Annotated in this window: 57 protein-coding genes (2 of these 57 only partly in view); 24 read left to right on the plus strand and 33 right to left on the minus strand. The window is 67.7% G+C overall.

Features of this window, described 5'->3' with window-relative positions; all coding sequences use genetic code 11:
• The 6 genes from HF680_RS11035 to HF680_RS11060 form a co-directional block, all read right to left on the minus strand.
• On the minus strand, positions 1-2,219 hold the 5' portion of the coding sequence (locus HF680_RS11035; RefSeq protein ID WP_185225090.1) for a TonB-dependent receptor. Its footprint begins 157 nt before the window's first position; the window shows 2,219 of its 2,376 coding nt (coding positions 1-2,219); its start codon is at positions 2,217-2,219; its stop codon lies off the left edge, out of view.
• Positions 2,220-2,314: 95 nt separating this feature from the next.
• Positions 2,315-3,100, minus strand: coding sequence for a peptidase (locus HF680_RS11040; protein ID WP_045811886.1), 786 nt, complete (start codon positions 3,098-3,100; stop codon positions 2,315-2,317).
• Between the two features lie 61 nt (positions 3,101-3,161).
• A complete protein-coding gene (locus HF680_RS11045; protein ID WP_185225091.1) occupies positions 3,162-4,004 on the minus strand; it encodes a transglutaminase family protein in 843 nt (280 codons plus the stop codon).
• Between the two features lie 2 nt (positions 4,005-4,006).
• Entirely contained in the window at positions 4,007-4,945 is a 939-nt protein-coding gene (locus HF680_RS11050) for an alpha-E domain-containing protein (RefSeq protein ID WP_091748762.1), read from the minus strand.
• Positions 4,945-6,366, minus strand: a complete 1,422-nt coding sequence (locus tag HF680_RS11055) for a circularly permuted type 2 ATP-grasp protein (RefSeq protein ID WP_017504409.1) — start codon at positions 6,364-6,366, stop codon at positions 4,945-4,947. Before HF680_RS11055 ends, HF680_RS11050 begins: the two co-directional genes overlap by 1 nt.
• An 80-nt stretch (positions 6,367-6,446) precedes the next feature.
• A complete protein-coding gene (locus HF680_RS11060; protein WP_082064528.1) occupies positions 6,447-7,655 on the minus strand; it encodes an NAD(P)/FAD-dependent oxidoreductase in 1,209 nt (402 codons plus the stop codon).
• Positions 7,656-7,804: 149 nt separating this feature from the next.
• On the opposite strand from HF680_RS11060, the gene HF680_RS11065 reads away from it, so the two are divergent.
• From HF680_RS11065 to HF680_RS11125, 13 genes are all read left to right on the plus strand, one after another.
• The gene (locus HF680_RS11065; RefSeq protein WP_045811882.1) at positions 7,805-8,095 is read left to right on the plus strand and encodes a YerC/YecD family TrpR-related protein; all 291 of its coding nucleotides are present in this window, start codon (positions 7,805-7,807) and stop codon (positions 8,093-8,095) included.
• Between the two features lie 10 nt (positions 8,096-8,105).
• Positions 8,106-8,987, plus strand: a complete 882-nt coding sequence (gene hisG, locus HF680_RS11070) for an ATP phosphoribosyltransferase (RefSeq protein ID WP_045811881.1) — start codon at positions 8,106-8,108, stop codon at positions 8,985-8,987.
• On the plus strand, positions 8,987-10,294 hold the full coding sequence (hisD, locus tag HF680_RS11075; protein WP_185225092.1) for a histidinol dehydrogenase: 1,308 nt from the start codon (positions 8,987-8,989) through the stop codon (positions 10,292-10,294). The genes hisG and hisD overlap by 1 nt, the downstream gene beginning before the upstream one ends.
• Positions 10,291-11,727: an imidazoleglycerol-phosphate dehydratase HisB gene (hisB, locus tag HF680_RS11080; protein ID WP_185225093.1), complete on the plus strand. Its 1,437-nt coding sequence runs from the start codon at positions 10,291-10,293 to the stop codon at positions 11,725-11,727. Before hisD ends, hisB begins: the two co-directional genes overlap by 4 nt.
• Positions 11,724-12,326, plus strand: coding sequence for an imidazole glycerol phosphate synthase subunit HisH (gene hisH / locus HF680_RS11085; RefSeq protein ID WP_185225094.1), 603 nt, complete (start codon positions 11,724-11,726; stop codon positions 12,324-12,326). Before hisB ends, hisH begins: the two co-directional genes overlap by 4 nt.
• On the plus strand, positions 12,320-13,057 hold the full coding sequence (hisA, locus tag HF680_RS11090) for a 1-(5-phosphoribosyl)-5-[(5-phosphoribosylamino)methylideneamino]imidazole-4-carboxamide isomerase (RefSeq protein ID WP_185225095.1): 738 nt from the start codon (positions 12,320-12,322) through the stop codon (positions 13,055-13,057). The genes hisH and hisA overlap by 7 nt, the downstream gene beginning before the upstream one ends.
• Positions 13,058-13,088: 31 nt before the next feature.
• Complete coding sequence (gene hisF / locus HF680_RS11095; RefSeq protein ID WP_185225096.1) at positions 13,089-13,856, plus strand: imidazole glycerol phosphate synthase subunit HisF; 768 nt, start codon at positions 13,089-13,091, stop codon at positions 13,854-13,856.
• Positions 13,857-14,028: 172 nt separating this feature from the next.
• The gene (hisIE, locus tag HF680_RS11100; RefSeq protein ID WP_045811875.1) at positions 14,029-14,652 is read left to right on the plus strand and encodes a bifunctional phosphoribosyl-AMP cyclohydrolase/phosphoribosyl-ATP diphosphatase HisIE; all 624 of its coding nucleotides are present in this window, start codon (positions 14,029-14,031) and stop codon (positions 14,650-14,652) included.
• Positions 14,653-14,700: 48 nt separating this feature from the next.
• On the plus strand, positions 14,701-16,161 hold the full coding sequence (gene zwf / locus HF680_RS11105) for a glucose-6-phosphate dehydrogenase (RefSeq protein ID WP_185225097.1): 1,461 nt from the start codon (positions 14,701-14,703) through the stop codon (positions 16,159-16,161).
• A complete protein-coding gene (gene pgl / locus HF680_RS11110) occupies positions 16,154-16,870 on the plus strand; it encodes a 6-phosphogluconolactonase (RefSeq protein ID WP_045811873.1) in 717 nt (238 codons plus the stop codon). The genes zwf and pgl overlap by 8 nt, the downstream gene beginning before the upstream one ends.
• A 1-nt stretch (position 16,871) precedes the next feature.
• The gene (edd, locus tag HF680_RS11115; RefSeq protein ID WP_185225098.1) at positions 16,872-18,761 is read left to right on the plus strand and encodes a phosphogluconate dehydratase; all 1,890 of its coding nucleotides are present in this window, start codon (positions 16,872-16,874) and stop codon (positions 18,759-18,761) included.
• Between the two features lie 29 nt (positions 18,762-18,790).
• Positions 18,791-19,762 (plus strand): glucokinase, encoded by a 972-nt coding sequence (gene glk / locus HF680_RS11120; RefSeq protein WP_185225099.1) that lies wholly within the window; start codon positions 18,791-18,793, stop codon positions 19,760-19,762.
• Between the two features lie 90 nt (positions 19,763-19,852).
• Complete coding sequence (locus HF680_RS11125; protein WP_039244192.1) at positions 19,853-20,158, plus strand: hypothetical protein; 306 nt, start codon at positions 19,853-19,855, stop codon at positions 20,156-20,158.
• Between the two features lie 80 nt (positions 20,159-20,238).
• On the opposite strand, the gene HF680_RS11130 is transcribed toward HF680_RS11125, so the two are convergent.
• Together HF680_RS11130 and hmgA are read right to left on the minus strand one after the other, a co-directional pair.
• The gene (locus tag HF680_RS11130; protein ID WP_185225100.1) at positions 20,239-20,601 is read right to left on the minus strand and encodes a hypothetical protein; all 363 of its coding nucleotides are present in this window, start codon (positions 20,599-20,601) and stop codon (positions 20,239-20,241) included.
• Positions 20,598-21,893, minus strand: coding sequence for a homogentisate 1,2-dioxygenase (gene hmgA / locus HF680_RS11135; protein WP_185225101.1), 1,296 nt, complete (start codon positions 21,891-21,893; stop codon positions 20,598-20,600). The genes HF680_RS11130 and hmgA overlap by 4 nt, the downstream gene beginning before the upstream one ends.
• Before the next feature lie 114 nt (positions 21,894-22,007).
• On the opposite strand from hmgA, the gene HF680_RS11140 reads away from it, so the two are divergent.
• Positions 22,008-22,511, plus strand: coding sequence for a GNAT family acetyltransferase (locus HF680_RS11140; RefSeq protein ID WP_185225102.1), 504 nt, complete (start codon positions 22,008-22,010; stop codon positions 22,509-22,511).
• Here HF680_RS11140 and HF680_RS11145 read toward each other — a convergent pair.
• Positions 22,508-22,765 carry an Lrp/AsnC ligand binding domain-containing protein gene (locus tag HF680_RS11145; RefSeq protein WP_045811868.1) on the minus strand — a complete coding sequence of 86 codons (258 nt, stop codon included), beginning with the start codon at positions 22,763-22,765 and terminating at the stop codon, positions 22,508-22,510. The two genes, HF680_RS11140 and HF680_RS11145, sit on opposite strands and share 4 nt — an antisense overlap.
• Between HF680_RS11145 and HF680_RS11150 the strand changes: the two genes are divergently transcribed.
• On the plus strand, positions 22,752-23,618 hold the full coding sequence (locus HF680_RS11150) for an alpha/beta hydrolase (protein WP_185225103.1): 867 nt from the start codon (positions 22,752-22,754) through the stop codon (positions 23,616-23,618). The two genes, HF680_RS11145 and HF680_RS11150, sit on opposite strands and share 14 nt — an antisense overlap.
• A 101-nt stretch (positions 23,619-23,719) precedes the next feature.
• On the opposite strand, the gene HF680_RS11155 is transcribed toward HF680_RS11150, so the two are convergent.
• Positions 23,720-24,076 (minus strand): hypothetical protein, encoded by a 357-nt coding sequence (locus tag HF680_RS11155; RefSeq protein ID WP_185225104.1) that lies wholly within the window; start codon positions 24,074-24,076, stop codon positions 23,720-23,722.
• Positions 24,077-24,224: 148 nt separating this feature from the next.
• On the opposite strand from HF680_RS11155, the gene HF680_RS11160 reads away from it, so the two are divergent.
• Positions 24,225-24,905, plus strand: a complete 681-nt coding sequence (locus HF680_RS11160) for a bifunctional 4-hydroxy-2-oxoglutarate aldolase/2-dehydro-3-deoxy-phosphogluconate aldolase (protein ID WP_185225105.1) — start codon at positions 24,225-24,227, stop codon at positions 24,903-24,905.
• A gap of 14 nt (positions 24,906-24,919) precedes the next feature.
• Here HF680_RS11160 and HF680_RS11165 read toward each other — a convergent pair whose 3' ends face one another.
• From HF680_RS11165 to HF680_RS11225, 14 genes are all read right to left on the minus strand, one after another.
• Positions 24,920-25,432 (minus strand): periplasmic heavy metal sensor, encoded by a 513-nt coding sequence (locus HF680_RS11165; RefSeq protein WP_185225106.1) that lies wholly within the window; start codon positions 25,430-25,432, stop codon positions 24,920-24,922.
• Positions 25,429-25,830, minus strand: a complete 402-nt coding sequence (locus tag HF680_RS11170; RefSeq protein WP_185225107.1) for a hypothetical protein — start codon at positions 25,828-25,830, stop codon at positions 25,429-25,431. The genes HF680_RS11165 and HF680_RS11170 overlap by 4 nt, the downstream gene beginning before the upstream one ends.
• Entirely contained in the window at positions 25,827-26,399 is a 573-nt protein-coding gene (locus tag HF680_RS11175) for an RNA polymerase sigma factor (protein ID WP_055803350.1), read from the minus strand. Before HF680_RS11175 ends, HF680_RS11170 begins: the two co-directional genes overlap by 4 nt.
• A 65-nt stretch (positions 26,400-26,464) precedes the next feature.
• On the minus strand, positions 26,465-27,106 hold the full coding sequence (locus tag HF680_RS11180; protein WP_205196225.1) for an EF-hand domain-containing protein: 642 nt from the start codon (positions 27,104-27,106) through the stop codon (positions 26,465-26,467).
• 47 nt (positions 27,107-27,153) lie between these two features.
• Entirely contained in the window at positions 27,154-30,078 is a 2,925-nt protein-coding gene (locus HF680_RS11185) for a bifunctional [glutamine synthetase] adenylyltransferase/[glutamine synthetase]-adenylyl-L-tyrosine phosphorylase (RefSeq protein WP_185225109.1), read from the minus strand.
• A gap of 4 nt (positions 30,079-30,082) precedes the next feature.
• Entirely contained in the window at positions 30,083-31,510 is a 1,428-nt protein-coding gene (locus HF680_RS11190) for a sensor histidine kinase (RefSeq protein WP_185225110.1), read from the minus strand.
• Positions 31,511-31,650: 140 nt separating this feature from the next.
• A complete protein-coding gene (locus HF680_RS11195) occupies positions 31,651-32,322 on the minus strand; it encodes a response regulator transcription factor (RefSeq protein ID WP_017504381.1) in 672 nt (223 codons plus the stop codon).
• Between the two features lie 84 nt (positions 32,323-32,406).
• Complete coding sequence (locus HF680_RS11200; protein ID WP_185225111.1) at positions 32,407-33,948, minus strand: Do family serine endopeptidase; 1,542 nt, start codon at positions 33,946-33,948, stop codon at positions 32,407-32,409.
• A gap of 108 nt (positions 33,949-34,056) precedes the next feature.
• The gene (locus tag HF680_RS11205) at positions 34,057-34,563 is read right to left on the minus strand and encodes a cytochrome c-type biogenesis protein (RefSeq protein ID WP_185225112.1); all 507 of its coding nucleotides are present in this window, start codon (positions 34,561-34,563) and stop codon (positions 34,057-34,059) included.
• A complete protein-coding gene (locus HF680_RS11210; protein ID WP_185225113.1) occupies positions 34,560-36,548 on the minus strand; it encodes a heme lyase CcmF/NrfE family subunit in 1,989 nt (662 codons plus the stop codon). The genes HF680_RS11205 and HF680_RS11210 overlap by 4 nt, the downstream gene beginning before the upstream one ends.
• Entirely contained in the window at positions 36,545-37,051 is a 507-nt protein-coding gene (gene ccmE, locus HF680_RS11215) for a cytochrome c maturation protein CcmE (RefSeq protein WP_185225114.1), read from the minus strand. Before ccmE ends, HF680_RS11210 begins: the two co-directional genes overlap by 4 nt.
• Positions 37,052-37,121: 70 nt before the next feature.
• Positions 37,122-37,940: a c-type cytochrome biogenesis protein CcmI gene (gene ccmI / locus HF680_RS11220; RefSeq protein ID WP_185225115.1), complete on the minus strand. Its 819-nt coding sequence runs from the start codon at positions 37,938-37,940 to the stop codon at positions 37,122-37,124.
• A gap of 44 nt (positions 37,941-37,984) precedes the next feature.
• Positions 37,985-38,188 carry a hypothetical protein gene (locus HF680_RS15795; RefSeq protein ID WP_205196226.1) on the minus strand — a complete coding sequence of 68 codons (204 nt, stop codon included), beginning with the start codon at positions 38,186-38,188 and terminating at the stop codon, positions 37,985-37,987.
• Positions 38,185-39,339: a hypothetical protein gene (locus tag HF680_RS11225; protein ID WP_205196227.1), complete on the minus strand. Its 1,155-nt coding sequence runs from the start codon at positions 39,337-39,339 to the stop codon at positions 38,185-38,187. The genes HF680_RS15795 and HF680_RS11225 overlap by 4 nt, the downstream gene beginning before the upstream one ends.
• Before the next feature lie 165 nt (positions 39,340-39,504).
• On the opposite strand from HF680_RS11225, the gene HF680_RS11230 reads away from it, so the two are divergent.
• From HF680_RS11230 to HF680_RS11250, 5 genes are read left to right on the plus strand one after another with little or no spacing between them, the layout of a single operon-like run.
• Positions 39,505-40,437, plus strand: coding sequence for an ABC transporter ATP-binding protein (locus tag HF680_RS11230; RefSeq protein WP_185225116.1), 933 nt, complete (start codon positions 39,505-39,507; stop codon positions 40,435-40,437).
• Positions 40,434-41,216, plus strand: coding sequence for an ABC transporter permease (locus HF680_RS11235; protein WP_185225117.1), 783 nt, complete (start codon positions 40,434-40,436; stop codon positions 41,214-41,216). The genes HF680_RS11230 and HF680_RS11235 overlap by 4 nt, the downstream gene beginning before the upstream one ends.
• Before the next feature lie 42 nt (positions 41,217-41,258).
• Positions 41,259-42,323 (plus strand): flagellar basal body-associated FliL family protein, encoded by a 1,065-nt coding sequence (locus tag HF680_RS11240; protein ID WP_185225118.1) that lies wholly within the window; start codon positions 41,259-41,261, stop codon positions 42,321-42,323.
• 60 nt (positions 42,324-42,383) lie between these two features.
• A complete protein-coding gene (gene tldD, locus HF680_RS11245) occupies positions 42,384-43,814 on the plus strand; it encodes a metalloprotease TldD (protein ID WP_185225119.1) in 1,431 nt (476 codons plus the stop codon).
• A gap of 59 nt (positions 43,815-43,873) precedes the next feature.
• Complete coding sequence (locus HF680_RS11250) at positions 43,874-44,161, plus strand: hypothetical protein (protein WP_185225120.1); 288 nt, start codon at positions 43,874-43,876, stop codon at positions 44,159-44,161.
• 3 nt (positions 44,162-44,164) lie between these two features.
• On the opposite strand, the gene HF680_RS11255 is transcribed toward HF680_RS11250, so the two are convergent.
• Entirely contained in the window at positions 44,165-45,076 is a 912-nt protein-coding gene (locus tag HF680_RS11255) for a TraB/GumN family protein (protein ID WP_185225121.1), read from the minus strand.
• 187 nt (positions 45,077-45,263) lie between these two features.
• Here HF680_RS11255 and HF680_RS11260 point away from each other — a divergent pair, with 187 nt between their 5' ends.
• Positions 45,264-47,348, plus strand: a complete 2,085-nt coding sequence (locus HF680_RS11260; RefSeq protein WP_185225122.1) for a TonB-dependent receptor plug domain-containing protein — start codon at positions 45,264-45,266, stop codon at positions 47,346-47,348.
• 70 nt (positions 47,349-47,418) lie between these two features.
• Here HF680_RS11260 and HF680_RS11265 read toward each other — a convergent pair whose 3' ends face one another.
• Positions 47,419-49,203: a peptide MFS transporter gene (locus HF680_RS11265; protein ID WP_185225123.1), complete on the minus strand. Its 1,785-nt coding sequence runs from the start codon at positions 49,201-49,203 to the stop codon at positions 47,419-47,421.
• A gap of 261 nt (positions 49,204-49,464) precedes the next feature.
• On the opposite strand from HF680_RS11265, the gene HF680_RS11270 reads away from it, so the two are divergent.
• Positions 49,465-50,616: an ATP-binding cassette domain-containing protein gene (locus HF680_RS11270; protein WP_185225124.1), complete on the plus strand. Its 1,152-nt coding sequence runs from the start codon at positions 49,465-49,467 to the stop codon at positions 50,614-50,616.
• On the opposite strand, the gene mscL is transcribed toward HF680_RS11270, so the two are convergent.
• The 7 genes from mscL to aroA form a co-directional block, all read right to left on the minus strand.
• Complete coding sequence (gene mscL / locus HF680_RS11275) at positions 50,617-51,039, minus strand: large-conductance mechanosensitive channel protein MscL (RefSeq protein WP_185225125.1); 423 nt, start codon at positions 51,037-51,039, stop codon at positions 50,617-50,619.
• 23 nt (positions 51,040-51,062) lie between these two features.
• Positions 51,063-51,353 (minus strand): integration host factor subunit beta, encoded by a 291-nt coding sequence (locus HF680_RS11280; RefSeq protein WP_039244165.1) that lies wholly within the window; start codon positions 51,351-51,353, stop codon positions 51,063-51,065.
• A 271-nt stretch (positions 51,354-51,624) separates the two neighbouring features.
• Positions 51,625-53,328 (minus strand): 30S ribosomal protein S1, encoded by a 1,704-nt coding sequence (gene rpsA, locus HF680_RS11285; RefSeq protein ID WP_017504363.1) that lies wholly within the window; start codon positions 53,326-53,328, stop codon positions 51,625-51,627.
• 198 nt (positions 53,329-53,526) lie between these two features.
• Positions 53,527-54,171 carry a (d)CMP kinase gene (cmk, locus tag HF680_RS11290; protein ID WP_045809447.1) on the minus strand — a complete coding sequence of 215 codons (645 nt, stop codon included), beginning with the start codon at positions 54,169-54,171 and terminating at the stop codon, positions 53,527-53,529.
• A gap of 100 nt (positions 54,172-54,271) precedes the next feature.
• Positions 54,272-54,553, minus strand: a complete 282-nt coding sequence (locus HF680_RS11295; RefSeq protein WP_156146707.1) for a hypothetical protein — start codon at positions 54,551-54,553, stop codon at positions 54,272-54,274.
• Positions 54,550-54,819, minus strand: coding sequence for a hypothetical protein (locus HF680_RS11300; protein WP_045809449.1), 270 nt, complete (start codon positions 54,817-54,819; stop codon positions 54,550-54,552). The genes HF680_RS11295 and HF680_RS11300 overlap by 4 nt, the downstream gene beginning before the upstream one ends.
• Complete coding sequence (gene aroA / locus HF680_RS11305) at positions 54,816-56,138, minus strand: 3-phosphoshikimate 1-carboxyvinyltransferase (protein ID WP_369796228.1); 1,323 nt, start codon at positions 56,136-56,138, stop codon at positions 54,816-54,818. Before aroA ends, HF680_RS11300 begins: the two co-directional genes overlap by 4 nt.
• A gap of 122 nt (positions 56,139-56,260) precedes the next feature.
• Here aroA and HF680_RS11310 point away from each other — a divergent pair, with 122 nt between their 5' ends.
• Positions 56,261-56,398, plus strand: the beginning of a protein-coding gene (locus tag HF680_RS11310; protein WP_017504360.1) for a TIGR02300 family protein. The gene runs 324 nt beyond the window's last position; the window shows 138 of its 462 coding nt (coding positions 1-138); the start codon lies at positions 56,261-56,263; its stop codon lies off the right edge, out of view.

The following is a 56,398-nucleotide window of genomic DNA, read 5'->3' on the forward strand; positions in this document are numbered from 1 at the left end:
TCCACGCGGGTCCACTCGGGCGCATAGATGCGGTTGTTCCCGCCGCCCGCGCCGCCCTGGTTCCCGCCCAGAGATTTGGACATGTAGTAGACGCCGCCGCCGACCGTCAGCCGGGGCAGGACGCGATAGGTGGTGAACAGGCTGGCGCTGTGCTTGGGCGTATTGGCCAGCCGGTCACCTTCAAAGGCGCTGGGCCTGCACACAGGCGGCGTCACCGTGGCATCGACCGTGCAGGCGCCCTTCACCAGTTCGGAGTCCATGTAGGTATAGCCGCCGAACACGGTCCACTTCGGCGTGATGCTGCCTGACACGCCCAGCTCGAAGCCGTTGACCTCGACCTCGCCCTCCTGACGGAAGATGTTGGGCTGAACCAGGATCAGGGCGTTCTTGCGTGTGAGATGGAACGCGGCCGCCGACAGGGCGAGACGGTCGTTCAAGACATTGGCCTTGGCGCCGATCTCGAAGCTTTCGGTGTCTTCCGGATCCAGAACGGTGTTGGCGACGCCATCGACGGTGCCCGTGCCGCCCGAGGCGTTCTGATCGCCCGCCGAGATGGTCGGCGGCGTCGAAGAGGTGGACCAGGAGGCATAGACGCTGCTGTTCTGCGTCGGCTTGAACACCAGACCGACCTGATAGTTGGTGAACTCCCATTTCTGTTCCGGAACGGCCGTATAGCCCGTGACATTCCAGACGCCAGCCGTGGACGAAGGCGAACCCAAAACGGCATTCACGCCCTTGACCGAATACTGGTCCCAGCGAACGCCCAGGTTCAGGATCAGTCGCTTGGTCAGGGTGATGCTGTCGTTGGCGTAGACGCCGATGGCTTCCGTCGTGTTCGAGCTGGTCGGGCCGCGATTGATTACACCGGTCCAGGCGTCGTCGGGGTTGGGGTTGTAGACCGGCGTGCAGTCTCCAGCGCCCAACGCCCCGGCCGCGGTCGGATACGACCCGCTGACGGTCGTCAGACCCGTCGGACAGGCCGAGCCCGAAGTGGTGTAGGTCGAATAGGAGGCGTTCTTGTTGTGCTCGCGCGACAGTTCCACGCCGACGTCATAGCTGTGTTTGATCGAACCGGTGGCGAACTGGCCGAAGACATCCGTCACATTGGCCAGGGTGGTGACCGGGTTCCAGCGGGTCTTGGTGCCCCGCTTCATCCAGTATGTCCCGTCCGCCGCGCGTCCGACATAGCCGCCGTCGCCGGGATTGGTGACGATGTAGTCATTCAGCGTCTGCGAATAGCGGCTGACGTTGCGGATCGTGGCGAAGTCGTTGAGGCGATGCTCGGCCTTGAAGGTGAAGGCGTCCACCTCATTGGTCAGGTAGTCGCGCGCCTTCAGCCCATAGAAGCTGTCATAGGGCACATCCAGAACGCCGCTGTCGGTCGTGCGTGACTGAATCTTGGTGAACAACGGAATGCCGTAATCCGGCATCTGATCGCTGGTCAGGTGATAGTAGCTGAAGACCATCGAGGACGGCGTGCTTAGACCGGCGCCCAGGCTGATGGCCGCACCCCATCTGTCGTAATCGACGGCGTCGCGGCCGCGCACGTCGCCCTGGGCGCCCATCAGATTGATGCGCAGGGCGGCGGTCTCGCCCAGCGGCAGGTTCGCATCGACCGTGCCGCGCAAATAGCCGTCGGTGCCCGCGCCCGCGCTGACATTGGTGAAGGCGTTCAGCTTGGGCGATTTGGAGGCCAGGTTGATGCTGCCGCCGCCCGAACCGCGTCCCGAATAAACGGCGTCCGGCCCCTTGATGACCTCGACCTGTTCCAGGTTGAAGACCTCGCGCTGCTGGCCGCCCGTGTCGCGAATGCCGTCCACGAAGATGTTGTTGCCCGACGACTGGCCCCGGATGAAGGGACGATCGGCCAGGGGCTGACCGCCCTCGCCTGCTCCGAAGGTGATGCCGGGGGAGTTGGACAGCAGGTCCTGCAAGGACGAGGCCGAGGTCTGTTCGATGATGGCCTGGGGGATGACCGTCACGGCGCGCGGGATATCCACCAGGGGCGCGACGAACTCGGGATTGACGGGCGCCGGCTTCTTGAACTGACCGTTGACGTCGATCGTGCCCAGATTGGCGGGCTGGGACTGGTCGGCCGTGACGACCACGCCGTCCTCGGCGATCACATCAGCGGCTATGGCGGGGGCGGCGACCAGCATGCCGGCGGCGCTGGAGGCGAACAGAAGCGAGCGGAGCGCGGCGGCGCGGGATTCGGACATACTCTTGCGACCTTTTGGTCTGATTTTGCGATGCGCTCGCAATAACCAGCTCCACAGGAAGGCACAAGACAATTGCGAACAAATCGCAATCTTAATTAGCCGACGGCGCTGATGCTCCTCTGAGGCGCCGACGTGTCGATATCCAACCAGGTCGGATCGGGCATGGCGCGGTGGGCGGCGGCCAAGGCTTCGGACCAGCGCCGACCCAGATCGCGGAAATAGGGATCGTCCGCCTCGATGCGCCGCGCCGTGCCCGTCAGCTGGTCGCGCGGCATGACGATCAGGTCCAGCGGCGGGCCGACGGCGATGTTCGAGCGGATGGTCGAATCGAACGAGATCAGCCCAAGCTTCACCGCCTCGGACAGGGAGGTGGAGCTGTGCAGGGCGCGATCCAGAATGGGCTTGCCGTATTTCAGCTCGCCGATCTGCAGATAGGGCGTATCGGGCCCGCACTCGATAAAGTTGCCCTGGCCGTAGATCAGATACAGCCCCATCTTGCCGCCGGCGATCTGACCGCCCAGCAGCATGGAGGCGGTGACGTTCAGCCCATCGGCGGTCGGCGTCGGCGGCGTATTGATGCTGGCGCGCACGCTGGCCATCGCATGACCCAGAAGCTGGGCGGCGCGGAAAAGGGTCGGGGCGGTCTGGAGGGTTTCAAGCTCGGTGGAGTCCGGCAGTTTGACCCCGGCTGCGACCATGGCCAGCGCCGTCTGGGTGACCGACAGATTGCCCGCCGTCGCGACCGCCAGGATCCGCTCGCCCGGCGACTGGTAGATGTGGAGTTTGCGATAGGACGAGATGTTGTCCACGCCCGCATTGGTGCGCGTGTCGGCGATCATCGCCAACCCGTCGTCCACCAGCATGCCTACGCAATAGGTCACTTCGCTCTATTCGCTCCCCGCGTTGCGAATCCCTGAACGCTAACAGATTCGCGCGTCATGCCTATCGGGGCCATCCACTGGATTGCAGTTGTTGCTGGCTCTGTTGCACCGGCCGCACATTCAGGGCGACGGTCAGTTGCTCCTGGCCGCCGCCATAGCTGGTGCCCCGGATCGGGGTGGCGCCGCGCGCGTCCAGGCCGACCGCGACCCGGACATAGTGTTCGGTCGGACAGATGCCGTTGGCGGGATCGAACCCGACCCAGCCCAGATCTTCGACCCAGGCCTCGGCCCAGGCATGGGCGGCGTCCTGATCGTGGCGTCCGTCCTGACGGCTGAGATGACCCGAGACATAGCGGGCCGGCACGCCCAGCAGGCGCGCGGCCGAGATGAAGATCTGCGAATGGTCCTGACAGACGCCGCGCTTCTGGGCGAAGGCGTCGGCGGCGGTGTGGGAGGCCGAGGTCGAGCCGACCTCGAACGCCACCGTATCCTTCAGCGCGCTCATCAAGCGGTGCATCCGATGGAGCGTCGGGCCATCGGGGATCGAGCGGGCGAAGTCGACGATGCCGGCGTCGGCCTTCGTCATCGGGGTTTCGCGCAGATAGACCAAGGGAGACAGCCGCTCGGCCTGGCCCTTCACGACGCCGCCCGTCTCGACGGTTGAGACCTCGCCGGTGACGCGGATGGTCAGGGCGTCGGTCGGCCGCTCGGTGTAGAGGCTGTGAACGATGTTGCCGAAGGCGTCCTCACTGCGCCGCAGCCGGGCGTCCACGTCGGTCTCGATGCGCCAGTCGCGGACCTGCTGGCTTTCGCACGACTTGGGCGTCAGGCGCAGCATCTGGACGATGAACCGCGCGGGCCTGGCGTAGGCGTAGCGGGTGGAGTGATCGATCCGGATCCGCATGGTCAGACCAGATACTGTTCGTGGACGGCCGCGGCCAGGGCGTTGTTCTCGTTCAGGAAGCTCTGGATGTATTCGTGCAGGCCGGACTGGAAAATGTCTTCGATCTTGGCCTCGTTGAACTGGCTGAGGCGATTGGAGGCCAGCCGTTGCGCCGGGCCGCGCCGGCCGTAATCGGTGGCAAGCTTCTCCAGATAACTGACGATCATGCCCTGACACGAGGCCAGCGAACGCGGCATCTGGCGGTTCAGCACCAACAGGTCCGCCACCAGCCAGGGCCGCACGCTTTCACGGTAGACCCAGCGATAGGCGGTCAGGGCCGAAACCTCGCGCAGCAGGGTCGTCCACTGGAAATAGTCCAACTGCCCCCCGACCCGTTCGCCGGGCGGCAGAAGCAGGTGATATTTAACGTCCAGCAGACGCGCGGTGTTGTCGGCCCGCTCGATCGCCATGCCCAGTCGCAGGAACCAGTAGGCGTCATTGCGCAGCATGGTCCGCGACGAGGCGCCCTCCACAGCCAGGGATGTCGATTTCACGAAGTCGAGGAAGTTGGTGAAGTCGTCGCGCTTGGTCGGTTCGCCCAGCTCGTTCAGACCGTTCCAGGCGCCGTTGATCGCCTCCCACAGTTCGATGGTCAGGGCGGTGCGCACCGAACGCGCATTGGTCCGCGCCTTGGTGATGCAGGCCTTGATCGAGGTCGGATTGTCGAAGCCGAAGGCCAGATATTCCCGCACGGACTTTTCCGACACGGTCCGCCCGGTCGCATCGAAGCCGGCCTTGACCCCCGACGAGGCGATGGCCCCGGCCCAGGCGGTGACGGCGGCCTGATCTTTCGCCGGCAGGGCAGCCAGACGGATCGCCGCCTCCAGAATTCGGGCCAGGAAGTCCGCCCGCTCCATGTAGCGGCCGGTCCAGTAGAGGCTGTCTGCGGTGCGTGAAAGCATCAGTTGTCCAGCACCCAGGTGTCCTTGGTTCCGCCGCCCTGGCTGGAGTTCACCACCAGCGACCCTTCCTTCAGCGCCACTCGCGTCAGGCCGCCGGGCGCGACGCGCACGCCGGCCGGGCTGGACAGGACGAACGGCCTGAGATCGACGTGGCGGGGCGACAGGGCGCCGCCGTTCAGCGTGGGGGCCGTCGACAGGCTCAGCGTCGGCTGGGCGATGAAGTCGTCGGGATCGGCGATCAGCTTGGCGCGGAAATCCTCGATCTCGGCCTTGGTCGAGGTCGGCCCGACCAGCATGCCGTAGCCGCCCGATCCGCCGACTTCCTTGACCACCAGTTCCGGCAGCTTATCCAGCACTTCCTTCAGGGCGTCCGGCTCGCGACAGCGCCAGGTCGGCACGTTCTGCAGGATGGCGTCCTCGCCCGTGAAGAAGCGGATGATCTCGGGCATGTAGGTATAGACGGCCTTGTCGTCGGCCACGCCCGTGCCGACCGCATTAGCCAGGGTCACGCGCCCGGCGAAATAGGCCGACATCAGCCCCGGCACCCCGATTGTGGAGTTTGGCATGAAGGTCAGGGGATCGAGGAAGTCGTCATCGATGCGGCGATAGATGACGTCGACGCGCTTGGGCCCTTCTGTCGTGCGCATGAAGACCGTGTCGTCATTGACGAACAGGTCCGTGCCCTGAACCAGCTCGACGCCCAGCTTATCGGCCAGGAAGCTATGCTCGTAGTAGGCCGAGTTGAAGGGGCCGGGCGTCAGCACGACGATCGTCGGATCCGCCCCTGCACCCGCCGGCGCCGAAGCCTGCAGCGAGCGCAGCAGCATGTCGGTGTAGATCTCGACGGGACGCACGGCGTGTTCCGCGAACAGGTCGGGGAACAGCCGCATCATCATCTCGCGGTTCTCCAGCATATAGGAGACGCCCGACGGCGTGCGGCAGTTGTCTTCGAGAACATAGAAGCCGTCCTCGCCCGTGCGCACCAGATCAACGCCCGAGATATGGCACCAGACGTCGCCCGGTGGACGACGCCCCTGCATCTCCGGCCGATAATGCGGATTGGTCAGGATCAGATCGGCCGGGACGATGCCCGCCTTGATGCAGTCCTGCGGTCCATAGATGTCTTTCAGGAAGGCGTTGATGGCGGTGACCCGCTGCTTCAGCCCCTTTTCCAGACCACCCCATTCGTCCGCGCCGATGATGCGCGGCACGACATCGAAAGGGATCAGCCGTTCATTGGATTCCTCGTCGCCGTAGACGGCGAAGGTCACGCCCATGCGGCGGAAGAACAGCTCCGCCTGGCGCGAGCGCGCTTGCAGCAAATCGGCCGGCGCGTTTTCCAGCCACGCCGCCAGCGTCTTGTAGCTGTCGCGGATCGCACCCGATCCGCCGCCATTCATTTCGTCGAAAGCTCTCGTCATCCGCCCCCGCCGCGTTGAAGTCGCAGCTTGAACGGTCACGAACGTAAAGCGCAACAGTTTTGTTGCACTGCGGCGACGCCTTATCCGACGGCCACCGCCTTCATCGACACCGCCGGATCGGCCAGCTTGTCCATGTCCACAGGCGTCGCCTTGGCGATCAACTGCTTGCCGGCCATGAACTCGGGCGGCGCGTTGACGGCCTCGACGCAGACGATGCGGTCGCCGTTCAGATGGAAGACCGCAAAGCCCGACGCCGTCGGGTCGCCGCGCACCACCTGTCGGTCGGCGTCAAACGGCAGGCCGGCGATCTGAAGTTTGACGTCATACTGGTCAGACCAGAACCACGGCACTTCGGGCGTGGGTCCGGCCCGTCCGACGATGGCCGCGGCCGCCTGTTTGGCCTGCTCCAGGGCGTTGGGCACGCTTTCCAGCCGATGATGCACGCCGCCGTGGACCGGAATGGGTCGTCGGGTCATGTCGCCGATGGCGAAGATCGCCGGGTCGCTGGTGCGCGCCTCAGCGTCCACCACCAAGCCGTCGTCGCAGGTCAGGCCGGCCGATCGCGCCAGGGCGTCGCAAGCCAGGGCGCCGACCCCCACCAACACCGCATCCGCCGACACCACCGATCCGTCGGCCAGGCTCACGCCGTCGCGGGCCACAGCGACTACCTCAGCGTCGGTCAGGATTTCGACGCCGTGCGCCCGGTGCTGCGCCGTGAAGAAGGTCGATAAGGTCTCGGACGCCACCCGGGCCAAAACGCGCGGCGCGCGCTCGATCACCACCGCCTCGGCGCCCAGGGCCCGCGCCGACGCCGCCGCCTCCAGCCCCACATAGCCGCCGCCGACGACCGCCAGACGCTTGCCGGGCCCGAGGACAGCCTTCAGTCGCTCGGCGTCCTTCATCGTGCGGAGTTCCAGCAGATCGGGATGGTCCCCGCCCGGAACCGGCAGCTTGCGCGCCGTCGATCCGGTCGCCAGCACGAGAATGTCGTAGGTTTCCGACGACCCGTCGTGGAAGGCTACCGTCTTCGCTGCCGGATCCACCGACACGGCGACCGTCGAGGGTCGGAAGTCGATGTTCTGCTCGGCGTAGAAACTCAGAGGCCGCAGCAGCAGCGCCTCCAGATCCGCCTCTCCTTTGAGCCAAGCCTTGGACAGCGGCGGCCGCTGATACGGCGGCGCATCCTCCTCGCCCGCCAGCACGATGGGGCCTTCATGCCCATACTGCCGCAGGAAGGCCGCGACGGAGCCGCCGGCGTGTCCGGCGCCGATGATGAGAACCTTGGTCATGGGACGCATTTAGAGTGGCGAGTGGCGAGTGACGAGTGGCGAGCAAGCGACGGATGCCCAAATTTTATCGCCACTCATCACGCGCCACTCGCCACTCGCCACTAGACATCCCCTTGACCGTTCCACCGTTACAGCATAGTGGAACGCGCATGACGACCCCGCCCGCCCGTGACGACCTGCATGACGCCCTGCTGTCGATGCAGACGCGCGCCGAGATCGACGCCTTTCTGGCCGATCTTTGCACGCCTGCGGAACTGCGCGCCTTCTCCGAGCGCTGGCAGGTGGCGCGCCTGCTCGACGCCGGCGGCAAATCCTATCGCGAGATCGCCGCAGAGGCCCATGCCAGCCCCACCACCGTCGTTCGCGTCGCCCGCTATCTGAAAGACATGCCGCATCAGGGCTATCGCCTCGCCCTGGACCGCCTGAAGACCAAGAACTGAGTATCCGAACATGAGCACCGTGCAGGGCCGGCTTCGCATCGCCGTCCAGAAATCCGGCCGTCTGGCCGACCGCAGCCTCGACCTGATCCGCGACGCGGGCCTGAAATGGGTCAAGGGTCACAACGACTTGCTGTACCGGGTCGAGAACTATCCGATCGACCTGCTGCGCGTCCGCGACGACGACATCCCCACCTTCGTGGCGGACGGCGTGTGCGATCTGGGCATCGTCGGCGAGAATGTGCTGGAGGAAGGCCGCAACGGCGGACCGAACGCCTCGGTCGTCATGCCGCTGGGCTTTGGTCGCTGCACGCTCAAGATCGCCACGCCTCCGACGCTGGCCTATGACGGTCCGGCCTCGCTCGACGGTCTGCGTATCGCCACCTCTTACCCGAAGATCCTGCGCCGCTTCCTCGACGAACGCGGGGTCAAGGCCGACATTGTGGTCATGCGCGGGGCCGTCGAGGTCGCGCCCCGGCTTAAGCTGGCCGCCGCCATCTGCGACCTGGTCTCGACCGGCGCGACGCTGGAGGCCAACGGCCTGGGGGCCAAGGATACGGTTCTGGAAAGCCAGGCCGTGCTGATCCAGTCGCCCGTCGCGCCCGAGCCCGCGCTGCAGCAGTTGTTGGACAGCGTCATCGAGCGGATGGCGGGCGTGGTGTCCTCGCAAGGCGCAAAATACGTCATGCTGAACGCCCCGCGCTCGGCGCTGGACGAGATCACCGCCATCCTGCCCGGCGCAGGCTCGCCCACCGTCATGCCCTTGATGGGTCGCGACGATGCGGTCGCCGTCCACGCCGTCTGTCAGGAGGCGGTCTTCTGGGAAACGCTTGAAAAGCTGAAGGCCGCCGGCGCCTCGGCCATCCTGGTCCTGCCGATCGAGAAGATGATGTGATGAAACGCATCGACTGGTCTTCCCTCGATGCGGCCGGCAAGACGGCCGCCCTGGCCCGCCCGGCCCAACGCACCGCCGGCGACGTGACCGAGGTGGTGCGCGCCATCCTGGACGACGTGCGCCAGCGCGGCGGCGAGGCCGTAACCGACTGGTGCCTGAAGCTGGACAAGGCGCCGCCCCGTCGCATCGCCATCACGCCCGAGACTGTGGCCGAGGCGCGCAACGCCCTGCCGCCCGGCGACGTGCGCGCCCTGCGCATGGCGGCCGACAATGTGCGGGTCTTCCACCAGGCGACCCGGCCCGAGGACACCCCCTTTGTCGAGACGACGCCCGGCGTGCGGTCGAAACTGGCTTGGCGTCCCCTCGCCTCAGCCGGCCTCTACATTCCCGGCGGCACCGCGCCGCTGTTTTCGTCCCTGCTGATGCTGGCCATTCCGGCCGGGGTCGCGGGTGTGGGCCAGCGCGTCGCCGTCACGCCGCCGAACAAGGATGGCGGCATCCACCCCGCCATGATCCTGGCCGCCGCAGAGGCGGAGTTGGACGCCGTCTGGCTGATGGGCGGGGCCCAGGCCATCGCCGCCCTGACATTCGGCGTCGAACTGGAGGACGGGGTCATTCCCGCCTGCGACAAGCTGTTCGGACCCGGAAACGCCTATGTGGCCGAGGCCAAGAAGCAGGCCTCGGCCCTTCCCGGCGGCCCCGCCGTGGACATGCCCGCCGGCCCGTCGGAGTTGATGGTCATCGTCGATCGCGACGCCGCGCCCGAGATCGCCGCCGCCGACCTGCTCAGCCAGGCCGAACACGATGCGGATGCGCAGGTTCTGCTGGTCTCCACCAGCCGCGCCACCATCGACTACATCCTGAGCGAGGTCGAGGTGCAGGTCGCAACCCTGCCCCGCGAAGCCATCGCCCGCGCCTCTCTGAACGAGGCCCGCGCCATCCTGGTCCGCGACCTCGACGCCGCCGCAGAAGTCGTCAACCTCTATGGCCCCGAACACCTGGCGATCCAGATCGACGATCCCGAGCCTCTGGTCGATTCGATCAAGGCTGCCGGGGCCGTCTTCGTCGGCCGGTTCGCCGCCGAGACGCTGGGGGATTATGCCGCCGGTCCCAGCCACGTCCTGCCGACCGATGGCGGCGCCCGCACCTTGGGCGGCGTCACCACCGCCAGCTTCATGACCACCATGTCGGTCCAGCTGGTGACCGAGGCCGGCGCACGTCAGCTGGCGCCCATCGCCGCCCGCCTGGCCCGGATGGAGGGCCTGGAAGCCCACGCCCGCGCCGCCGATCTGAGGAGCGAGGGATGACCCTGCCCGCTCCCTATCCGCCGCTGGTTTCCGGCGGCGAAGGTCTGGATCGCTATCCCGGCGACGCCTCCGTCCTCGCCGCTCGGATGGCCGCCGTCTATGGCGTGCCTGCCGAACAGGTTCTGCCGGTGCGCGGCCTGACCCACGGGCTGGAGTTGACCTGGCGCCTCGCCGCCCGCGACGGCGGATCGGTCGAGGCCCCGAAGGCCGAGCCCTATGACAGCCTAGCCGCGATCTATCCGGCCAAGGGCGAAACGGCCCCAGAGAAAAATATCGTCGTCATCCGCGCCCTGGGCTCGCCCGAAGCCGTCGCCGAGATGGCCGCCCGCGTCGCCCCCGCCCTGCTGGTGGTGGACGAGGGACTGATCGAGTTCTCCGACAGCGTCTCGGCCGTGACCGTTGTCGCCGATCAGCCGAACCTGGTCGTGCTGCGCAGCCTGTCCCTGGCCTATGGTCTCGCCGGCGCCCGCGTCGGCGCGGTGATCGCGCAAACACAGACCCTGGCGCGTCTGGCGTCGGTGCTGGAACCCTATGCCCTGCCAGAACCGCTGGTGCGGCTGGCGATGCAGGCGCTCGATCCGTCGCGGATGATCGAGACCGCCGAGCGGATCGCCTCGGTCCGGCGCGAGCGCGAACGGGTCGTGCGCGAACTGGGTCGTCAGATGCCGGTCGAACCAGGCGTCGGTCCCATCATCATGGCCCGCCCCGAGGAGCCCGCCGCGGCCCTGGCCGGTCTGAAAGCCTACGGCGTCGAGGCCGATCTGTCTGGCGAGCGTCTGCGCCTGCCGATCTCGATCAAGTCCGAGGTCAACGACCGGCTGCTCGCCGCCTTCGGCCTGACGCCCGCCAAGCGCCGCCCGGCGCGCGTTGGTCAGGCGGTGCGCGACACCAAGGAAACCCGGATCGTCTGCGCCGTCGATCTGGATGCGCCCGGTCCGGTGAAAATCGAGACCGGCGTCGGCTTTTTCGATCACATGCTGGAGCAGATCGCGGCCCACGGCGGCTTCTCGCTGCGCCTGCAATGCGAAGGCGACCTTCACACCGATCCGCACCACACGATCGAGGACAGCGCCATCGCCCTGGGCCAGGCGTTGAAACAGGCGCTGGGCGAGCGCAAGGGCATCGCCCGCTATGGCTTCGTCCTGCCGATGGATGAGGCCAACGCCACGGTCTCGATCGATCTTTCCGGCCGCCCGTATCCGCTGTTCGAGGGAGCGTTCGAGACGCCGTTCATCGGCGACTACCGCACCGACCTGACCGCCCACGTCTTCCGGTCGCTGGCCGAGGCCATGGGCGCGGCCGTGCACGTCAAGGTCACGGGCCGGGACGACCACCACAAGACCGAAGCCGTCTACAAGGCCTTCGGCCGCGCCCTGCGCCAGGCCATCCGCGTCGAAGGCGACGCCGTGCCGTCCACCAAGGGGGTTCTGTGACCGAGGTCGCAATCATCGCCTACGGCGCCGGCAATGTCGCCTCGGTCCAGTTCGCGCTGGAGCGGCTGGGCGCGACCGTGCGCCTGACCGACGATCCCGCCGTCATCGCCGAGGCTGAACGGGTCATCCTGCCTGGTGTTGGCGCCGCCGGCTACGCCATGAAGCGCCTGTCGGACCTGGGTCTGATCGCGCCGATCCGCGCCTTCACGCGCCCGCTGCTGGGTGTCTGCCTGGGTCAGCAACTGCTGTTCGGATCAAGCGACGAGGGCGACGGCTTCGATCTGCTGGGCCTCATTCCCGGCGCGGTGACCCGGCTGACGCCTGCGGGCGATCTGCCCGTGCCGCACATGGGCTGGAGCCGGTTGACGCGCGACCGCGACGACCCCTTGCTGGAGGGCGTCGCCGACGGCGCCTATGCCTATTTCGTCCATGGCTTCGTCTGTCCCGACGGACCGGCGACCCTGGCGCGCGCCGACTATGGCGGCGTCGTTCCAGCTGTGGTTCGATCCGCCAACCGCTGGGGCTGCCAGTTCCACCCCGAACGCTCTGCCGAGGCCGGGGCGACCATCCTCAAGAACTTCCTGGGCCTGCCATGCTGATCTACCCCGCCATCGACCTGAAGGACGGCGTCTGCGTGCGCCTGATGCACGGCGACTTCGCCCAGGTGACGCATTACGACCAGCAGCCGGCCGCGCGCCTGACGACCTTCGCGGCCGAGGGCGCGGAGTGGATTCATGTCGTCGATCTGGACGGGGCCGAGGCGGGCGAGGCGCGCCAGCACGCCCTGATCGGCGAACTGACCCAGGCCATCGACGTCAAGGTTCAGTCGGGCGGCGGCGTGCGCAGCGCCGACGATGTGAAAAAGCTGCTGGACGCCGGCGTGTCACGCGTCGTGGTCGGATCGCTGGCGGTCACCCAACCCGAGGCGGTGGCGATTTGGTTGGAGACCTTCGGCGTCGAGCGCATCACCCTGGCCCTGGACGTCAAGATCGAGGACGACGTGCCGGTCCCCGCGTTGAAGGGCTGGACCCAGTCCTCGGGCATGACGCTTTGGGAGGCGTTGGATCGGTATCCCAAGGGGACGGCCAAACACCTGCTGGTGACCGATGTCGGTCGCGACGGCGCCCTGACCGGGCCGAACCTGGACCTGCTGGCCGAGATCCGCAGCCGTCGGCCGGATCTGGTGCTGCAGGCCTCGGGCGGCGTTTCCTCGCTGGACGACATCGCGGCGGTCAAGGCGCTGGGCTGTCACGGGGCCATTGTCGGACGCGCGCTCTACGAGAATTGCTTCACCCTGCCCGAAGCCATCGCGGCAGCCAAACGCTCATGACCGTCCATCCTGCATCAAGCGGGGCGGTCAGATGACCGCTCGGCGGATCATCCCCTGCCTGGACGTAAAGGACGGCCGGGTGATCAAGGGCGTGAAGTTCGTCGGTCACACCGACATGGGCGACGCGGCCGAGCTGGCCGCCCGCTATCGCGATGCGGGTGCCGACGAACTGGTCTTCTACGACATCACCGCCAGTCCCGAAGGGCGGACGCTGGACTACGGCTGGATCAAGGACATCGCCCGACTGCTGGACATTCCTTTCTGCGTCGCCGGCGGCATTCGCACCGTGGAGCAGGCGGCGCGCTGCCTGGACCACGGGGCGGACAAGGTCTCGATCAACTCTCCCGCCTTGGAACGGCCCGAACTGATCGCCGACATGGCTGCGCGGCTGGGCAGCCAATGCGTCGTCGTCGGCGTCGACAGCCGGTTCGAAGACGGCGACTGGGTGGTCCACCAATACACCGGCGACGCGTCCGCGCGCCGCCTCGCCGGCAAACGCACCCTGGACTGGCTGGACGAGGCGCAGAGCCTGGGCGCCGGAGAGATCGTGCTGAACTGCATCGATCAGGACGGGGTTCGGCGCGGCTATGACATCGAGCAACTGTCCGCCGCGCGAGCACGCCTGACCATTCCCCTGATCGCCTCGGGCGGCGCCGGCGCGCCCGAGCATTTCAAGGCTGTGTTCGAACAGGCCGACGTCTCCGGCGCCCTGGCCGCCAGCGTGTTCCACACCGGCGCCATCGCCATTCCCGACCTGAAGATCTATCTGGCGCAGCAAGGGTTGGAGATGCGCACATGATCCTCCCCCGAGAAGCGCAGCGGAACGGGGGAGGGGGACCGCGAAGCGGTGGAGGGGGCGACCTCAGACACTGTCTCGCGACATTCAGCACCTTGCCCGATTTCGCCCCCTCCACCGCGCTGCGCGCGGTCCCCCTCCCCCGCTTCGCGGTGGAGGATCAGGAACAACGACCATGATCGACCCGAACACCATCGACTTCGCCAAGGGCGACGGCCTGGTCCCTGTCGTGGTTCAGGACTCCGCGACGCTGCAGGTCCTGACCCTGGCCTATATGGATCGCGCGGCGCTGGACGAGACGATCGCCTCCGGCGAAGCTACCTTCTTCTCACGCTCGCGCGGGGGGCGTTGGAGAAAAGGCGAGACCTCGGGCGACCGGCTTTACGTCGTCTCCATCACGGCCGACTGCGACGCCGACGCCATCGTGTTGGGCGTCAGGCCGGTCGGAAACGCCTGCCACCTGAACCGAACGAGCTGTTTCGGAGAGGCCGACGCGCCGGGCTTGGGTCGGATCGCCCGGCTGGAGCGAACCATCGCCAAACGGGCCGCTGCCGATCCGTCCGAAAGCTGGACCGCCCGACTGGTCGCGCAGGGGCCCAAACGCATCGCCCAGAAGGTCGGCGAAGAGGGCGTGGAGACCGCTCTGGCCGGCGTCGCCGGCCCGGACGAGGAACTCGCCAGCGAGGCTGCGGATTTGATCTATCACCTGCTCGTTCTTCTCCATGCCCGTAACATGGTGTTTCAGGACGTGCTGGACGTGTTGGCCTCGCGAGCGGAAGCGGCCAAAGACAGCGGCTAGACCGTAAAGGCGTGCGTCCCGACAAATGGGATCATCGAGGGACAAGACATGGCGGCTCTCATTCTGTTTGGCGGTGGCGGCGATCTGGCGATGCGCATGCTCCTGCCGTCGCTCTACTTCCTCGAACACGACGGCCTTCTGCCTGAAGGACTGAAGATCATCGGCGCCGCGCGTTCGGAAGAGAGCGCCTACGACTATATCGCCAAGGTGCACGAGGCGGTGAAGGCGCGCGCCGAGGCGGACAAGGTTTGGGACGAAGCCAGCTGGTCGCGGATGAAGGCCCGCCTGGACTATCTGGCGGTGGACGCCACCTCGCCCGAAAGCCTGAAGCCGCTGAAGGACAAGGTCGGCGACGGCGAGGTCACCTCCTTCCTGGCCGTATCCCCTTCGCTCTATGCCCGCATCGTCACGGCGATGAAGGCGGCGGGCCTTGCCGAAAAGAACTGCCGCATCGTGCTGGAAAAGCCGGTCGGGCGCGACCTGAAGTCCTTCCTCGAAATCGACGACGCCGTGGCCCACGCCTTCAGCGAGAACCAGGTGTTCCGCATCGACCACTATCTGGGCAAGGAGACGGTCCAGAACCTGATCGCGCTGCGGTTCGGCAACACGATCTTCGAGCCGCTGTGGAACAACCTGTCCATCGACCACGTGCAGATCACGATCGGTGAGACGGTGGGGGTCGGCGACCGCTGGCCCTACTATGACGAATACGGCGCCCTGCGCGACATGCTGCAGAACCACATGCTGCAGCTGCTGTGCCTGGTGGCGATGGAGCCGCCCAGCGACCTGGACCCGGACTCGGTGCGCAACGAGAAGGTCAAGGTGCTGCGCTCCCTGCGCCCGATCACGCCTGACGAAGCCGAGCGCGTGACCGTGCGGGGTCAGTATGTGGCGGGCGTCTCGGAGGGCAAGCCGGCCAAGGGCTATGACGAGGAACGCGGCCAGCCGTCCGACACCGAAACCTTCGTCGCCGTTCGCGCCGACATCGACAACTGGCGCTGGGCAGGCGTGCCCTTCTTTATGCGGACCGGCAAGCGCCTGCCCGAGAAGCGCACCGAGATCGTCATCCAGTTCAAGCCGGTGCCCCACTCGATCTTCGACCGCGACGATCGCGGCGAGGTTCAGGCCAACCGGATGATCATCGAGCTGCAGCCCGAGGAAGACATCTCTCTGACGGTGATGAACAAGCGTCCGGGCCTGGATCAGCGCATGCAATTGCAGCCGATCAAGATGAGCCTGTCGTGGGGGGTGGACGGCAAGTCCGCCGCCCCGCCGCGTCGCCGCATCGCCTATGAGCGCCTGCTGCTGGACGCGATGGCGGGGGACTCGACCCTGTTCGTGCGGCGCGACGAGGCCGAGCAGGCCTGGAAATGGGTGGACGAGGTGTCTGAGGCCTGGGCCGAATCCGGTCTGAAGCCCGACGACTACGTCGCCGGAACCTGGGGCCCCGACAGCGCCGACATGCTGATGGCCCGCACCGGCCGCGACTGGAATACCACCGATGTCTGAGACCCCCGCCATCGAAGCCTTCGCCTCCGTCGAGGCTTGGGCCGAAGCCATCGCCGCGCGTCTGGCCGAAACGCTTGGCGCGTCCGTCCGTGATCACGGCCAGGCCCTGTTCGCCGGTCCCGGCGGTTCGACGCCCGCACCCGTTTATCGCCGCCTGGCGGCGACCGATCTGAAATGGTTTAAAATCGCCGTGACCCTGGTGGACGAGCGGTATGTGCCCGAGACCTCGCCGGACTCGAACGCCCGTCTGATCCGCGACGTGCTTCTTCAGGACAAGGCGGCGACGGCCCGCTTCATCCCGCTCTATACGCCCGAGGTCACCGTGGACCGCGCGGCCATCGTGGCGGCCAAGGCCCTGGCCGATGCCGGCGGGCGGTTCGATGCGGTGCTGCTGGGCATGGGCGAGGACGGCCATATTTGCTCCATGTTCCCCGAAAGCCCGACGCTGAAGACCCTGCTGACGCCGACGTTGAAGCCCACGGTGCTGGGCGTGCCGCATGGGCGCGACGGCATGGCGCCGACACTCGAACGGCTGTCGATTAACCTGCCCTATCTGATGTCTGCGGGCCGGGTGATCCTGGGCCTGAAGGGCGCCGCCAAGCGTCGTGTCTTCGAAGAACAGGCCCAGGGCGATCCCAATATCCAGCCCATCGCCGCCCTGATCGCCGCAGGCGTTCCCCTTGAAGTTCTGTGGACGGAGGAAGGCTGAAATGGCGCTTCATCCTACGGTCGCCGCGGTCACCGCCCGCATCGTCGAGAAAAGCCGCGAGACCCGCGCCGACTACATCCGTCGCATGGACGCCGCCCGCGACAGCGGCGCCGGACGCGCCAAACTGTCCTGCGCCAACTGGGCCCACGCCTTCGCCGGCCAGACCATCGCCGACAAGCTGACCGCGATGGACGGGTCCAAGCCCAATCTGGGCATTGTCACCGCCTATAACGACATGCTCTCGGCCCACCAGCCGTTCGAGCGCTTCCCCGACGTGGTGCGCAAGGCCGTGCGCGAGGTCGGCGCCACGGCCCAGGTCGCCGGCGGCACCCCGGCCATGTGCGATGGCGTCACCCAGGGTCGTCCGGGCATGGAGCTGTCGCTGTTCAGCCGCGACCTGATCGCCATGTCGGCGGGCATCGCCCTGACCCACGACGCCTTCGACGCCGGTCTAATGCTGGGCGTGTGCGACAAGATCGTACCGGGCCTGTTCATGGGCGCCCTGGCCTTCGGCCATCTGCCGGTCGTCTTCGCACCCGCAGGCCCGATGCCATCGGGCATTCCGAACGCGGAAAAGGCTCGGGTTCGCGCCGAATATGCGCAGAACAAGGTGGATCGTCAGACCTTGCTGGAAAGCGAGATCGGCAGCTATCACTCGCCCGGCACCTGCACCTTCTATGGCACGGCCAACTCCAACCAGATGATGATGGAGCTGGGCGGCCTGCACATGCCCTCCACCGCCTTCGTCCATCCCGACACCGGCCTGCGCGACGCCCTGACGGCGGCGGCGGCGAAACGGGCGGTCGAACTGGCCCGCAGCGGCGAGTGCCGCATGGCCGACGTCATCGACGAGAAATCCATCGTCAACATGATCGTGGCCCTGCTGGCCACCGGCGGCTCGACCAATCACGCCATTCACCTGGTCGCTATGGCGCGGGCGGCAGGCGTGCTGATCGACTGGACCGACATGGACGAGCTGTCGTCGGTCACGCCGCTGCTGGCGCGGGTCTATCCGAACGGTTCGGCGGATGTGAACGCCTTCCAGGCCGCCGGCGGCGTCGCCTTCATCGCTCGTGAGCTGGCGATGGCGGGCAATATCCACACCGACGTCACGACCATCATGGGTCAGGGCATCCAGGCCTATTTCCAGGAACCGTCGATGGTGGACGGCGAACTGGTCTGGCGCGACGGGGTCAAGGAAAGCCTCGATCTCGACATCCTGCGCCCGGCGTCCAATCCCTTCGACAAGGAGGGGGGCCTGCGTCTGGTTCAGGGCGACTTGGGTCGCGCGGTCATCAAGATTTCTGCGGTCAAACCCGAGAACCGCATCGTCGAGGCGCCCGCCGCCGTGTTCGAGACCCAGGAAGACGCACTCCAGGCCTTCCGGGACGGCAAACTGTTCCGCGACGTGGTCGTGGTCCTACGCTTCCAGGGACCCAAGGCGAACGGCATGCCGGAACTGCACAGCCTGTCGCCGGCCCTGTCGGTCATTCAGGACAAGGGGTTCAAGGTCGCCTTCGTCACCGACGGCCGCATGTCGGGCGCCAGCGGCAAGACGCCCGCCGCTATCCACGTCTCGCCCGAGGCCCTGGCCGGCGGCCCGCTGGCCCATGTTCAGGACGGCGACATCATCCGCCTGGACGCCGAGGCCGGGGTTCTGACCACCGTCGGCGTATCCGACCTGACGGCTCGTCCGCTGGCCGCCCGGTCGGCGGTCAACGCCGAGGGTTCGTCCTGGGGCTATGGCCGTGAACTGTTCGGCGCCTTCCGCCATGTGGTCACCACCGCCGAACAGGGAGCGACGGTCTGTTTCGCCCTGCCGACCGGTTCGCGCGGGAACGACGACACCCCGCCCAATCCCAACTTCGTCGATCGGACCGTGGACGCCTGATCCACCGAACCGAGCGCAGGAAACGCCCAATGAATGACAAGACCCTTCTCGTCGGCGATGTCGGCGGCACGAACGCCCGCTTCGCCGTGGCCCGCATAGTGGACGGCAAGCCCGTGCTGGACCACCACGAGAGCTTCCCGGCCGAGACCTATCCGACCTTCTTGGAAGGCGTCGCCGCCTTCATCGACGGCTGCGAGGTCAAGCCGACGGGCGGCGTGATCGCTGTCGCCGGTCCGGTCACGGACGGCGCCATCGACCTGACCAACTCGCCCTGGCAGGTGTCGGAGGCGGAGCTTCAGACCCTGGGGCTGAAGCCGGTCAAGCTGATCAACGATTTCGAGGCCCTGGCCTGGGGCGCGCCCATCGTGCCGGAAGACCAGCTGGAAAGCTTGGGCGGCCCGGTCGACGGCGATCCGCACTGCACCGTCGCGGTGCTCGGCCCCGGCACAGGCTTCGGCGTCTCGGCCCTGGTGCGCGATGCGGCCGGCAAGGAGATGGCCATGCCGTCCGAGGGCGGGCACGCCTGTTTCCCCCCCGGCGATCCGGTCGAGGACGAAATCCTGCGCATCCTGCGTCGCCGCTATGACCGGGTGTCGATCGAGCGTCTGATCTGTGGGCCGGGCCTGCTGAACATGCACCGGGCGCTGGCCGAGATCGACGGACGCGAGACCCATATCGACGATCCCGCTCAGATCACCGCAACGGCCCTGGCCGATCCGAACAGCCCATGCGGCGCGACCCTGGCCCGCTTCTGCGCCATCCTGGGCGCGGTCGCCGGCGACATCGCCCTGACCACCGGCGCGCGCGGCGGCGTCTATATCGCCGGCGGCATCGTTCCGCGCATCCTGCCCTTCATCAAGACCAGCCCTTTCCGCCAGCGTTTCGAGCGCAAGGGCCGGTTCAAGGAATATATGCAGGACATTCCGACCAAGGTGATCATGCACAAACACGCCGCCCTGCTGGGAGCTGCGCGGGTCGCCTTCGCCCAGTCGGAGGGCTGACGCGACGGGCGATCACGAAAATCTCACGGGGGCGTGAACCGAACCGTCACCGTAGCGTTTGTGTGTTTCCATCTAGGAGAGGAAACTCAAATGAAGAAGTTCGCCATCGCCGCCGCTTCGGTCTTCATGCTGGCCGGCGTCGCCGCCTGCGGTGAAAGCGCCGCCGACAAGGCCGCTGAAAAGCAAGCCGACGCCATCGAAGCGACGGGTGAAGCCCGCGCCGACCAACTGGAATCGCAGGCCGCGACCGCTCCGACCGCCGCTCAGGCCGACGCCCTGAACGCCCAGGCCGATCAGGTCGAGAAGAACGCCGACCGCAAGGCCGACATGGTCGAGCAGCAAGCCGGCAACGCCGACGGCGGCATGACCACCGCCAACACGCCTTCGACCCACTAAGGTCTGGCGACCGACTAAATCCGTTTACGGATGGATCAGCCCCCGTCGTTCGCGACGGGGGCTTTTTCGTGCCTGCGACCTCAGTCGATGCACAGGGTCGGGCCGGCCTTGCCGTCCTCGACCGTCGTGTTGCAGCCGAAACGGTCGCTGGTCGCCTGGCAGACGCCGGTCGCCGCCGTCCCCGGCGCCACGCCGCTGTTGCCCTCGATGCGGCAATCGCCCTGGCACTGATCGCCGTCGGTGCAGCGCTTGCCGGCGTCGGCGTAAGAGATGACGCACTGCCAGGACTGCATCCGCCCGACCTGTTTCATCGTGCCGCCGCGCGTGGCGCAGGACGCGGCGTCGGCGCTCTGCATCGGCGCATCCGACGCCGCGCCTGTGGTCTGTGGCGAGCAGGCGGCGGCAAAAAGCGCGACGGCGGCGATGAGGGATGTGCGGATCATGAGATCTGTCCTTTGATGAAGCCTGACCAGCAATCGTCGTAGTCGAGCTGCATCTGCGGTGATTCCGACGCCCATTTCGTGACGCGTATCGGCATGCGCGTCTCGAACATGAAGGCCAGGGTGTTTTCGATCTTGTGCGGCTTCAGCTCGGCCTTGATCGCGCCGTCATAGCTGGCCTGATCCGGGCCGTGGCCGCTCATGCGGTTGTGCAGCGATGCGCCGCCCGGCGCGAAGCCGCCGGCCTTGGCGTCGTAGGCGCCGGTCACCAGACCCATGAACTCGCTCATGACGTTGCGGTGGAACCAGGGCGGGCGGAAGGTGTCCTCGGCCACCATCCAGCGCGGCGGGAAGATGACGAAGTCGATATTGGCGGTCCCCGGCGTCTCGGACGGACTGGTCAGGACGGTGAAGATCGACGGATCGGGGTGGTCGTAGCTGACGGTGTTGATCGTGTTGAACCGCGCCGTGGCATAGCGGCAGGGCGCCAGATTGCCGTGCCAGGCGACGACGTCCAACGGGCTGTGATCGAAGGTCGTGGCCCACAGGCGGCCGCCGTATTTCTGGACGCACTCGGTCGGGCGATCCACGTCCTCATAGGCCGCGATCGGGGTCTCGAAGTCGCGCGGATTGGCCAGGCCGTTCGCGCCGATGGGGCCGAGATCCGGCAGGCGGAACGGGCTGCCGTAGTTCTCGCAGACATAGCCGCGCACCGGCCCATCGACCTCGACGCGGAAGCGCACGCCGCGCGGGATCAGCACGATGTGACCCGGCTGGGCCTCGATCACACCGAATTCGGTGACGAAGCGATGGTCGCCTTCCTGAGGCACGATCAGCAGTTCGCCGTCGGCGTCATAGAAGACCCGGTCGGTCATCGATCGGTTGGCGACATACAGGTGAATGCCCGCCCCGGCGCCGCCGTCCGGTTCGCCGTTGCCGCCATAGGTCGTCAGCCCCTCGACCCAGTCGGTCGCAGCCTGCGGCATCGGCAGCGGGTCCCAGCGCATCCGGTTGGGATTTGGCGGCGTCTCGTCGAACGGACCGGAGCGGACCCGCCCCTGATCGAAGGGCGTGTAAGGCCCATGCTGGGCCGAGGGACGCAGGCGATAGAGCCAGCTGCGCCGGTTCTCGGCGCGCGGGGCGGTGAAGGCCGTGCCGGACAGCTGTTCGGCATACAGGCCCATCGGCGTCTTCTGCGGCGAGTTTCGACCCACCGGCAGGGCGCCGGGCGCGGCTTCGGTCGCGAAATGATTGCCGAAACCGGTCATGTAGGCGGGCGCGTTGGATCGCGTCATGTCGTGTCTCCCTATGCCCCTCGTTTAGCCGTCCCCGGCGCCAGCGTCACCCTTTGCCCGTCAGGCAACAGCTTGGCGGTTGGCGCGTTGCTGTGGCCTCGCGGAGAGATTTCCATGACCTATCTGACACGGGCGGTGTTCGCCTTCGCCAGCCTGCTGCTGTTGCTGGCGGCCATGGCCCTGATCGGGTTCGGTGTGAAGGATGCGCTGGTGGGCATCGGCTCGCCCGACAAGTCCGGCGCAGACGCGGTTCTGGACGTGCTGGGCTATGTCATCGTCGCCATCGCCGTCTTCGACGTGGCCAAATACATCTTCGAGGACGAGGTCCGGCGCGGCAACGAAAAGCGCAGCGCCGCCGAGGCCCGGCGCAGCCTGACCAAGTTCCTGTCGACCATCGTCATCGCCCTGTTTCTCGAAGCCCTGGTCGTCGTGTTCAAGACGGCGCGCGAGGACGTGGCGCAGTTGCTCTATCCCACCGCCCTGCTGATCGCCTCGGTGCTGGTGCTGGTGGGCCTGGGCGTCTTCCAGCGCCTGTCGGCCACGGTCGAGGAAAAGGTCGGCGACGACGACGAGGCCGAGGACCGCAAGGACAAGGTCAGGCGAAAGGCCGCGCCCTAAACCTTCGAAGGCAGGAAGGGCGAGAAGGTGATGACCGTGAAGGTGTCGCGCACGTGCGGCCGCGTCTGGACCTGTTTCGTCACGAAGGTGCCGATGTCGGCGTCGCGGGGCAGGTTGAACTTGGCCAGCAGATCGTGCTGACCCGAGGTGGAATAGACCTCCGAGACGTTCTCGACATTGTCCACGATATCGGCCGCCACGTCGTTGGCGTAGCCCAGCTCGCATTTGATGAAGACAAAGATGGCGGTCATCATGGCGGATCAGTCCTCTGGTTCGAGGGCGCTTCTAGCGGACGAAGACGTGACGGGTAAGCCGCAAGACACAGACGCCGTGCTGGAGGCGCAATACAACAACCGCGCCCTGGTCCCCGACCATCCCGCCGTGATGGCGCGCTGGAAGGCGGGATCAGAGACCGCCCGCGCCGCTCATCCGCCGCAGGTCCTGAAATACGGCCCGGGCGAGCGCGAGCGGATCGACTGGTTCGACGCCGGAGACGGCGCGCCGGTCGTGGTCTTCCTGCACGGCGGCTACTGGCAGGCGCTGGATGCGGGCTGGTTCAGCTTCGTCGCGCCCCCCCTGCTGACCCACGGCGTCAGCGTCGCCATCCCGACCTATGACCTGGCGCCCAGCGTGCGGCTGGGCCGGATCGTCGATCAGGCACGGGCGGCGGTCGATCTGATCCGCGACCGCACCGGCGCCGCGCCCATCGTCAGCGGCCATTCGGCGGGCGGGCATATGGCGGCCTGCCTGCTGGCGGACGGGCGGGCCTCGGCGGCGGTCGCCCTCTCGGGCGTGTTCGATCTGGAGCCGCTGCTCCCCACCTCGCTCAACATCGCCCTGGACCTGAGTACGGCCGAGGCTGAGGCCCTGTCGCCGATCCGCTGGCCGGCGCCCGCCGGAGCGGTTCTGGACTGCATCGTGGGCGGTGCGGAAAGCGAGGCCTTTGTTGATCAAAGCCGCGACATGGCCGCGCGCTGGGCCGACGCCGGAGCCGAGACGCGGTTCGAGGCCCTGCCCGGCCTAAACCATTTCACGGTTCTGGATCCGCTGTTCGATACCGACAGCGCCTTGGTCAGTCGGCTGGCCGACCTGGCCCATCGACGCTGACCGTCAATCAGACCCGACGGCGAAAAATAGAGTCTAATTCGTCTAATTCGTATGAAATCCCCCGCTCCCTTCCCTGACAGATGGGCTAGAGCGGCGAGGCTTCAAGAGGGTCTTTCGGCGCGCCAGATGAAGACGAAGTTGCGGTGTTCAGCCCAGGTCTGACCCTCGACATGATCGCCCGCAAGACACGCCGCCGTATGATAGGGGCCTGCGCCGTCGGTCGTTCGGAACGAGACGCACAGCCGGCCGTGCTGGCGCTTCCATCGGCCCGCCTCAATGCGGCTGTTGTAGAAGTCGCCCGTCACGACGCCATCGGGTTGGAGCGTCAGGTTCATGGGCTGGTGATAGGGCTGGGCCGGATCGGTCGCCAGATCGACGGACCAGGCGCCGTCCATGTCGGCGGCGGGCGGCGGATCCTGGACGGTCAGAAGGGCGACGACGGCGAGGGCGGCGAACATCCTGCTTCTCCCACAGGCGATTGACCGAACAACGGTCCGCCTTTCGCCACATGCCGTCAAGAGAACGTCCGCGCTAACGCGGTTTGACTTGACCTCGCGTTCGCGACAGCGGAGGTCGGACGCGAACCTATCGCAGAGGAACCCGTCCATGGCCCATGATCGCGTCAGCGTGCTTCAGGCGCTTCAGACCCAGGGCGTGTGCCCGGTCTTCTATCATCCCGACGCCGAGGTCAGCCTGAACGTCATCCGCGCCTGCGCGCGCGGCGGGGCGCCGGTGGTCGAGTTCACCAATCGCGGCGACTTCGCCTGCGACCTGTTCGGCGAGATCAATCGCGAACTGATCAAGACCGACCCGAACGTAGTGCTGGGCATCGGTTCGGTGGTCGATGCGGGCACGGCGTCGCTGTATCTGAACCGGGGCGCGCGGTTCGTGGTCAGCCCCTGCCTGATCCCCGACGTGGCCAAGGTCTGCAACCGTCGCATGGTCGCCTATTTCCCCGGCTGCGGGTCGGTGACCGACATCGGCGAGGCGCACGAACTGGGCTGCGACATCGTCAAACTGTTCCCCGGCTCGTCGGTCGGCGGACCGGACTTCGTCAAGGCGGTCAAGGGCCCGATGCCCTGGGTCAAGGCCATGCCCACGGGCGGCGTCGATCCGGACGAGGCGTCGATCGCCAAATGGTTCGGCGCGGGCATCGTCGCGGCGGGCATGGGCTCCAAACTGGTAACCGATGACGCCGTGAAATCGGGCGACTGGGCCGCCATCGAGGCGTCGGTGCGCTCGGCGGTGGACGCCGTCGCCGCCTTCCGCGCGTCCAAGAAAGGCTAAGTGTTGAAGCGCCGTCAGCGGGGCGCGGGGTCGTCCGGCTGACGGTGATCCGGCCCGCGGGCTGCGGCGCGACGAGCATTGCCCTTACGCTGAAGGATCGGGGCCAGGGCCTTGCGCTCCTCGGGCGTCAGCGTCGCCAGCACGGCGACCGCGCCGTTTTCCAGGCGCGTGCGGCCCCGCATCTCAACGGCTCTGGACTGTTCCAGCAGGCTTTCGACCCGGGCCGCGTCCAGGGTCGGCTGACCGGCGACGTCGATGGCCTCGCGCCGGGCGGCGCGGGCCGCCTCGAAATCAGGACGCGCCGCCAGGGCCGATTCGCGCAGCGCGGTGCGCACGCGCTGGCGCACGGCCGGATCCAGATCGGCCAGCACCTCGGCCAGCGGTCCCTCACGGCCTGGACGGCGTTGATCCTCGATCCGGCGTTCGATCCGGTCGCGGTTGACGACATAGGTGACCCCGCCCGCCACGGCGAACAGGTTCAGGGCCACCGAGACGGCCAGGGCGATCTTCAGGCTCTTGGACGTCATCCCAGCAATTCCGTGTCATCCACGCCCGTCAGCGAGGATTGATAAAGCACCGCATCGGCGCGCGCGTCGGCGGTCAGGTGTGTCGTCAGGCCCACGCCGGCGACCACGCCCGCACAGGCTGCGGCGGCCCAACCGGCGCCCAGATACCAGATCGCCTTGCCCAGACGGCTTCTCGCCCGGGGCGCAGCCGCAAGGATGCGCGCGGTCAGGGCGGCGGACGGGACAGGTTCGGGCGCAGCGTCGAGCAGCGCGTCCAGCGCGGCCGCCTGATCCAGCACCGCCTTTAACGACGGATCGGCGGCGATCAGGCTTTCGGCGAAGGCGCGCTCGGACGCGGGCCACCGACGCAGGTCGGCGCCATAGGCGTCCGCCAGTTCGTGCAACCGTTCCGCCTTCATCGTCCGTCTCCTCTAATCGACCCCGGACCGATGTCCGAAAGGGCCAGACGCAATGCGCGACGACCGCGCGACAACAAACTCTCCAGCGCCTCGACGCTGATCTCCATCAGGGCCGCCGCATCGATATTCGACAGCTCCTGATAATGGCACAGGACGATGGCCTCGCGCTGTCGGTCCGGCAGCCGTTTCAGGGCCGCCGTGACCCGTACGCCCGTCTCGGCCGCCAGCAGACCGCGATCCGGCGCCGGGCCTTCGTCGGGACGATCTGGCGGCGTGTCGGTCGGGATTTCGCGCCGACGCCTCAGCCGATCGTAACAGAGGTTCAGCGCGACCCGGTGCAGCCAAGTGTCGAACCGGGCCTTGCCGGGCGTCCACCTTGGCGCCTGACGCCAGGCCTTGAGCATCGTCTCCTGGGCCACGTCCTCGGCCTCGACGGCGTCGCCCAGCATCCGCTGGGCCAGCGACAGGATGCGCGGCAGCTTGCGCGAGACAAGCGTCTGCGCCGCCGCCGGGTCGCCCTGCCCCACGCGCCGCACCAGATCCTCGTCGGGGTCGACGATCGCGACCAAACCTGCCTCTTCCGCTGCTGACGAAAGGAACCGGTGCGTTCACGACGGCCGACCCCGACACCGTCTTACTCCGAAGCCGGGACGGGGGAAGCGGGTTGTTGCGCCGGACGCTGCGCCTGGCGGGCCGCGCGGCGTTCCTGCCGTTGCTCACGCTGCGCGGACATGGCCGCCCGGCGCTCGTCGGCGGAGATCACGCCGTCGCGGTCAGCGTCCATCTTGTCGAAACGCTCGCCGAGCTTGGCGGAGGCTTCGGCGATCACCACCGGCCCGCGTTCGCGGCCTTGTCCGCGCATGGCGTGATGTGCGCCGCCGCGACGATCCTCACGATGACCGGCACGCTCCGCGCGTGGACCGCGATCCGGGCGTGCGGCATGGCCGGCGTCGAACTCGGCCCGGCTGATGGAACCGTCGCCGTTCGCGTCCAGCTTGGCGAAGCGGTCGCCCGCCCGTTCGGCGCGACGGGCCTGCATGGCGGCGGCGCGTTCCTCGGGGCTGACTGAGCCGTCTCGGTTCGTGTCGAGCGCCGTCAGACGCGCGATGCGCGCATCGACGAACTCGGCGCGGGTGATCTGGCGGTTCGGATCCGCGCGCGCATGATGCGGCGCGGGAGCATGCTCGGCGGGAGCCGGCGGAACCTGTGCGGTCGCGGCGCCGGCGGCGGCGGCCAGAGCGATGACGCCCAGGCCGGTCAGAAAGGTGTTTCTCATCTCGATCATCTCCACGGGCGCGTTTGGCGCCCTTTGACATTGCCCTGTCAGGAGATTGAACGCGGCGTTGCGGATTCTCCGTCGCGGCCTGCTGGAACCGCACGCTCGAAGGCCTTTCGCGCCCGCGCGCGCAGGTCGGTCAGCTCGGTCTTCAGCGTGTCGAAGTCCGGCGCGCCGGCGGCCTCGGCCAGGCGCAGCTGGAAGACGCCGGGTTCGCCCTCCGGATCGACCCGCCCCTCGAAGGCGGCGGCCAGAAGGTGGGCCAGCCGCTGCTGCACACGCCAGGCCTCGGCCAGGACCGGGTCGTCGTGCAAGGCCTCAAGCGTCGACAGGATCAAGGGCTCGCCGATGGCGGCGGCCTGAAGCTGGCGGAACTGGGCGGCGAACTCGGCGTCCACCTGCCCGCCCGGCGACAGCTTCAAGTCCCAGAAGCCGTGCGGGCGACGCTCGCGATCCATCAGGGCGCGCATCTTTCGGACATCGGCGGCGACATCGACGCCGGGACGCGGGCGACGCAGGGCGGCCTCGATAGCCGCCGAAACCTGAGCGCCGAACTTGGGATCGCTGGCCCAGACCACGCGGGCGCGGGTCAGGACCATGAACTCCCACGTCTCCGCCTCCTTTTCGTAATAGGCGTCGAACGCCTTCAGCCGCACCGACACCGGCCCCTTGGAGCCGGTGGGGCGCAGGCGCATGTCCACCTCATAGAGGCCGCCTTCCGCCGTATGCGCCGACAGGGCCGCGATCAGCCGCTGCGTGAAGCGGGCGTAGAAGACGTCGGCGGTCCAGCCCTTGATCTCGGAGGTCGCCTCGGGCGGCGCCTCGTACAGGGTCATCAGATCCAGGTCCGATCCGGCCGTCATCTCGCGCGAGCCGGCCTTGCCCAAGGCGACCACCGCGACCGCGCCGGGGAAGGCGCCGCCCAGCCGTTCGGTCTCGGCCAGGGCGGCGGGCGACAGGGTGCGCATGGCGGCGTCGGCCAGGGCGGCATAGGCGCGGCCCGCCGCCTCGGCCCCCGCCCGGCCGGTCAGGGCGTGGATGCCGATGCGGAACATCTGCTCGCGATGCAGGCGGCGCACGGCGTTCATGGCCCCTTCGAAATCCTCGGTCTCGCCGGCCTCACGCAGCATCTGTTCGGTCAGACCGGTCTCTTCGGACAGATCGACCAGGAAGCGGGCGTCCAGCACGCCATCCAGCGCCGCCGGTTGCCGGCCGAGCGTCCGGGCGAGACGCGGCGCGAAGGCCATGACGCCCAGCACCATCTCGAACAGTTTGGGCTGGTTCAGGAACAGGGCCTGGACCTGCACGCCCGCCGCCAGGCCGGAGAAGAAGACCGCGAAACGCCGGAACGCCTCGTCCGGCGCACCGGACCGGGCCAGGGCCTCCAGCAGGCGCGGCGCCAGGCGGGTGAACAGTTCGCGCCCCCGCGCCGTGCGTGTCGCGGGGATGCGTCCGTGGTGCCAGCTGCGGATCGTGTCGGCGACCGACGGCGCCTCGGAAAAGCCCATGCGGCGCAGGGTTTCCAGCGTCTCGGGATCATTCTCGACCCCGGTGAAGACCAGGCTGCCGTAGCTGGAATCCAGATCTTCGCCGCCCTCGAACAGTTCGCCATACCGGGCGTTGACCCGCGCCAGGAGGGCCTCGACCTTGGCGTCGAAGGCGGCCAGATCGTTCGAACCGGCCAGGGCGGCGACGGCGACGCGGCGCTCGGCGTCCTCGGGCAGGCGGTGGGTCTGCTCGTCGTCGAGCATCTGCACCCGGTGCTCCAGCCCGCGCAGCGCGACATAGGCGGCCGACAGCTCCTCGCAGACCGCCTGGGGCACATGGCGCGCGTCGGCCAGTGCCTTCAGCGCCTCCAGCGTGCGGGGCTTGCGCAAAGTCGGATCGCGGCCGCCCAGGATCAGCTGCTGGGTCTGGGCGTAGAATTCGATCTCGCGGATGCCGCCGCGACCCAGCTTCAGATTGGCCCCGGCGGCCTGCAGCCCCTCGCCCGTCTTGTGGACATGGATCTGTTTCTTGATCGACTGGATGTCGAGCACGGCCGCATAATCCAGGCTGCGTCGCCAGATGAAGGGGATCATGGCCTTCAGGAACCGGCCCGCCGCGCGCATGTCGCCCAGCACCGGCCGCGCCTTGATAAAGGCCGCCCGCTCCCAGTTCTGGCCGACGCTTTCATAGTAGGCCAGGGCCATCGGCCCGGCGACGACCGGCGGGGTCGAGGACGGGTCCGGCCGCAGCCGCAGATCGACGCGGAAGACATAGCCGTCGCCTGTCCGCTCGGTCAGCAGGGTGGCGATCCCCTTGCCGACGCGATTGGCGAAGTCCTGCATCTCCTCGCCCTCGCGCAGGGCCAAACCCATCAGGCGCGGCTCGAAGAAGAGGGAGATGTCGATGTCGGACGAATAGTTCAGTTCGTTGGCGCCATGTTTGCCCATGGCCAGGCCGAACAGGCCGGGGATGGGGCCGCGCGGATCGCCGGGCGGCGAGATCAGTCGGCCGCGCGCCCTCTGTTCGGCGGCGACGGCGCGCAGGGCCGCGCGGCAAGAGGCGTCGGCGAACCGGGACAGGGCGTCGGTGACCTGATCCAGATCCCAAACCCCGCCCAGATCGGCCAGGGCGGTCAGCAGATGCAGGTCGGCCTTCAGCACGCGTAGCGGAGCACGCACCGCGTCCGGTTCGGCGTCCAGCGCGTCCGTATCGCGAATGATCCGCTCCAGCGTCTCGACCGGATCGGCTTCCAGCAGGTTTCTCAGATGGGCGGGGCGACGCCGCATCAGACCGGCGAGATAGGGCGAGGCGCCGGCGACGGGGGCCAGGGCGGGCCAGGCGGGGTCCAGAGTCTCGCGCCAGCCGCCGGCGTCGGCGGCTTGGATCAGGGTTTCGTGCAGACGGTCGGCGGCAGCGATGTTTGTGACCGGACCGGCGGGCGTGAGACTGTCAGCCAACGGGATCAAGGTTTCTGGATGGGCCATCACATCATCCGCTCATCCCGGTCGAGGCGGGCGGCAGCACCAACGCCACCCGCAACCCCGGTCCGTAATCGCCGTAGGCGCCGGGGCCTTCGTCCAGCACCACCCGCCCCCCGTGCGCCTCGGCGACCGCCGTCACCAGTGAAAGCCCCAGGCCCGAGCCGGGTTCGGTGCGGCTGTTGTCCAGGCGCACGAACCGCTGGACCACCCGCTCGCGGTCCTCTTCCGGGACGCCCGGTCCGGTGTCGGTGACGGAATATTCGATCTCGCCCGACGAGCGGCGGCGCGCACGCAGCTTCACCGCCCCGCCGGCGGGGGTGTATTTGATGGCGTTGTCGATCAGGTTGGCCAGGGCCTGGGCCAGGAAGGGCTGGTTGCCCTCGATCATCAGCCCCTTTTCGACCTCGGACGAGAAGTCGATGGCCTTGTCCTCGGCCGCCGGTTCGTAAAGTTCGGCCATGTCGGCGGCGAGGTCGGCGGCGTCCATGACCTTGGGATCCGGCGCCCCGCCCGCCTGAAGTCGCGCGATGGCCAGGACGGTGTTGAACGTCTTCAGCAGATGGTCGGCCTCATCCAGGGCGATGCCCAGGGCGTCGACGCCGTCGATCTTGCCGGCTTCGGCGTCGATCAGAGCGACCTCAAGCTTGGCCCGCATCCGCGTCAGGGGCGAGCGCAGGTCGTGGGCGATGGCGTCGCCGGCGTGGCGGATCGAGGACATGGACGCCTCCAGCCGATCCAGCATGGTGTTCAGCCCCTGGCCCAGTTCGTCCAGTTCGTCGCCGGTGTGGCGCACGGGCGCACGGACCTTGAGGTCGCCGTCCTGCACCGACTGCACGACGCGGTTCAGCCCGGCCATGGCGTTTTCGACCCGCCGGCTGATGTAGAGACCGCCCGCCAGGCCCAGCAGCATGACCAGGGCCATGGCGCCCCACAGGGCCTGGGTCAGGCGCGCCAGATAGGCCTCGATGTCGCCGATGTCCTGACCGACGAACAGATGTTCGCCGCCGGCCAGGGTGGTGATCACCCCAATGGAGCGCCGCCGCTGGACCTTGCCTTGGGCGTCCGTGTCGGTCAGGCGGAAGGTTTCCCAGTCGCTGGCGCCGGCCGGCAGGCTGAGGTCGATGTCGATCGGGGATTCGGTGATGTTGCCGGTGATCGTCTTTCCGGCCTTGTCGGTCAGCAGATACAGATACGGTCCGCCCCGGATGGAGCGTTCCACCAGGGCCTGGTTCAGGGCGTCGATGCCGCGCGTGCGGTGGATCGCCGTCAGGGCGCCCAGTTCGATCTCCACATCCGCCCTGGCCCGGCCTTGGGCCTCCGACGCCGAGGCGAAATAGACATAGGCCAGGATCGCGCCCGCCGCCGCCACGAACAGCGCCAGAAACAGCAGCGTCAGCCGGAAGGGCGTACGGCGTAGGAGGGAGGGAAGGCGCACCCTAACATCCTCCCCCGTTCACGGGGGAGGGGGACCACGAAGTGGTGGAGGGGGCGGCTTCAGCGCCGGTGTCTAGGGTCGCCCCCTCCACCGCCGTGCCGGCGGTCCCCCTCCCCCGCATTGCGGGGGAGGATCTCAAGTCACGCCTCCAACCGATATCCCGCCCCGCGCACGGTCTGCAGCATGGCGCGGTCGAAGCCCTTGTCGATCTTGGAGCGCAGGCGGCTGATGTGGACGTCGATGACGTTGGTCTGGGGGTCGAAATGGTATTCCCAGACCTTTTCCAGCAGCATGGTGCGCGTCACCGACTGGCCGGCGTGGCGCATCAGGAACTCCAGCAGCTGGAACTCGCGCGGCTGAAGATCGATCTCGGTCGTTCCGCGATGCACGGTGCGGCCGATCAGGTTCATCTCCAGGTCGCCGACCTTGAGCACGGTCTGCACCCCGCCGGTCTCGCGACGACGGGCCAGGGCCTCGACCCGCGCGATCAGTTCGGCGAAGGCGTAGGGCTTGACCAGATAGTCGTCGGCGCCGGCCTTCAGGCCCGTGACCCGGTCCTCGACCTCGCCCAGGGCCGACAGGAACAGGACCGGCGTCTGATCGCCGCCCTTGCGCACCGTCTCGACCATGCCGACGCCGTCCAGGCGCGGCATCATCCGGTCCACCACATAGACGTCGTAGCCGCCTTTTTGCGACTCCAGCAGGCCAAAGGCGCCGTCCACGGCGTGGGTGACCTCATGTCCGGCTTCGGACAGGCCCCGCACCATGGCGGTCGCCGCCTCGGCGTCATCCTCGACCACCAGAATCCGCATCGAAACCCCTCCCGGAATCAAAATCGCCGCCGATGGTAGCGCATCGGCGGCGATTGACGAGTTAAGGCTTGGTCAGAATGCCGATCAGTTCTTGTCCTGAAGCGGCAGAACGATCGGACTGTTGCCACGCGGTGTCCGCACGAGCAGCAGAACGCCAGGACGACCGGCGCTCTTGACCGCCTCTACCGCGCCCTTGAAATCGGCGGTCGAGCCGACGCTCCGCCCATTGGCCTGAAGAATCACCATGCCCGGCTGGAATCCGAGGCGACCGGCGCGAGATTGCTGGCTTACAGCCGTCACCACCAGCCCCTGAACACCCTCCGGAATGTCAAAGCGACTGCGCAGCGCCGCGCTGACAGGCGCGATGGTCAGGCCCTCCACGACTTCGCCAGCAGCAGCACCCGGATTATTGGGCATACCGGATCCGTCGTTATCGTTGGTCACCGCGGTTTCGAGGTTGGCCGGGCGCGTTCCCGCACGAACGTTGACGGTTTGACGACGTCCTTCACGCAGCAGTTCAAGGCGCAGCGTGTCGCCCGGCTTGGCCGAACCGACAGCTCGCGTCAGTTCACTGGAACCTTCGATGGCGCGGCCGTTCAGGCTGACCACGACATCGCCGGGTTGGAGGCCGGCCCGCGCCGCCGGCGCGTCAGGCGTCACCTCGACCACGAAGGCGCCCTTCGTCGTCGTCGGCAGTCCCAGGCTTTCCTTGTACTCGTCAGTCAGATTGCCGATCTGTACGCCCAGATAGCCACGCTCGATCGCTTCGCCGCGCATCAGACGTTCGGTGATCGTCTTGGCGGTGTCCGCCGGAATGGCGAAGCCGATGCCGACTGAGCCGCCCGTGGGCGAATAGATGGCCGAGTTCACGCCGATGACGCGGCCGTGGATGTCGAAGGTCGGGCCGCCCGAGTTGCCCCGGTTGATGGCGGCGTCGATCTGGATGTAGTCGTTGTAGCCCGACGGATCGATGTCGCGGGCCTTGGCCGAGACGATGCCCGCCGTGGCGGTGCCGCCCAGGCCGAAGGGGTTGCCGATGGCGATGACCCAGTCGCCCACGCGCGGCTCGGCCGTTTCTTCGAAGCTGACGTATTTGAAGTCGCTGCCCTCGACCTTGATCACCGCCAGGTCGGTGCCGGGATCGCGGCCGATCAGACGGGCCGGCAGTTCGCGGCCGTCCGACATCTTTACCTTGATCTCGGTCGCGTCGGCGACGACGTGGTTGTTGGTGACGATGAAGCCGTCCTGCGAGATGAAGAAGCCCGAACCGGCGCCCTGGGTCGTCTGCGGCTCATCATTGCCCTGACCGCCGCGGCCTTGCGGCGGCACGAACTGGAACGGCAGGCCGGGGATCTGGAAGGCGCCGCCCTGAGGCTGGTCCACCTTGACCGTCACGTCGATCTGAACGACGGCGGGCGAGACCTGGTCGAAGATGGTCGCGAAGCTGCTGGGCGCACCCGGCGGGGGCGTGAAGGCGTCGCCGTTGGCCGGGACCGGGGTGATCCGGTTCACCGCCTGCGGTTCCGCATGCGCGCCGGGCCAGGTGATGACGCCGCCGGCGGTCGCCGCCGCCGCCAGGGTCAGGCCGGCCGCGGCCCCGAGAATGAACTCCTTGCGCTTCAGCATCGTGGTCCTTGCGATCCTCTTGTCCAGCGCCAGACGGGCGTCGGTTTCGCGATTGATATAGGCCGAACCGGCTTTGCGCCAAGCCCGACCGCCGATCGTTGATCTCGACTAGCGCCCGTCGTGAGGCGAGGTTGCGTCAGGATCGCGGCGAAGCTTCTCATTTCGTAGAACTTCGTCCAGCCGGCGTTCTTCTTCGGGCGTCAGGGGAACGGCCTCGGCCGGACGACGGCGCGCGCGCAGGGCCAGAACGGCGACGGCCAGCAGCACAAGGGCGAACGGGCCGAACCACAGCAGCCAGGTCCCCGCCCGAACCGGCGGGGTGAACAGCACATAGTCGCCGAAGCGCCGCACCAGATCGTCGCGCACGGCCTGATCCGACGCGCCGGCCGCGATCTCCTCTCGGATCAGGCGGCGCATGTCGCCGGCTACGCCCGCCGGGCTGTCGGCGATGGCCTCGTGCTGGCAGACGACGCAGCGCACATCCTTGAACAGGGCCTGGGCCCGGGCCTCCTGGGTCGCATCGGCCAAGGGGCGGTCCGGTGCGGCGGGCGGCTCGGCCGCCGTCAGCATCAGCGCCAGGACCGGCGCGGCCAGCAGGATCGCCAGGCGCCTCATGCGGTCTTGCGCCGGCGCGCGCCGATCCCGAGCCGGAGCCGGCGATCCAGCAGCGACAGCACCCCGCCCAAGGCCATGATCATCGGCCCGAGGAAGATCAGTCGCGCCCAGGGGTTCCAATAAAGACGCACGACCCAAGCCGGCTGTTCGGGACTGCCCGCGCGTTCACCGATCACGACATAGACGTCGTCCAGGCCCCGGAAATCCAGCCCGACTTCGGTGGTGGTCTGACCGCCGGCGGGGAAGAAGCGGCGCTCGGCGGTCACGGTGCTGGCGCGGCCCTGATCGTTCGTGGCGCGCACGGTCAGTCGGCCCTGCTCGGCCAGATAGTTCGGCCCCTCGACGACGCGCACGTCGTCAAGCGTGACGGTCCAGGGGCCGGCGGACACGCTCTGGCCCAGAGAGACGGCGCGGGCGGCCTCGGCCTTGAAACCGGTCTCGACCACCGCCCCAAGGATGAAGACGCCCAGACCCAGATGCGCCAGGGTCATGCCCCAGGCGCCCAGCGGCAGCCCTTTCAGTCGGCGCAGCGTCTCGGCCATCGCGGCGCGGAACAGGCGGGCGCGCTCGGCGACTTCCGACAGCGATCCCAGGATGAGCCACAGGCCCAGGCCGATGCCGGCGGCGGCGAAGGCCTTCCTGGGCTCCCACAGGGCGTAGGCCGCCAGGGCGCCGACGATCGCCAGACCCCCCGCGACCGCCAGGCGCTGCATCGCGCCGGGCAGGTCGCCCCGCTTCCAGGCCAGCAGCGGACCGGCCGGCAGGATCAGGAAGGCGACCATCATCAGCGGGGTGAAGGTGGCGGCGAAATAGGGCGGACCGACCGAGATGGTCGCGCCGGACGCCGCTTCCAGGATCAGCGGATAGAGGGTGCCCAGCAGCACCGTCGCGGCCGCCGCCGTCAGGAACAGATTGTTCAGCACCAGCGCCCCCTCGCGGCTGACCGGCGCAAACAGGCCGCCGCCCTTCAGCTGGGGCGCGCGCCAGGCGAACAGGGCGAAGGCGGCGCCGGCCGTGATCCCGAGAATGGCCAGCAGCATCAGCCCGCGCTGGGGATCGACGGCGAAGGCGTGGACGGATGTCAGCACGCCCGAGCGCACCAAAAAGGCGCCCAGCATGGAGAAGGTGAAGGCCAGCAAAGCGAGGAACACGGTCCAGCCGGCCAGCGCGCCGCGCCGCTCGGTCACAACCGCGCTGTGCAAAAGGGCCGCGCCCGCAAGCCAGGGCATGAAGGAGGCGTTCTCGACCGGGTCCCAAAACCACCAGCCGCCCCAGCCCAGCTCATAATAGGCCCAGAAGGAGCCCAGGGTGATGCCGACGGTCAGGAAGGCCCAGCTGGCCAGCGCCCAGGGTCGGACCCAGCGTCCCCAGGCGGGCCAGAAGGCGGTCTGCGCCCGTCCCTCGATCAGGGCCGCGACGGCCAGGGAGAAGCAGATCGAGAACCCGACATAGCCGGCGTAAAGCAGCGGCGGATGCACGGCCAACGCCGGGTCCTGCAACAAGGGGTTCAGCGACGCGCCCTGGAACGGCGCGGGGTCCAGGCGGGTGAACGGGCTGGAGGTGAAGACGGCGAAGGCCAGGAACAGCGAGCCCAGCGCACCCTGCACCGCCACGGCCGAGGCCTTCAGCCCGAACGGCAGGCCGCGCGCTCGCGCCAGCGCCCCGCCGAAGACGGTCAGCACCAGACACCAGAGCAGAAGCGACCCCTCGTGGCTGCCCCAGGCGCCGGCGACCTTGTAGAGCATCGGCTTGTCGGTGTGGCTGTTGGCCGCGACGTTGGAGACCGAGAAGTCGGAGACGACGAAGGCGTAGATCAGGGCTGCGAAACTGAGCGCGACCGCCGCCGCCGCCGCCAAAGCCGCGTCCTGGGCGGCCCCGGCCAGGACCGGGCTGCGCCGCGCGCGCCCGGCCGCCGAAAGGCCCGTCTGCAAGATCGACAGCGCCAGCGCCAGCGCCAGGGCGAAGGCCCCAAGCTCGGCGATCATAAGCGCGTCGGAGCGCTATCGGCCTGCGGCCTGCTTGAGCGCGCTTCGGGGCCGTCCGGCCGCCACTCGCCCTTTTCCTTCAGACGGTCGGCGACCTCGCGCGGCATATAGTTCTCGTCGTGCTTGGCCAGGACCTGGCTGGCGTGGAAGGTGCGATCGGCGCCGAAGGCCCCTTGCGCCACGATCCCCTGCCCTTCGCGGAACAGGTCGGGCAGGTCGCCGTGATAGACGACACGGGTCGTGGCGGCGTTGTCGGTGACGACGAAGGCGACCACGCCGTCGCCGGTCTTTTGCACGCTGCCGGCCTCGACCAGGCCGCCCAGACGGATGTTGCGGCCCTCCGGCGCCTTGTCGGCGGTGGCCTCGGACGGCGAATAGAAGAAGGTCACGCTGTCCTGCATCGCCCACAGCGACAGGCCGACCGCCAGCGCCAGGATCGGCGCCACGGCGGCGACGACCCACAGGCGGCGACGCGCCTTCGGCGATTTGGGCAGCCAGCTCATGCGATGGACATTCCGGATTCCAGGGACGGACGGGCGGCATATACCGCCGTCGTCGCGCAGGACCAACGCGTCATTGCGCGCCGCCCTTCGGCAGTCGGCGTTCCAGATCCAGACGACGCGGATCGGCCGGGTCGAGCGCGGCGATCAGGGGCGTCCACAGGGTGCGCGCCCCGGCGGCGTCGCCCCGCCGCAGGGCGGCCTCACCCAGGAAGAAGCGCGCGCCGAGCTGGTCGGGGTCCAGTTTCAAGGCCTCACGGAAGGCGGCCTCGGCGTCGCCGCCGATCTGGTTGTCATTGGCGACGACAAGGCTTTCGCCCAGCCGCGCCCAGGCCTGGGCGTCACGGGGGTCCAGGGCGATCAGACGGCGAAAGGCGGAGGCGGCGCCCAGCGGATCGCCGGCGGCGAACCGGGCCGCGCCCAGCATGGCCAGCGCCTGCCGATCCTTGGGCCGCTCCTGAACGACCCGCGCGGTCACCGCCGCCAGTTGCGCCGGCTCCAGCCGATCCAGATTGGCCGCCCAATCGTCGACGCGCCGCTCATAGGCCTGATCCGGCAGGCCGGGCGAGCCGGTGAACACATACAGGCCCAGGGCGGCCGCGACGGTCACGCCGATTCCGCCCAGCACCCAGAACCGATCGCGGGCGCCGGCCACCGGGGTCGTGGCCGCCGAAACGGCCAGAAGCCGCCGCCCCGCCTCGGCGCGCGCGCTCGCGTAGGCCGCCTCGTCCAGCAGGCCGCGCGCCTTCAGCCGATCCAGTTCCTCGATCTCGCGCGAGCCGGCCTGGGTTTCGGCGCCGGCCGCCGGATCCGCGCCGCGTCGCGCGCCGGTCAGCACCAGCAGGGCGGCCAGGGCCGCCGCCAGTCCCGTCATTGTCCAGAAGACGATCATCCTCGCCGTCTAACCCATCCGCGAACGTCGGGCGAGGCGTCGTTTCAGCCCAGCCGCGCCAGTTCCGCCGAGGCCGCGCGTCGCCTGACCGCGCGCGCCGCCTCCAGCGCCTCGATCACGGTCAGGAACCGCGCCGCGACCCCGATCAGACGCAGCACATGGTCGGGATTTTCGGCCTCGCCATCCGACAGACTGTTCAGCGCCTCGTCGGACCAGGTGGAGAGGTAGTCGGTCAGGTCGGCCTTCAACCCGAGCGATCGGCTTCACAGCCGAAGGTGACGGCGGCGCCGCGCAGGGCCGCCACTGCCGCCAGCAAGGCCGCCGCCGCCTCGATCGGTTCGCCCTCGGCCGGCGCCTCCAGCCAGGGCGACATACGCGTCATGCGGCCGGTGATGACCTGACGCTTCATCGGCAGGGCGGCGTGGACGGCGCTGGAAGCGGACTTCATCAGACCCGAAAGCTGGCCCGACACCTGGACCCGCGCCATCCGCGCCGTCTTGCCCCAGCTTGAATCGGGCCGCACCTGCAAACTGAGGTCCATCTCGGCCAGCACGCCCGCGCACCAGTTGACGTCGTCCACCACGCCCAGCATCGCGGTCTCGCCCAGCGACGATCGGACCACGACGGCGATTTTCTGCACCCGCGCCTGAACGGAGGTCAGCAGCCGCTCGACGAAGACGCCCATATCGGAATGGCTGAGGGTGATTTCACGGTCGGCCAGGCGGCTGGTCCGCGTCACGACCCGCAGCATCCGCTCGGCGTCGGCCACATGGGCGAACAGGATGTCGATCATGCGCCGCCCTCCGTCCGGCGACATCGCCAGACAGTCCTGGATCAGCAGCCTGAGCCCCGCCAGTTGGTTGTCGTCGGGGCGTTCCAGCCAGACGGGCAGGCGCGGCAGGGCGCTGCGGGCCAGAGGCGTCAGGTCGAAACAGCCGGCCAGTTCCACCGGAGTGGATGGGGGCTGGTCGTCGGCGGGGCGCTGAAACTCCGGCCAGACGTCGCGCGGCCGGTCGCGCAGCACGGCGGCCGCCTTGGCGCACAGCCGATCGGCGGCCAGGGTCCATTCGCCGTCCACGGCCACGGCCCCGTCCAGCAGCGGCAGGAAATCCTCCTCGCCCTTGACCGCCTCGCGCCAGACCCGTTTCAGGACCAGAGGCGGAAAGACCAGGGCCGGCACGCCGTCGGCGCGCGGCTGAAAGAGCGGCAGCAGGGGAGCGAAGGCCGTGCCGCGACGGGCGCGATCGCGCGCCTCGGCGGCGACGATGTTCGCCAGTTCGGCCGCCTTGTCGCCCTTCAGCGCCGCCACGGCCGCCCCCAGCATCCCCAGCGATGCGTCGGGGCAGGCCTCGACGATCGCCGTCAGAGCGGCGTGGTGGGCGGCGGACAGGGACGGCACGAAAGCTCCTGCCAAAACTCAACTCAGGCCGGCACCGTGCGACAATCGGGTTAACAACGACTTGGCGTCCATTGAGCGCCGCCCGCCACTTGAGTCAGGCGTCAGGCACGCCATATTGCCGCCACACCCGGCCCGCGCCGCCGTGCGCGCCGGAAAGGAAAGCCCATGCCCGTAATCGAGATCGACGGCCTGACCAAGACCTACAAGTCGGGGCATCAGGCGCTGAAGCGCATCGACCTGACGATCGACAAGGGCGAGATTTTCGCCCTGCTGGGTCCGAACGGCGCGGGCAAGACCACACTGATCTCCATCGTCTGCGGCATCGTCACGCCGACGACCGGAACCGTGGTCGCCGACGGCCATGACATCCAGTCCGATTTCCGCGCCGCCCGCACCAAGATCGGTCTGGTGCCGCAGGAGCTGACCACTGACGCCTTCGAGACCGTGCTGGCCACCGTCACCTTCAGTCGGGGCCTGTTCGGCAAGGCGCCAAACCCCGCGTTCATCGAAGGCGTGCTGAAGGACCTGTCGCTTTGGGACAAGCGCGACGCCAAGATCATGACCCTGTCGGGCGGGATGAAGCGGCGGGTGATGATCGCCAAGGCCCTGAGCCACGAACCGGACATCCTGTTCCTGGACGAGCCGACCGCCGGGGTCGATGTCGAGCTGCGCCGCGACATGTGGGCGATGGTCAGAAAGCTGCGCGAGCGCGGCGTGACCATCATCCTGACGACCCATTACATCGAGGAGGCCGAGGAAATGGCCGACCGGGTGGGCGTGATCCTGAAGGGCGAGCTGATCCTAGTCGAGGAGAAGTCGGCCCTGATGAAGAAGCTGGGCAAGAAGACCCTGACGCTGAACCTGATCGAGCCGTTGGGCGCCCTGCCCGCCGACCTGTCCGACTGGGACCTGACGCTGAAGAACGAGGGGGGCGAGCTGGAGTACAGTTTCGACGCCAACGCCGACGATACGGGCGTGCCCTCGCTGATCCGCCGGCTTGAGGCGCTGAACATCGGCTTCAAGGACTTGAACACCCGCCAGAGCTCGCTGGAAGACATCTTCGTCAGCCTGGTCCACCAGAACGGAGCCGCGGCATGACCTTCAACGGATACGGCGCCAATCCTCGCGGGGTATGGGCCATCTATCGCTTCGAGATGGCGCGTGCGCTGCGCACCCTGTGGCAGAGCGTGGTCACGCCGGTGATCACCACGGCCCTGTATTTCGTCGTCTTCGGCGGCGCGATCGGCAGCCGGATGCAACAGGTGGACGGCGTACCCTACGGCGCCTTCATCGTGCCGGGCCTGATCATGCTCAGCCTGTTCACACAGTCGATCTTCAACGCCTCGTTCGGCATCTACTTCCCCAAGTTCACGGGGACGATCTACGAAATCCTGTCGGCGCCGGTGTCGTCGCTGGAGATCGTGCTGGCCTATGTCGGTGCAGCGGCGACCAAGTCGGCGGTGCTGGGGCTGATCATCCTGGCGACGGCGGCCTTCTTCGTGCCGCTGCAGATCTTGCATCCGGTCTGGATGATGGCCTTCTTGATCCTGATTTCGGTGACCTTCAGCCTGTTCGGTTTCATCATCGGGGTCTGGGCTAATGGGTTCGAGCAGCTTCAGATGATCCCGATGCTGGTCGTGACGCCCCTGACCTTCCTGGGCGGCGCCTTCTATTCCATCGACATGCTGCCGGACGGCTGGCGCACGGTGACCCTGTTCAATCCTGTGGTCTATCTGATCTCGGGCTTCCGCTGGGCCTTCTATGGCCAGGGCGATGTGGCCATCGGCGTCAGCGTCGCCGCCACCCTGGCCTTCTTCGCCGTCTGCCTGGGCATCGTCATGTGGATGTTCAAGACCGGCTACCGGCTCAAGAACTGATCCGTCACGAAACGGGCCAGATCGCCAGCGATTGAGAAGACCATGTCCGACGACCAGAAGACCCCGCCCCAGCCCTTCGCCCGCAAGCCGGTGACCTGGGGGCGCATGCCCGCGACGACCTTCCACGTCGGGCCGGTGCCGGTCGCGCCCAATCCGCTGGACCGCATTCCCAATCCGCCGCCGCGCAAGCCCACGCCGCAACAACAGCAGGCCTCGATCCACACCCAGAGCCTGGCCTCCGGCGTCGCGCCGGCCAAGGGTCAGACGACGCCCGCCAATCCGGCGCCGCGTCCCGCGCCCCGTCCGCAGGGGGCAAGCATCCTGGGCGGTTCGCTGATCCCGACGGCGCGCCCGGCCCAGGCCCAGCCGCAGCCCCAGGCTTCGATGCCGCCGCAGCCCAGGCCGCAGCCGGCGCCGGCCGCTCAACCCGATCTGACCGTGCGGCCCCTACCCGCGCCCGAGACGACGCCCGCCCCTGCGCCGAAGCCGGTCGCGGCCGAACCCGTCGCCGCCGCCCCAACGGTTGCGGCCAGACCCGCCATCGCGCTGGCGGCTGCGCCGATCACGCCTAGCTTCGCCCGTGCGCCCGCCAAGACCTCGCGCCTGCCGCTCTATGTTGGGGTCGGGATGGTCGCCCTGTTGATCGCCGGAGGGGGCCTGTGGTTCGCGATGCGTCCCGGCTCGACCCCGGCGGCGTCCAAGCCCGCCGTCGCCGCCGATGCGCCTCTGACGGCCCCGCCGGCCGATACGATCCCCGCCGAAGCCGCCCCTGTCGTCGCGACCGAACAGCCCGCGCCCGCCGCGACGACCACAACGACGCCGCCCGCCCCCGCCGCTTCTACGCCGGCAACGACGACGCCGCGCGCGACGACGGCCACGCCCCGCACGCAGACCCCGGCCCAGAACCAGACGCCGGCCGCAACGACGCAACCGACGACGCGTGCGCCCACGACCACCACTCCAGCGCCGTCCACGCCGGCTCCGACCGTCACGACGGAGCCGCTGGTGATCGTCCCGACGGCGCCGACGCCCGCCCCGACCGCGGCACGCCCGTCGAGCAGCGATCCCGATGGCCCGGTGGTGACGCGGCCCCAGCCGCTGGACTGATCGGCGGTTTCGCGCGCCGGGGCAGGTGACGAAACGGCCTTCAGCCCCTACCTACAGGCCATGACCGTTCACGCCTCCCCGCCGCCCATCCTCGACGCCGCCGGCGTCGACACCGATGAAGCCCTGTCGATCCTGAAAACGGCCCTGGCCGGCGCCGACGACGGCGAACTGTTCCTGGAGCGGTCCGCGAGCGAGAGCCTGGTGTTCGACGACGGCCGGCTGAAGTCCGCCGCCTATGACGCCACCGAGGGCTTCGGCCTGCGGGTCGTCGCGGGCGAGACGGCCGGTTACGCCCACGCCAACGAAATCTCGGCCGACGCCCTGCGTCGCGCCGCCGACAGCGCCGCCCTGGCCAAACAAGGGCATGAGGCGCGGGTCGCCGAAGGGCCGCGCGCCACCAATCAGAAACTGTATGGCGAGGTCGATCCGCTCGCCTCGCCCGCCTTCTCCGACAAGATCGCCCTGCTGGCCGAGATCGACGCCTGGGCGCGCGCCCGCGATCCGCGCGTGGTTCAGGTGTCCGCCTCTCTGATCGGCGAACGTCGCGCCATCGAGATCCTGCGCGCCGACGAGCGGGCGGTGCGCGATGTTCGCCCCCTCGTCCGTCTGAACGTCTCGGTCACCGTCGAGCAGAACGGCAAGCGCGAGAGCGCGTCGTCCGGCGCCGGCGGTCGGGCCGGCTTCGAGGCCTGGGTCGCGCCCGAACGCTGGCAGGCCAAGGTGGACGAGGCCTTGCGTCAGGCTCTGGTCAATCTGGACGCCGTCGATTGCCCGGCGGGCGAGATGGACGTGGTCCTGGGCGCCGGCTGGCCCGGCGTGCTCCTGCACGAGGCCATCGGACACGGCTTCGAGGGCGACTTCCACCGTAAGGGCTCGTCGGTCTTCAACGGCATGATGGGCCAGCGGGTCGCCGCCCCCGGCGTCACCGTGGTCGATGACGGCTCGATCGCCGGACGGCGCGGCTCCCTGTCGGTCGATGACGAGGGCACGCCCACCTCGCGCACCGTGCTGATCGAGGACGGGATCATGGTCGGGTTGATGCACGACCGGCTGTCGGCGCGTCAGCTGGGCGTCGCCGCAACCGGCAACGGCCGGCGCCAGTCCTTCGCCCATATGCCCATGCCGCGCATGACCAACACCTTCATGGAGGCTGGCCGGGACTCCAAGGCCGACATGATCGCCAATACGAAGCGCGGCCTCTACGCCGCCAACTTCTCGGGCGGCCAGGTGGACATCACCAACGGCAAGTTCGTGTTCCAGTGCAACGAGGCCTATCTGATCGAGGACGGGGTGATCACCGCACCCGTCCGCGGCGCGACCCTGATCGGCGACGGGGCCACGGCCCTGACTAGGATCCAGATGGTCGGCGACGACTTCGCCTTCGATCCGGGCGTCGGCGTCTGCGGCAAGGCCGGACAGGGCGTGCCGGTCGGCATCGGCCAACCCAGCCTCAAGATCGGCGGCCTGACGGTCGGCGGCACCGCCGTCTGAGCGAGCGGAACCGTATCGCTGCAAAGGGTGTTTCCCCGCCACACTGGAGAGGAAACACCATGCCTACCGAACGCGAAGTCCAACATCCCGACGGCCGGGTCGAACGCATCACTGAAACCAGCGCGGTGCCCACCACCGTCGTCGAGCGTCGCGGCAGCGGCATGGGCGCCATCGTCGCCCTGATCGTCGGCCTGCTGGCCGTGCTGGTGATCGGCTACTTCCTGATGAACATGAACCGCAGCGACGCGGTGAAGGACAACGCCATCGCCGGCGCCGCCGAGAGCGTCGGCAACGCCGCCGACAACATCGGCGAAGCCGCCCGCGACGCCGTTCCGGAACGCAAGTAAGCTCTAGCGCGCCGATTGAGCGGGGGCGGAGGGGCGCCATTCGGGACCAATCGGTTCCAGCCCCTCCGCCTCCAGCCGATCCAATACGCCGTTCGGCTCGGCCAATAGCCGCAAGGGCGCGATGGCGACGGTGACTCCGTCCTCTTCCAGCGCCTTGTCCACCGCCGTGTTCCATATCCGACGCAGATCGTCCGCCTGGGCCATCACCGACCAGTAGGAACAGGCCGTCGCCGCCTTTTCCAGGGGCGAGTCCAACACCGCCGGGATCCGGCGAAGACGCCAGTTCTCCGCACGTTGCGCGCCCGCCTCGACCCCGGCCTCCGCCGCCGTCGCCGCAGCGTCGATACAGTCGAGATAGCGTTCCGGCGGCGTCGTCAGAACCTTTTCGATCAGTTCGTCACCCCTGAAGATGCCGACGGGTTCAGCCGGCGTGCGATTGGCGCGCGTCGCCTGACGAACCAGGCCGGACACCGGACGCCCGCCGCTGCTGTAGCCGCCTAGTTCCATCAGATCGCCCGACAGGATCAGCATGCTGTCGCGGGTCGGGCCTTCGCCTGTCAGGCGCTCGACGCGGGCCTCAAGGTCCGGGGACAGATAGTCGGCGCTGGTGCGCCCGTTCGGCAAACGGGTCAGTGTCCGAAACCGCCAGATCAGCCGGCCCACGTCGGCCAGCGACGCCCGCCCCTCGACGGGAAACAGAACGCGGTCGGCACGATCAACCGCAGAGACGAGCGCGTCGGTGCGCCACTCCATCTTTCTGGGCAAACCGTCGATCGATCCGACCAGAATCAGCACGCTGTCGCCGCGCCGCACCTCCCACATCGGCGCCTCGATCCGGCGGGCGGTGACGACGATATCCTCGACGGCGTCCGAGGGCGCGTCCTGCGCGACGGCAGGCGCGGTCGTCAGCGTCATCGCGGCAAGTAAAAGCAATAGAGAAGATGAACGTCTGATCATTACATCGCTGTAAACATCATTACTGTCATTGTTGTAATGAAATCGCTGTAATGATGTCGTCGATTTAATCCACCTTGCGGCCTTGTAACTGGAGATGAACGCGCCGGATCGGCACACCTCTCGCCAACACCCGAGGGGAAGACCAATGACAAAGACCCTGCTGCTGGCCAGCACCGCCCTGCTTTTCACCGCCGGCGCCGCATTCGCCGCCGACGCCTCCAACGCAGACAAGCCCCAAGTCGCCGAGGCCCCGGTGCCGACCGGCCCGACCAACCAGGCGCCCCTGGCCGACGCCAGCCAGCGCGGCGTGCTGGTCTTCACGCCGGACTTCTTCGCCGCCCAGCGCCCCAATACGGCGCTCGACATGGTCAACCGCGTCCCCGGCTTCTCCATCGACAACGGATCGGGCGCGCGCGGTTTCGAAGGGGCGGTCGGCAATGTGCTGATCAACAACAACCGCCCCGCCTCAAAGAACGACTCGGGTTCGAACGTCCTGGGCCGGACCCTGGCCAATCAGGTCGAGCGTATCGAACTGATCCGGGGCGGCAGGCCGGGCATCGACATGCAGGGCTATTCCGTCGTCGTGAACGTCATCCTGAAGACGACCGACAGCCGCCAGTCGATCCTGACCTGGAACGCCATGCTGTTCGAAGGCGGCCATGACATCTATGGCGGCTCCTATCAGTTCACGCAGAACAAGGGCGATCGCAGCTGGGGCGTGACCCTGTCGGACGGCATGGGATCCAGCGATTCCAACGGCGTCGGCCGGTCGATCCGTCGCAACGCCGCCGGCGACGTCATCCGCGACGAGCGTTTTGAAAACGACGGATGGGGCGGCGGTCAGAGCATTCGCGGCAACTACACCGGCCCCGTGTTCGGCGGAAAGCTGGAAGGCACCGCCCGCTATGGTCTGAACGACTATCAGAATTGGACCGAGCTTTCGTCGCCCACGTCGCTGCGGCGCAGCGACTATGCCGAAGACGGCGATTCCGGCGAGCTGGGCCTGACCTGGACCCGCACCCTGAACCCGCGCTGGACCGTGGAGACGCGTCTGATCCACGAGTTCTCAAGCTTCGACAGCGTGTCGGGCAGCAACGAGACCCTGAACGGCACGGCGGCGCCGGAGCAGCTGTTCAAATCCAATGGCGACTCGTCGGAATCCATCCTGCGCGCCCTGTTGCGTCACGAACGCTCCCCGGCCCTGACGATCGAGGCCGGCGCCGAGATCGCCTACAATATGCTGGACGTGAACCAGGCCTTCACCATCGGCGGCGTCGGCGTGCCCCTGCCCAGCGCCTCGGTCAAGGTCGAGGAGACGCGCGGTGAAGCCTTCAGCAAGGCGACCTGGCGGATCAATCCGAAACTGACGCTGGAAGGCGGCGTGCGCCTGGAAGCCTCCACCATCAGCCAGTCGGGCGATGCGGACCAGGAAAAGAGCTTCTTCTTCGCCAAGCCGCGCCTGCTGGCGACCTGGACGCCGATGGCGAACAACCAACTGCGTTTCCGCTTCGAACGGGAACTGGGTCAGCTGGACTTCGGCGACTTCGCCGCCTCGGCTGAACTGAGCGACGGCACGGTGTTCGGCGGCAACGTCGATCTGGAGCCGGAACAGCGCTGGATTTCCGAGCTGTCCTATGAGCGCCGCTTTTGGGGCGAGGGCGTGGTCTCGATCGGCTATCGCCACGACCGCATCATCGACGTGATCGACCGGCTGCCCCTGCCCGGCGGCCTGTCGGCGACCGGCAACATCGGCGACGGAACGCTGGATCAGCTGTCGCTGAACGTGGTGGTGCCGCTGGACAAGGTCGGGATTTCGGGCGCCCGCTTCACCTTCCAAAACGACTGGAACAAGACCAGTGTCACCGACCCGACCACGGGCGAGGACCGCCGCATCTCGGGCGTGCGCCCCAGCCAGGCCAATGTCGGCTTCCAGCAGGACATCACTTCGTGGAAGACCCAGTGGGGGATCAACTGGCTGCCGCGTCTGGGCCAGGCGACCTACGATCCGGACCAGACCTTCGCTTGGCGCGGCGCGGACTATCTGGAGGCCTTCGTCGAATATAAGCCCAGCCCGACCCTGTCGCTGCGCGCCCAGCTGAACCTGTGGGATGACTTCACCCAGCAGCGCACGGTCTACGCCACGCGCAACCCGCGCACGGTCGCTTTCGTCGAGGAGCGCTCCATCGACCCGCGCACCTTCGTCTCGTTGCGGGTCCGCAAGACCTTCTAAGGTCGCGCTTCACGCAGCAAAAAGCCCCGGCGGATCGCTCCGCCGGGGCTTTTCCTTGATCAGGCGTCGATCAATGGATGCCGGCCATGCCTTTTTTAAGCAGGGGCGAGATCAACAGCAGGAAGATGCCGACGCCCACGCCTGTCCAACCGATGGTGCCGAAGATGGAGCCATAGGTCTCCAGCGCCAGGGCCGGGCTGGTGACGACGCCAGCCACCGTGTCCGTCGCCGTCGCCTTGGCGATCAGGCCGGCGACGATGTGGGCCACCGAGCTGGACAGGAACCAGACGCCCATCATCATGCCGACCACGCGCGCCACCGACAGTTTGGTGATCATCGAAAGGCCGACCGGCGATAGGCACAGCTCGCCGATCGTGTGGAAGAAGTAGGTCAGGAACAGGAACAGCAACGGCACGCGGAAGGCGTCATTCGCCTGACTTGCCGCCGCCCAGGTCAGGACCAGGAAGCCGAAGCCGACGAAGACGAGACCGAACGAGAACTTGACCGGCGTGGACGGCTCGAGCTTGCGCTTGGCCAGCCAGACCCACAGTGCGGCCATGATCGGGCCGCCGATGACGATGATACCCGGGTTGAACATCTGGGTGTAGCCAGCGTTGAACCAGCTCGGCATCTGGGTCGATTGGTCCGCGAACAACGTCAACGAGGAGCCGGCCTGTTCAAACAGGGCCCAGAACAGCACCGAGAAGAAGATCAGCACCTGGGCGACCAGCATCCGGGTCCTTTCGGAACCCTTCAGACGGAACACGGTGAAGCCGACAACGGCGGCGAAAATAACGCCGGCGATCCACGGAAGCGCCGTCTCGATGATCTCGTGGCGCTGCATCAGCATCCAGGTCGGGATGACGGCGATCAGGCCGGCGATCCAGAAGAAGGGCACCAGCGGCACACCCAGAATCGAACGCCCCTGGAGCGGAACCGGCGGTCCGCCGCGTCCTTCGAGCCAGGACTGACCCAGAACGAAGGTGAGCAGGCCCAACAGCATGCCGATGCCGGCAAGGCCGAAGCCGTAAGCCCAGCCGTAGTTGAAGCCCAGATAGGAGCAGGCGGCCGTTGCCAGGAACGATCCGAGGTTGATGCCGACGTAGAAGATCGTGAATCCGCCGTCGCGACGGGGATCATTCTCGTCGTAAAGAGCGCCGACGACGGTCGAGATGTTGGCCTTCAGGAAGCCGACGCCCACGATGATGAGGGCCAAAGCGAGGAAGAGGACGGGTTCGCCGACTTTCAGATCGCGCTCGGTTTCCAGCGTGTAGCCGCCGGTCGCGGTGAAGGCAGGGAAGCCGGCGGCGGCGGCGGCTTGCGGCGCAGCCTGTGTCGCGGGATCCAAGGCGCCGGTCGGGGGCGTGCCCATACCCGTGCCCACGGCTGCAGCGGCGGCGTCGGCGGCGTTCGCGGCAGACGGTTCGGCACCGACGGTGGAGACGCCCTCGGGAGAAATCGCGATCTGCACACGCTCATCGCCGTTCACCGCAAACATCTTGCGGTTCTGGTCGCGACCTTCGACCTGGATTTGATAGGTGGTGTCGCCGATGGTCAGGCTTTCACGTCCGCCCGTGCCCTCGAAGGCCATGGTGAAGTGACCCAGAACCAAAAGCACGGCGCCAATGATGACCGCCTTGCGCGAGCCCAGATAACGGTCGGCGATCATCCCGCCGACGACCGGCATCAGATACACCAGCGCGGCGTAGGCGGCGTAGATGCCTTGAGCCTCGGCCGGTCCGAACAGGAAATGCTGCGTCAGATACAGCACCAGCAGGGCGCGCATGCCGTAGTAGGAAAACCGCTCCCACATCTCGGTGAAGAACAGGATCACCAGCCCCCGAGGGTGTCCCAAGAAAGTCTTGCGAGGCGCGAGCGCCCCCCCATCCGTCGCTGTCAACGGCTCACTCCCAACTGCCGCGCCGCTTATCGGGCGCGCGAAAGGCGCATACCCAGCACAGCGGGCGAATCCGAACAAGTGTTAAGGCTGTCGCGGGGGGGAGCCGGGCGACGCGCGAGAAAGGCGAAAAACAACCTTGGGTGATGTCTGTGGCGCACATCCTGCTACGGCGTTTGTCGGAAACGCACACGGTTTCATAATGGGAAGGCGCGCCAGATGTCTGTCAGACCGATCGCCGCTCTCGACCATGAGGCGCTGAACCGGCTGCATCGTCAGGTCGGCTGGCCCGAGCGGTCGCCGGCCGGTTGGCGCTGGCTCGAAGCCAATCCGGCGCGGTTGGCGCTGGGCGCGCCCGCCGGATGGGTGGTCGCCGACTCGGATGACAACGCCGTCGCCATGCTGGGCAACTTCATCCAGCGGTTTCGCCAGGGCGCCCAGGACCACTTCGGCGCCACTGGCTTTTCGATCATTGTGCCGCCCTGCCAGAAGGGCGCCAGCCGGCCGCTGATCCGCACCTTTTTGAAACAGCCCGGCCTGTTCGCTCGCTACACCTTCAACGCCAATGCGCGCTCGGCGCCGCTGTACGGCCTGTTCGACATGAAGCCCTGGCCGGCGCAAACCCACGGCCTGAAGCTGTCATGGATCACCGATCGTCTGGCCTGCGCTCAGGGTCGAGGTCTGCGCCTGCTGCTGGGCCGCACCTCCGCCGAGACCGCCGCGCGTCTGGGCGAGCGGCTGATGAACGGGCGCGTGTTTCGCCAGACGCCGCTGGCGCTGCCGGCTGGGGTGATCATGCTGCGCGATCTGTCGGACGCCTCGCCCTATGCGGACTTCTGGCGCCGGCTGTCGCAGGAAGATCGCCTGCTGGCGGACCGCAGTCCGGAAATCCTGCGCTGGCGGTTGGCGGACCCCGACCTGACCCTGCCGCCGGTCATGCTGGCCTGCGTAAGCGACAACCGCATCGTCGGGATGGCGATGGCGCAGATGACCAAGACCAGCCTGATCGAGCCGCCCTATCTGGATATTGTCGATCTGATCGCGCTGGAGACGGCGCCCGATGCGATCCCGCTTCTGACCCAGGCCTTGATCGACAACGCCCGTGCGCTGGGCGCCGCCAAGGTGCGGCTGCAGATGGTGACGCCGCGTCTGTTGGCGCAGTTGGGCGATCTGGCGAAGACGGCGCGGCGCGAAGGCGGCTGGGGACATTGCCACGCCATCATCGACGATCCCGCACTGGCGGCCGCCTGGGCGCCGACGCCGTTCGACGGCGACTATGGCATCTGTTCGCGCACGCCGCCGATGCCCAAAACCTTGGCTGTTGCCGCGATCACGCGCCCGACCTTGGGCGGGCGCGCATCCAAGGCCTGATCAGGCCTTGGGGCGGGCCTTCAGCTCGTCGCGGATCTCGGCCAGCAGAGCTTCGGTCGCCGTCGGCGCGGCCGGCGCCGGATCGGGCTTGGCGGCTTCCTGACGTCGCAGGGCGTTGATGCCCTTGACCACAAGGAAGACGACCCAGGCGACGATCAGGAACTGGACCACCGTGTTCAGGAAGGCGCCATACTGGATCGACACCTTCTCGATCGCTTCCGTCGCCGGGTTTTCGGCCCTGAGCACCCATTCCAGTTCCGAGAAGTCGATGCCGCCGGTCAGCAGGCCGATGGGCGGCATCACCACCTGATCGACCAAGCTTTTGACGATGCCGTTGAAGGCCGCGCCGATGATCACGCCGACCGCCAGGTCCACGACGTTGCCCTTGACCGCGAACTCGCGAAACTCCGACAGCAGGCTCATGAGATTTCCTTGAGAAAGTGAGATCAGGCGTCGCCCGAGGCGTTCAGCCGCTCGCGCAGTTCCTTGCCGCTCTTGAAGAAGGGAACGGCCTTGGCGGGCACCTCGACTGTTTCGCCGGTACGCGGATTGCGGCCCGCCCGCGCCGGGCGCGACCGCACCGACAGGGCGCCAAAACCGCGCAGCTCGACTCGGCCGCCTTCGGACAGGGCCGAGGTCATGGTGTTGAGGATCACATTGACCAGCCGCTCGACCTCGGCGTGAGTCAGGTGGGTGTTTTCCGCTGCAAGCTTCTCGATCAGTTCGGACTTGATCATCTGCGCCCCCGCCAGCTCGTTTAGACAGGCCGTCTCGCCTGCCGTCGATCCAGAGGGACACCCTAACCTTCGATAGGCTCTCGAAAAAGCCCTTATCCGACAATGATGCGCGCCATTCGCAAGAAATATGTCCGGAAGTGCACACAGCGGTGCGCCAGACAGAGAAAAGGGCGACGGGATTGCTCCCGCCGCCCTCATTCTTCGTCGCTATCGCAGAGCGCGCGGCGCTCCGCTGCTTGAGCGAAGCGCCTGACGCTCTTTGGGTGAGCGCTTAGTCCTTGGTGCCGGCGTTCTTCAGCGCGGCGCCCAGGATGTCGCCCAGCGAAGCGCCCGAATCGGACGATCCGAACTGTTCGATGGCTTCCTGCTCGTCCTTCATTTCCAGCGCCTTGATCGACACCGAGACGCGGCGCGAGGCCTTGTCCACGGCGGTGATCATGGCGTCGACGCGGTCGCCGACGGCGAAGCGTTCCGGACGTTGCTCGTTGCGGTCGCGCGACAGGTCCGACTTGCGAACGAAGGCCGTGACCGGCGCGTCGTCTTCACCGAACTTGACCTCGATGCCGCCCGACTCGATCGCCGTCACGGTGACGGTGATCTGCTGGCCGCGACGATAGGTGTCGCCCTCGCCGATCGGATCGCCGCCCAGCTGCTTGATGCCCAGCGAGACGCGTTCCTTCTCGACGTCGACGTCCAGGACCTTGGCCTTGACCATCTCGCCCTTGCGGTAGCGCTGGATGGCTTCTTCACCCGACACCGACCAGTCGAGGTCGGACAGGTGGACCATGCCGTCGATGTCGTTGTCCAGGCCGATGAACAGGCCGAACTCGGTGGCGTTCTTGACTTCGCCCTCGACGGTCGAACCGATCGGGTTGTTGGCGACGAAGGCGTCCCACGGATTGTCCTGAGCCTGCTTCAGGCCCAGCGAGATGCGGCGCTTGGAGGCGTCGACATCCAGAACCACGACGTCGACTTCCTGCGAGGTCGAGACGATCTTGCCGGGGTGGACGTTCTTTTTGGTCCAGGACATTTCCGAGACGTGCACCAGGCCCTCGACACCGGCTTCCAGCTCCACGAAGGCGCCGTAGTCGGTGATGTTGGTGATGCGGCCCGTATACTTGGCGCCGACCGGATACTTGGCTTCCACGCCGTCCCAGGGGTCCGACTGCAGTTGCTTCATGCCCAGCGAGATACGCTGGGTGTCCGGGTTGATCTTGACGATCTGGACCTTGACGGTGTCGCCGACGGCCAGAACCTGGCTCGGGTGCGAAACGCGCTTCCACGACATGTCGGTGACGTGCAGCAGGCCGTCGATGCCGCCCAGGTCGACGAACGCGCCGTAGTCGGTGATGTTCTTGACGACGCCTTCGCGGACTTCACCCTCGGCCAGCTGACCGACCAGTTCCGTGCGCTGTTCGGCGCGGGCTTCTTCCAGGATGGCGCGACGCGACACGACGATGTTGCCGCGCGGACGGTCCATCTTCAGGATGGCGAAGGGCTGTTCCTTGCCCATCAGCGGGCCGACGTCGCGGACCGGACGGATGTCGACTTGCGAACCGGGCAGGAAGGCCGAGGCGCCGCCCAGGTCGACGGTGAAGCCGCCCTTGACGCGACCGACGATGGCGCCGTTGACCGGCTGGCCTTCGGCGAACACGACTTCCAGACGGGTCCAGGCTTCTTCGCGACGGGCCTTGTCGCGGCTGATGACGGCTTCGCCCAAGGCGTTCTCGACGCGCTCCAGATAAACCTCGACGTTGTCGCCGACCTTGGGCAGGGCGCCGTCGTCGCCTTGGCCGAATTCGCGCATGGCGATGCGGCCTTCGGTCTTCAGACCAACGTCGATGATGACGATGTCTTTTTCGATGCCGACGACGCGGCCGTGGACGACCTGGCCTTCGCCGAAGTCGCGACCCGACAGTTGTTCGTCGAGCAGCGCCGAGAAGTCGTCGCGCGTGGGGTTGAGAGTATCAGACATGAAGCTCTGGTGTTTCCAGTGGGGCTGTGGCGCGTGACCGAGGGACGATCTCGCGCGAGGTGGACCCCTGACGCAGCGAAAGGCGGCGCGCGGGGCGATGGGAAAAGATGGAATCAGGTCGTCGGGATGCGAGACCGTTCAGAACGATCAAAACGCCCGCGGAGGCCGAGGGTGGGAGCGTTGGATTTGCGAGATAGGTCAGAGACCGTGTTTCGCGCGCGCCGCCTCGACGATACGGCGGGCCGCATCGAAGGCGGCCTCTATACCCAGATCGGTCGTATCCAGCAAGACCGCGTCGTCGGCCTGGACCATCGGGGCCGCCCCGCGCCCGGCGTCGCGCTCGTCGCGGCGCTGAATGTCGGCCAGCATGGCGTCGAAGGCGATGTCCGATCCGCGCGCCGTCAGCTGCTTCCAGCGGCGCGTGGCCCGCACTTCGGGCGTCGCGGTGACAAACAATTTGGCCTGAGCGTTCGGCGCAATCACCGTGCCGATGTCGCGTCCGTCGAGAACCGCGCCGCCCGCCTGGGCCGCGAACGCCTGCTGCAGTTCCAGCAGAGCCGCCCGCACGCCGGCGAAGCTGGCGACACGGCTGGCGGCCTCGCCCGCCTCGCCCGTCGTCAGGCGCGGATCGTCCGACAGGCCCGCCGCATCCAGCCCTCGCGCCGCCTGCGTGGCCGCAGCCTCGTCATCCAGAGATCCGCCGTCCGCCAGCACCTTTGCGCCCACGGCCCGATACAGCAGCCCCGTATCCAGATGCGGCAGGCCATAGGTGTGGGCCAGGCGCGCGGCGATGGTCCCCTTGCCAGAGGCGGCCGGTCCGTCGACGGCGATGATCAGGGTCAAGCAGGTCTCCGCAGCGCGTGGCGCATTTCAATCTCGATCCCAAACGCACGGGAGGCGGAACCTGATAGCGAGGATCGCCCGACCAATCCAGCCGAAGCCCTCAGTCCCGGCGTCCGACCAAGTCACGAATTGCAAGGCCAGCCAGCAAAACTGCAAGCCCCACACCCGTCACGACCGACGCCACATAGAAGCCGAAGACGCTCCAGAACAGCAGGGGTCGGTCGGCCAACAGCACGTCCGGTTCCTTTCGGTTGTTCAGCACCCCGGCATCCAGGCTTTGGACGATCTCTCGGGCGCCGATCACGCAGAACCAGCCGATCAGAATCGCGATCGCCAGCGTCAGGATCGGCTTGATCCAGCCCGACGGCCCCGGCCGGTTCACGACCATGCCTTCCAACGCGCCAGCACCACGACCGCTGAGGCCGCCAGACCCAGCCACACCAGACAGGCGACGCCGTTCAGCGCCACAGTCGAATAGAAGAAGGCGTCGCCCTCGGCCCTCAGATGCACGGCGCCATGCTTGCCCGAGACCCGGCCTGTCGTCACCCCTTGCCAGACGATCCAAGCCGTCCAGCCAGCTCCGCCCAGACAGGTCAGAAGACCGAGGACCGCGATGCCTCGACCGAGGACGTCGCGCGCGGACTTCACGCGATCCGCCCGCCCAGCCCGTTGATCATCTCGACGAAGCCGGGGAAGCTGGTTGCGATCATGCCGGGCTCGTCGACCGAGACCGGCTGTTCGGCGGTCAGGCCCAGGACCAGATGGCTCATGGCGATGCGGTGGTCGTGGGCGGTGTGGACCAGGCCGCCGCCGCGCACCGACCTGCCCTGGCCGGCGCCGGTGACGATGAAGCCTTCCGGCTCCTCCTCGACCTGAACGCCGCAGGCGCGCAGCCCCTCGACCATCAGCGAGATCCGGTCGCTTTCCTTGACCCGCATCTCGCCCACGCCGCGCATGACGGTGACGCCGTTCGCAAAGGCCGCCGTCGCCGCCAGGATCGGATATTCGTCGATCATCGAGGCGGCCCGATCCTCAGGCACGACCACGCCCTTCAAGGACGAATGGCGGGCGGTGATGTCGCCGACCTCTTCGCCCCCGGCCTCACGCCGGTTGGTGATGGTCAGGTCGGCGCCCATCTCGATCCAAGTGTCGAACAGGCCGGTGCGAAGCGGGTTCAGCATCACCCCCTCGACCGTGACCTCAGATCCCGGAACGATCAGCCCCGCCGCCAGGGGAAACGCCGCCGAGGACGGATCGCCCGGCACGGCGACGACCGTCCCGGTCAAGGCCTGACCGCCCTTCAACGTCACCTTCCAGCCCTCGCCCCTCTCCTCGACGTCCACCTCGGCGCCGAAGGCCCGCAGCATCCGCTCGGTGTGGTCCCGGCTCTTTTCCGGCTCGACCACCGAGGTGACGCCCTCGGCGTTCAGCCCCGCCAGCAGGATGGCCGACTTCACCTGGGCCGAGGCCACCGTCTGCACATAGTCGATGGCCTTCAGCGCGCCGCCGGTCAGGGCCACCGGAAGCCGATCCTCTGCCGCCTTCCAATCGAACGCCGCGCCCATGTCGGCCAGCGGTCCCGTGACCCGCTTCATCGGCCGCTTTCTCAGCGAGCCGTCGCCGTCGAAGCTCGCCGTCAGCGGATAGCCCGCCGCCGCCCCCATCAGCAGGCGCACCCCGGTTCCGGCGTTGCCGCAGTCGATCACCGACAAAGGCGTCTTAAAGCCGCCCGCCCCCTCGATCCGCCATGTCCCATCACCGAGCCGCTCGACCTTGGCGCCGAAGGCCTCGACCGCGCGGGCGGTGGCCAGGACGTCGTCGCCCTCAAGGAGACCCTCGACCTCGGTCACGCCGGACGCCATTCCACCCAGGATCATCGACCGGTGCGACATCGACTTGTCGCCCGGCGCGCGGACCTTTCCGGTCAGGGCGGATGTGCGGCGCGAAGTCAGTTGGGACGGCATGATCACCCGCTTCAGGCTGTATTGTGCGAAGGGCCGCGCGGGCGGCGCGAAAGACAGCTTTTGACAGCGGGTCAAAGGGGTGGCAAGGGACCGCCCCGAATTCAACCCGTTGAAAGCATCCAAACGTGGCCAATCCCGAACTGGGCGCCAAACAGGTCTGCCCCAACTGCCAGGCGAAGTTTTACGACCTGAACCGTCGCCCCGCGCACTGCCCCAAATGCGGAACCGACTTCGATCCCGAAGAGGCGATGAAGCTGCGCAGC

This window comes from Brevundimonas huaxiensis, from assembly GCF_014218725.1.
Lineage (GTDB): Bacteria > Pseudomonadota > Alphaproteobacteria > Caulobacterales > Caulobacteraceae > Brevundimonas > Brevundimonas huaxiensis.

Coding starts and splice junctions, on each gene's coding strand:
- HF680_RS11160 (WP_185225105.1), top strand. CDS start 24,225: ATGGCCCATGATCGCGTCAGCGTGCTTCAGGCGCTTCAGACCCAGGGC.
- mscL (WP_185225125.1), bottom strand. CDS start 51,039: ATGAGCCTGCTGTCGGAGTTTCGCGAGTTCGCGGTCAAGGGCAACGTC.
- HF680_RS11210 (WP_185225113.1), bottom strand. CDS start 36,548: ATGATCGCCGAGCTTGGGGCCTTCGCCCTGGCGCTGGCGCTGGCGCTG.
- edd (WP_185225098.1), top strand. CDS start 16,872: ATGGCGCTTCATCCTACGGTCGCCGCGGTCACCGCCCGCATCGTCGAG.
- HF680_RS11130 (WP_185225100.1), bottom strand. CDS start 20,601: ATGATCCGCACATCCCTCATCGCCGCCGTCGCGCTTTTTGCCGCCGCC.
- HF680_RS11270 (WP_185225124.1), top strand. CDS start 49,465: ATGTCTGTCAGACCGATCGCCGCTCTCGACCATGAGGCGCTGAACCGG.
- HF680_RS11045 (WP_185225091.1), bottom strand. CDS start 4,004: ATGCGGATCCGGATCGATCACTCCACCCGCTACGCCTACGCCAGGCCC.
- HF680_RS11235 (WP_185225117.1), top strand. CDS start 40,434: ATGACCTTCAACGGATACGGCGCCAATCCTCGCGGGGTATGGGCCATC.
- zwf (WP_185225097.1), top strand. CDS start 14,701: ATGGCGGCTCTCATTCTGTTTGGCGGTGGCGGCGATCTGGCGATGCGC.
- HF680_RS11055 (WP_017504409.1), bottom strand. CDS start 6,366: ATGACGAGAGCTTTCGACGAAATGAATGGCGGCGGATCGGGTGCGATC.
- HF680_RS11145 (WP_045811868.1), bottom strand. CDS start 22,765: ATGATGACCGCCATCTTTGTCTTCATCAAATGCGAGCTGGGCTACGCC.
- hisF (WP_185225096.1), top strand. CDS start 13,089: ATGACCGCTCGGCGGATCATCCCCTGCCTGGACGTAAAGGACGGCCGG.
- HF680_RS11230 (WP_185225116.1), top strand. CDS start 39,505: ATGCCCGTAATCGAGATCGACGGCCTGACCAAGACCTACAAGTCGGGG.
- HF680_RS11050 (WP_091748762.1), bottom strand. CDS start 4,945: ATGCTTTCACGCACCGCAGACAGCCTCTACTGGACCGGCCGCTACATG.
- HF680_RS11150 (WP_185225103.1), top strand. CDS start 22,752: ATGGCGGTCATCATGGCGGATCAGTCCTCTGGTTCGAGGGCGCTTCTA.
- ccmE (WP_185225114.1), bottom strand. CDS start 37,051: ATGAGCTGGCTGCCCAAATCGCCGAAGGCGCGTCGCCGCCTGTGGGTC.
- HF680_RS11240 (WP_185225118.1), top strand. CDS start 41,259: ATGTCCGACGACCAGAAGACCCCGCCCCAGCCCTTCGCCCGCAAGCCG.
- HF680_RS11195 (WP_017504381.1), bottom strand. CDS start 32,322: ATGCGGATTCTGGTGGTCGAGGATGACGCCGAGGCGGCGACCGCCATG.
- rpsA (WP_017504363.1), bottom strand. CDS start 53,328: ATGTCTGATACTCTCAACCCCACGCGCGACGACTTCTCGGCGCTGCTC.
- HF680_RS11140 (WP_185225102.1), top strand. CDS start 22,008: ATGACCTATCTGACACGGGCGGTGTTCGCCTTCGCCAGCCTGCTGCTG.
- HF680_RS11170 (WP_185225107.1), bottom strand. CDS start 25,830: ATGAAGGCGGAACGGTTGCACGAACTGGCGGACGCCTATGGCGCCGAC.
- HF680_RS11260 (WP_185225122.1), top strand. CDS start 45,264: ATGACAAAGACCCTGCTGCTGGCCAGCACCGCCCTGCTTTTCACCGCC.
- HF680_RS11065 (WP_045811882.1), top strand. CDS start 7,805: ATGACGACCCCGCCCGCCCGTGACGACCTGCATGACGCCCTGCTGTCG.
- hmgA (WP_185225101.1), bottom strand. CDS start 21,893: ATGACGCGATCCAACGCGCCCGCCTACATGACCGGTTTCGGCAATCAT.
- HF680_RS11180 (WP_205196225.1), bottom strand. CDS start 27,106: ATGAGAAACACCTTTCTGACCGGCCTGGGCGTCATCGCTCTGGCCGCC.
- glk (WP_185225099.1), top strand. CDS start 18,791: ATGAATGACAAGACCCTTCTCGTCGGCGATGTCGGCGGCACGAACGCC.
- HF680_RS11060 (WP_082064528.1), bottom strand. CDS start 7,655: ATGACCAAGGTTCTCATCATCGGCGCCGGACACGCCGGCGGCTCCGTC.
- hisD (WP_185225092.1), top strand. CDS start 8,987: ATGAAACGCATCGACTGGTCTTCCCTCGATGCGGCCGGCAAGACGGCC.
- ccmI (WP_185225115.1), bottom strand. CDS start 37,940: ATGATCGTCTTCTGGACAATGACGGGACTGGCGGCGGCCCTGGCCGCC.
- hisB (WP_185225093.1), top strand. CDS start 10,291: ATGACCCTGCCCGCTCCCTATCCGCCGCTGGTTTCCGGCGGCGAAGGT.
- HF680_RS11185 (WP_185225109.1), bottom strand. CDS start 30,078: ATGGCCCATCCAGAAACCTTGATCCCGTTGGCTGACAGTCTCACGCCC.
- hisG (WP_045811881.1), top strand. CDS start 8,106: ATGAGCACCGTGCAGGGCCGGCTTCGCATCGCCGTCCAGAAATCCGGC.
- pgl (WP_045811873.1), top strand. CDS start 16,154: ATGTCTGAGACCCCCGCCATCGAAGCCTTCGCCTCCGTCGAGGCTTGG.
- HF680_RS11205 (WP_185225112.1), bottom strand. CDS start 34,563: ATGAGGCGCCTGGCGATCCTGCTGGCCGCGCCGGTCCTGGCGCTGATG.
- hisIE (WP_045811875.1), top strand. CDS start 14,029: ATGATCGACCCGAACACCATCGACTTCGCCAAGGGCGACGGCCTGGTC.
- hisA (WP_185225095.1), top strand. CDS start 12,320: ATGCTGATCTACCCCGCCATCGACCTGAAGGACGGCGTCTGCGTGCGC.
- HF680_RS11125 (WP_039244192.1), top strand. CDS start 19,853: ATGAAGAAGTTCGCCATCGCCGCCGCTTCGGTCTTCATGCTGGCCGGC.
- HF680_RS11165 (WP_185225106.1), bottom strand. CDS start 25,432: ATGACGTCCAAGAGCCTGAAGATCGCCCTGGCCGTCTCGGTGGCCCTG.
- tldD (WP_185225119.1), top strand. CDS start 42,384: ATGACCGTTCACGCCTCCCCGCCGCCCATCCTCGACGCCGCCGGCGTC.
- HF680_RS11255 (WP_185225121.1), bottom strand. CDS start 45,076: ATGACGCTGACGACCGCGCCTGCCGTCGCGCAGGACGCGCCCTCGGAC.
- HF680_RS11155 (WP_185225104.1), bottom strand. CDS start 24,076: ATGTTCGCCGCCCTCGCCGTCGTCGCCCTTCTGACCGTCCAGGATCCG.
- HF680_RS11200 (WP_185225111.1), bottom strand. CDS start 33,948: ATGCTGAAGCGCAAGGAGTTCATTCTCGGGGCCGCGGCCGGCCTGACC.
- HF680_RS11250 (WP_185225120.1), top strand. CDS start 43,874: ATGCCTACCGAACGCGAAGTCCAACATCCCGACGGCCGGGTCGAACGC.
- HF680_RS11280 (WP_039244165.1), bottom strand. CDS start 51,353: ATGATCAAGTCCGAACTGATCGAGAAGCTTGCAGCGGAAAACACCCAC.